This is a genomic window from Pandoraea sp. LA3 (assembly GCF_022696215.1).
Lineage (GTDB): Bacteria > Pseudomonadota > Gammaproteobacteria > Burkholderiales > Burkholderiaceae > Pandoraea > Pandoraea capi.
In genome coordinates this window covers 1-57,671 of the sequence record NZ_PTPY01000026.1, presented here as the reverse complement: position 1 = coordinate 57,671, position 57,671 = coordinate 1, and the positions used below count along the sequence as shown (strand labels likewise).

Annotated in this window: 44 protein-coding genes (1 of these 44 running past the window's edge); 12 read left to right on the top strand and 32 right to left on the bottom strand. The window is 63.5% G+C overall.

The genetic code is table 11. From position 1 onward, the window contains the following. From C5N93_RS07650 to C5N93_RS07625, 6 genes are all read right to left on the bottom strand, one after another. Nucleotides 1–2,041 carry the 5' portion of an N-6 DNA methylase gene (locus tag C5N93_RS07650; RefSeq protein ID WP_242558824.1) on the bottom strand. The gene continues 440 nt to the left of window position 1, outside the view, so the window shows 2,041 of its 2,481 coding nt (coding positions 1–2,041); its start codon is at nucleotides 2,039–2,041; its stop codon lies off the left edge, out of view. A 45-nt stretch (nucleotides 2,042–2,086) separates the two neighbouring features. Beyond that, complete coding sequence (locus C5N93_RS07645; protein ID WP_242558823.1) at nucleotides 2,087–4,633, bottom strand: DEAD/DEAH box helicase family protein; 2,547 nt, start codon at nucleotides 4,631–4,633, stop codon at nucleotides 2,087–2,089. Nucleotides 4,634–4,723: 90 nt separating this feature from the next. Beyond that, a complete protein-coding gene (locus C5N93_RS07640) occupies nucleotides 4,724–5,785 on the bottom strand; it encodes a Fic family protein (protein ID WP_242558822.1) in 1,062 nt (353 codons plus the stop codon). Between the two features lie 330 nt (nucleotides 5,786–6,115). Next, complete coding sequence (locus tag C5N93_RS07635) at nucleotides 6,116–7,327, bottom strand: site-specific integrase (protein ID WP_242558821.1); 1,212 nt, start codon at nucleotides 7,325–7,327, stop codon at nucleotides 6,116–6,118. 196 nt (nucleotides 7,328–7,523) lie between these two features. Beyond that, nucleotides 7,524–8,618 (bottom strand): redox-regulated ATPase YchF, encoded by a 1,095-nt coding sequence (gene ychF / locus C5N93_RS07630; protein ID WP_242558820.1) that lies wholly within the window; start codon nucleotides 8,616–8,618, stop codon nucleotides 7,524–7,526. Between the two features lie 235 nt (nucleotides 8,619–8,853). After that, nucleotides 8,854–9,723, bottom strand: coding sequence for a neutral zinc metallopeptidase (locus C5N93_RS07625; protein ID WP_150722374.1), 870 nt, complete (start codon nucleotides 9,721–9,723; stop codon nucleotides 8,854–8,856). A gap of 225 nt (nucleotides 9,724–9,948) precedes the next feature. Here C5N93_RS07625 and C5N93_RS07620 point away from each other — a divergent pair, with 225 nt between their 5' ends. From C5N93_RS07620 to C5N93_RS07610, 3 genes are all read left to right on the top strand, one after another. Then, a complete protein-coding gene (locus tag C5N93_RS07620; protein ID WP_242558819.1) occupies nucleotides 9,949–11,136 on the top strand; it encodes a UbiH/UbiF family hydroxylase in 1,188 nt (395 codons plus the stop codon). A gap of 87 nt (nucleotides 11,137–11,223) precedes the next feature. Continuing rightward, nucleotides 11,224–11,985: a DsbC family protein gene (locus tag C5N93_RS07615; protein ID WP_242558818.1), complete on the top strand. Its 762-nt coding sequence runs from the start codon at nucleotides 11,224–11,226 to the stop codon at nucleotides 11,983–11,985. Between the two features lie 91 nt (nucleotides 11,986–12,076). Continuing rightward, nucleotides 12,077–13,891 carry a M61 family metallopeptidase gene (locus C5N93_RS07610; protein ID WP_242558817.1) on the top strand — a complete coding sequence of 605 codons (1,815 nt, stop codon included), beginning with the start codon at nucleotides 12,077–12,079 and terminating at the stop codon, nucleotides 13,889–13,891. 49 nt (nucleotides 13,892–13,940) lie between these two features. Here C5N93_RS07610 and C5N93_RS07605 read toward each other — a convergent pair whose 3' ends face one another. After that, complete coding sequence (locus C5N93_RS07605; RefSeq protein ID WP_242558816.1) at nucleotides 13,941–14,879, bottom strand: LysR family transcriptional regulator; 939 nt, start codon at nucleotides 14,877–14,879, stop codon at nucleotides 13,941–13,943. 224 nt (nucleotides 14,880–15,103) lie between these two features. Here C5N93_RS07605 and C5N93_RS07600 point away from each other — a divergent pair, with 224 nt between their 5' ends. Beyond that, on the top strand, nucleotides 15,104–15,703 hold the full coding sequence (locus C5N93_RS07600) for an NAD(P)H-dependent oxidoreductase (RefSeq protein WP_069343483.1): 600 nt from the start codon (nucleotides 15,104–15,106) through the stop codon (nucleotides 15,701–15,703). Nucleotides 15,704–15,738: 35 nt separating this feature from the next. Next, the gene (locus C5N93_RS07595) at nucleotides 15,739–16,656 is read left to right on the top strand and encodes a pirin-like C-terminal cupin domain-containing protein (protein ID WP_242558815.1); all 918 of its coding nucleotides are present in this window, start codon (nucleotides 15,739–15,741) and stop codon (nucleotides 16,654–16,656) included. A gap of 1 nt (nucleotide 16,657) precedes the next feature. Here the strand turns inward: C5N93_RS07595 and C5N93_RS07590 are convergent, their stop codons facing one another. The 11 genes from C5N93_RS07590 to dsbD all read right to left on the bottom strand — a co-directional run bounded on the left by C5N93_RS07590 (nucleotide 16,658) and on the right by dsbD (nucleotide 30,495). After that, nucleotides 16,658–17,875: a serine protease gene (locus C5N93_RS07590; protein WP_150722367.1), complete on the bottom strand. Its 1,218-nt coding sequence runs from the start codon at nucleotides 17,873–17,875 to the stop codon at nucleotides 16,658–16,660. After that, complete coding sequence (locus C5N93_RS07585) at nucleotides 17,872–19,014, bottom strand: hypothetical protein (RefSeq protein ID WP_242558814.1); 1,143 nt, start codon at nucleotides 19,012–19,014, stop codon at nucleotides 17,872–17,874. Before C5N93_RS07585 ends, C5N93_RS07590 begins: the two co-directional genes overlap by 4 nt. A 248-nt stretch (nucleotides 19,015–19,262) precedes the next feature. Further along, a complete protein-coding gene (locus C5N93_RS07580; protein ID WP_242558813.1) occupies nucleotides 19,263–21,542 on the bottom strand; it encodes a TonB-dependent siderophore receptor in 2,280 nt (759 codons plus the stop codon). Between the two features lie 323 nt (nucleotides 21,543–21,865). After that, nucleotides 21,866–22,615, bottom strand: a complete 750-nt coding sequence (locus tag C5N93_RS07575; RefSeq protein WP_242558849.1) for a uracil-DNA glycosylase — start codon at nucleotides 22,613–22,615, stop codon at nucleotides 21,866–21,868. Nucleotides 22,616–22,888: 273 nt separating this feature from the next. After that, entirely contained in the window at nucleotides 22,889–23,584 is a 696-nt protein-coding gene (locus C5N93_RS07570) for a CYTH domain-containing protein (RefSeq protein WP_242558812.1), read from the bottom strand. A 156-nt stretch (nucleotides 23,585–23,740) separates the two neighbouring features. Continuing rightward, the gene (gene trpC / locus C5N93_RS07565; RefSeq protein WP_242558811.1) at nucleotides 23,741–24,553 is read right to left on the bottom strand and encodes an indole-3-glycerol phosphate synthase TrpC; all 813 of its coding nucleotides are present in this window, start codon (nucleotides 24,551–24,553) and stop codon (nucleotides 23,741–23,743) included. Between the two features lie 108 nt (nucleotides 24,554–24,661). Continuing rightward, nucleotides 24,662–25,690 (bottom strand): anthranilate phosphoribosyltransferase, encoded by a 1,029-nt coding sequence (gene trpD, locus C5N93_RS07560; protein ID WP_069343492.1) that lies wholly within the window; start codon nucleotides 25,688–25,690, stop codon nucleotides 24,662–24,664. 79 nt (nucleotides 25,691–25,769) lie between these two features. Continuing rightward, on the bottom strand, nucleotides 25,770–26,357 hold the full coding sequence (locus C5N93_RS07555; RefSeq protein ID WP_242558810.1) for an aminodeoxychorismate/anthranilate synthase component II: 588 nt from the start codon (nucleotides 26,355–26,357) through the stop codon (nucleotides 25,770–25,772). A gap of 413 nt (nucleotides 26,358–26,770) precedes the next feature. Further along, nucleotides 26,771–27,604 (bottom strand): thiol:disulfide interchange protein DsbG, encoded by an 834-nt coding sequence (dsbG, locus tag C5N93_RS07550; protein ID WP_242558809.1) that lies wholly within the window; start codon nucleotides 27,602–27,604, stop codon nucleotides 26,771–26,773. Between the two features lie 3 nt (nucleotides 27,605–27,607). After that, nucleotides 27,608–28,489 (bottom strand): TlpA disulfide reductase family protein, encoded by an 882-nt coding sequence (locus C5N93_RS07545; RefSeq protein WP_242558808.1) that lies wholly within the window; start codon nucleotides 28,487–28,489, stop codon nucleotides 27,608–27,610. Next, nucleotides 28,486–30,495 carry a protein-disulfide reductase DsbD gene (gene dsbD / locus C5N93_RS07540; protein WP_242558807.1) on the bottom strand — a complete coding sequence of 670 codons (2,010 nt, stop codon included), beginning with the start codon at nucleotides 30,493–30,495 and terminating at the stop codon, nucleotides 28,486–28,488. The genes C5N93_RS07545 and dsbD overlap by 4 nt, the downstream gene beginning before the upstream one ends. A gap of 169 nt (nucleotides 30,496–30,664) precedes the next feature. On the opposite strand from dsbD, the gene C5N93_RS07535 reads away from it, so the two are divergent. Together C5N93_RS07535 and C5N93_RS07530 are read left to right on the top strand one after the other, a co-directional pair. Beyond that, on the top strand, nucleotides 30,665–31,330 hold the full coding sequence (locus tag C5N93_RS07535) for a response regulator transcription factor (RefSeq protein ID WP_242558806.1): 666 nt from the start codon (nucleotides 30,665–30,667) through the stop codon (nucleotides 31,328–31,330). Further along, on the top strand, nucleotides 31,327–32,655 hold the full coding sequence (locus tag C5N93_RS07530; protein ID WP_242558805.1) for an ATP-binding protein: 1,329 nt from the start codon (nucleotides 31,327–31,329) through the stop codon (nucleotides 32,653–32,655). Before C5N93_RS07535 ends, C5N93_RS07530 begins: the two co-directional genes overlap by 4 nt. A 52-nt stretch (nucleotides 32,656–32,707) precedes the next feature. On the opposite strand, the gene C5N93_RS07525 is transcribed toward C5N93_RS07530, so the two are convergent. From C5N93_RS07525 to rpe, 8 genes are all read right to left on the bottom strand, one after another. Then, on the bottom strand, nucleotides 32,708–35,014 hold the full coding sequence (locus C5N93_RS07525) for a DUF3141 domain-containing protein (protein ID WP_242558848.1): 2,307 nt from the start codon (nucleotides 35,012–35,014) through the stop codon (nucleotides 32,708–32,710). Nucleotides 35,015–35,332: 318 nt separating this feature from the next. Next, nucleotides 35,333–36,457, bottom strand: coding sequence for an ABC transporter permease (locus C5N93_RS07520; RefSeq protein WP_242558847.1), 1,125 nt, complete (start codon nucleotides 36,455–36,457; stop codon nucleotides 35,333–35,335). A gap of 107 nt (nucleotides 36,458–36,564) precedes the next feature. After that, a complete protein-coding gene (gene rbbA, locus C5N93_RS07515) occupies nucleotides 36,565–39,327 on the bottom strand; it encodes a ribosome-associated ATPase/putative transporter RbbA (protein WP_242558804.1) in 2,763 nt (920 codons plus the stop codon). Nucleotides 39,328–39,337: 10 nt separating this feature from the next. Beyond that, nucleotides 39,338–40,411 carry an efflux RND transporter periplasmic adaptor subunit gene (locus C5N93_RS07510; protein ID WP_069343499.1) on the bottom strand — a complete coding sequence of 358 codons (1,074 nt, stop codon included), beginning with the start codon at nucleotides 40,409–40,411 and terminating at the stop codon, nucleotides 39,338–39,340. A 19-nt stretch (nucleotides 40,412–40,430) separates the two neighbouring features. Next, nucleotides 40,431–41,993 (bottom strand): efflux transporter outer membrane subunit, encoded by a 1,563-nt coding sequence (locus C5N93_RS07505; protein ID WP_277990241.1) that lies wholly within the window; start codon nucleotides 41,991–41,993, stop codon nucleotides 40,431–40,433. Between the two features lie 315 nt (nucleotides 41,994–42,308). After that, a complete protein-coding gene (gene trpE / locus C5N93_RS07500; protein WP_069343500.1) occupies nucleotides 42,309–43,814 on the bottom strand; it encodes an anthranilate synthase component I in 1,506 nt (501 codons plus the stop codon). A gap of 389 nt (nucleotides 43,815–44,203) precedes the next feature. Continuing rightward, nucleotides 44,204–44,920, bottom strand: a complete 717-nt coding sequence (locus tag C5N93_RS07495) for a phosphoglycolate phosphatase (protein ID WP_242558803.1) — start codon at nucleotides 44,918–44,920, stop codon at nucleotides 44,204–44,206. Further along, nucleotides 44,917–45,597, bottom strand: a complete 681-nt coding sequence (gene rpe / locus C5N93_RS07490; protein WP_010808649.1) for a ribulose-phosphate 3-epimerase — start codon at nucleotides 45,595–45,597, stop codon at nucleotides 44,917–44,919. The genes C5N93_RS07495 and rpe overlap by 4 nt, the downstream gene beginning before the upstream one ends. Nucleotides 45,598–45,963: 366 nt before the next feature. On the opposite strand from rpe, the gene apaG reads away from it, so the two are divergent. Beyond that, nucleotides 45,964–46,338, top strand: a complete 375-nt coding sequence (apaG, locus tag C5N93_RS07485; RefSeq protein WP_039393382.1) for a Co2+/Mg2+ efflux protein ApaG — start codon at nucleotides 45,964–45,966, stop codon at nucleotides 46,336–46,338. A 28-nt stretch (nucleotides 46,339–46,366) separates the two neighbouring features. Here the strand turns inward: apaG and C5N93_RS07480 are convergent, their stop codons facing one another. After that, nucleotides 46,367–46,624, bottom strand: a complete 258-nt coding sequence (locus tag C5N93_RS07480) for a hypothetical protein (RefSeq protein ID WP_242558853.1) — start codon at nucleotides 46,622–46,624, stop codon at nucleotides 46,367–46,369. On the opposite strand from C5N93_RS07480, the gene C5N93_RS07475 reads away from it, so the two are divergent. Beyond that, nucleotides 46,536–47,765 carry an MltA domain-containing protein gene (locus C5N93_RS07475; protein ID WP_242558802.1) on the top strand — a complete coding sequence of 410 codons (1,230 nt, stop codon included), beginning with the start codon at nucleotides 46,536–46,538 and terminating at the stop codon, nucleotides 47,763–47,765. The two genes, C5N93_RS07480 and C5N93_RS07475, sit on opposite strands and share 89 nt — an antisense overlap. A gap of 518 nt (nucleotides 47,766–48,283) precedes the next feature. Beyond that, nucleotides 48,284–49,030 carry an SDR family oxidoreductase gene (locus C5N93_RS07470; protein WP_347403296.1) on the top strand — a complete coding sequence of 249 codons (747 nt, stop codon included), beginning with the start codon at nucleotides 48,284–48,286 and terminating at the stop codon, nucleotides 49,028–49,030. Nucleotides 49,031–49,147: 117 nt separating this feature from the next. Here C5N93_RS07470 and paaK read toward each other — a convergent pair whose 3' ends face one another. The 5 genes from paaK to paaN all read right to left on the bottom strand — a co-directional run bounded on the left by paaK (nucleotide 49,148) and on the right by paaN (nucleotide 55,069). Then, complete coding sequence (paaK, locus tag C5N93_RS07465) at nucleotides 49,148–50,443, bottom strand: phenylacetate--CoA ligase PaaK (RefSeq protein ID WP_069343504.1); 1,296 nt, start codon at nucleotides 50,441–50,443, stop codon at nucleotides 49,148–49,150. Between the two features lie 99 nt (nucleotides 50,444–50,542). Continuing rightward, a complete protein-coding gene (gene paaI / locus C5N93_RS07460) occupies nucleotides 50,543–50,962 on the bottom strand; it encodes a hydroxyphenylacetyl-CoA thioesterase PaaI (protein ID WP_069343520.1) in 420 nt (139 codons plus the stop codon). Between the two features lie 200 nt (nucleotides 50,963–51,162). Beyond that, nucleotides 51,163–51,951, bottom strand: a complete 789-nt coding sequence (gene paaG, locus C5N93_RS07455; RefSeq protein WP_242558801.1) for a 2-(1,2-epoxy-1,2-dihydrophenyl)acetyl-CoA isomerase PaaG — start codon at nucleotides 51,949–51,951, stop codon at nucleotides 51,163–51,165. A gap of 28 nt (nucleotides 51,952–51,979) precedes the next feature. Further along, entirely contained in the window at nucleotides 51,980–53,182 is a 1,203-nt protein-coding gene (pcaF, locus tag C5N93_RS07450; RefSeq protein ID WP_242558800.1) for a 3-oxoadipyl-CoA thiolase, read from the bottom strand. A gap of 192 nt (nucleotides 53,183–53,374) precedes the next feature. After that, a complete protein-coding gene (paaN, locus tag C5N93_RS07445; protein WP_242558799.1) occupies nucleotides 53,375–55,069 on the bottom strand; it encodes a phenylacetic acid degradation protein PaaN in 1,695 nt (564 codons plus the stop codon). 596 nt (nucleotides 55,070–55,665) lie between these two features. Between paaN and C5N93_RS07440 the strand changes: the two genes are divergently transcribed. Further along, nucleotides 55,666–56,442 (top strand): enoyl-CoA hydratase, encoded by a 777-nt coding sequence (locus C5N93_RS07440; protein WP_069343508.1) that lies wholly within the window; start codon nucleotides 55,666–55,668, stop codon nucleotides 56,440–56,442. A gap of 84 nt (nucleotides 56,443–56,526) precedes the next feature. Then, a complete protein-coding gene (locus C5N93_RS07435) occupies nucleotides 56,527–57,333 on the top strand; it encodes a basic amino acid ABC transporter substrate-binding protein (protein WP_069343509.1) in 807 nt (268 codons plus the stop codon). Nucleotides 57,334–57,671 lie beyond the last annotated feature (338 nt).

The window sequence follows — 57,671 nt, the reverse complement described above, 5'->3', positions numbered from 1 at the left end:
TTTCAGACAGACGACCATCTGAATCAATGTCTGTAATACGTATAAAACGATGGCTACCAGCTTCTTGCGCTGACGCAGTGAAACCATATTCTGGTTTGCATAGCTCTCCAATACTAACAAGAGGCCATTCCACCCTCACGGCAATGCGGGGCTTGTAGCTCTCTAAAACTTTGCGAGCGCCGTCTATGACGTTCTGGTAGCTATCAATTTCAGCGATGATCTCGCGCTGAATTTCGATGGGAGGCAAAGGAATTTCAATTCCGCATAGTGCGGTCTTTGAGAACTCTTTAAATGTTCCCCCAGTAGCTAATCCTTCCAGTTGTGGCGTTAGGGCTTTCATCATGCAGGCTACAAATTCAGGCAATGCCCGATTGGAGTCCTGGATAATAATGTTCTTGAAGCCTTGGTTGGTTGCGGTTGGCATGCGCGCAATCGCAACCCGCCCAATGGTTGCGCGACTGGAAACCAGGATGGTTCCAATCGGCAAAAGCTTGGCTGACGAGTTGTTCAAACCCTCTTCGCTGATTGTGCGCTCGGTGCCCGTTAGTTGTGTGATGAAGTCGGATTGAGGTAGGTCTACCAAGGTTGCCCACGCTACGCCGCCATTCCAATAGGCCGGCTCGTCGGATTTTGGTGTGCCGCCACTTTCAATCCGGAAAAGCGTTTCATCGCCAAGGGATACCATCGGCCAATGTCGAGAACGCTCGGTGTCCTGCCGATAGCGATCGCCACTAAAGCTCCAGTCGGCGTTCTCGGCGATCTGCTCCCTGGTCACGCTGTGCGCCAGCTCATTTCCCTCAAAAACACCAGGAATAGCAAAGAAACTCTTCAACGCTTGTTCAGCAAGAGGCAAATCGTCCTGCTCGATAGGGCGACGCTGCGCACCCAATGCGAAGCCATCATTGCCTACCTTCACAAACAACACCTTGTCAGTCTGCTTGGCCAAGCGCTTGTCCAGAATCAAGATGGAGGTTTTGACGCCGCTATAGGGCTGGAACACGCCAGCGGGCAACGAGACGACGGCCACCAACGAGTTCTGCACCAGCAGCTTGCGCAGCGCCTTATAAGCGGTGCCGCTCTGAAAAATAATGCCCTCCGGCACGATGATGCCGGCCCGCCCGTTCGGACTCAGATGCTCGTGGATGTAATCGACGAACAGCACTTCCGAGCGCGTGGCTTGAATGGAAAAGCGCTTGTGCGGTTTGATACCACCCTTCGGTGACATGAAGGGAGGATTGGCAAGGATCACATCCGCACGTTCGTTCCACTTGTCTTCACTGGTGAGCGTGTCGTACTCATCCACATGCGGGTTGGTGAAGCCATGCAGGTAGAGGTTCACCAGCGACAGACGCACCATGTCCGGTGAAATGTCATAACCATGGATGTTTGCGGCCAGCTTGTTGCGCTCGTCTGGTGTCAGCTTGTCGCCCGGCTTGTGCGCTTTATTCTGGTCCAGGATGTATTTCCAGGCCGAGATCAGAAAGCCGGCCGTACCGCAGGCGGGGTCGAGGATGCGCTCGTGCTTCTGCGGGTTGATGACCCGGACGATGAAGTCAATGATGTGCCTAGGCGTGCGGAACTGGCCCGCATCGCCCTGGCTGCCTAGCACCGAGAGAAGGTATTCGAAAGCGTCGCCCAGTCGCTCGGAATGGTCGTAGGAGAAGCCATCGATTTCCTTCAGAAACGCCTTGAGCGTTTCCGGGTCTCGGTACGGCAGGTAGGCGTTTTTGAAGATGTCGCGAAACAACGCAGGCAGGTGCGTGTTCTCGGTCATCTTGCCAATGGCCTCGGAGTAGAGGTTCAGTGTGTCTTGGCCGCCCATGGTGGGTGCCAGTAGCTTGCTCCAGCTGTATTTCTCGAAGCCATTGACGAAGAAGCTCCGCTTGCCGCCAAACTCTTCGGATTGCGCATCCATGTCGTCCATGAACTTGTAGATGAGCGCGATAGTGATCTGCTCGACCTGGCTTTTGGGATCGGGTACCTTGCCGACGAGGATGTCGCGGCAGGAGTCAATACGGCGTTTGGTGTCAGTATCCAGCATGGTGTTGTTTTCTCGCTCGGCAGCCCTGGGCGGCCTCAAAATGACTTACATGAATTGGTTCAGCGGTACGTAGTCTTTGACGTACTCGGGTATGCCTTCGCGCCATTCGGACGGCACCGCACGCAGGTCACCCACGCCAAAAGCCGGATTGACGTTCAACTCGCCAAAGCGCTTGCCGTCGATGATGGCGCGCAGGGCCGCGTCGGTGGAATACGCCTTGAAGAAGTACTTCATCGCCAGCACCGCTGTACCCTGGTCTTCTGTCAGCTTGCTTTGGTTAGCGAGCAGGAACTCCTGGAACTCGTCTTCCAGCAGCTCGTCCTTGCTCTTGAAGTACGGAATCAAGCCGAAGATTTTCTGCAGGATTTCCTTCAGGCTCAGGCGACGATCCACACCGGCTGCGCGCCGCAGCTTGTCCAGGTTGAAGTACTCGTTGGGTTTGTCGAACAGGTGGCTGGTCACGTAGTCGATGGCCAGCTCCCATTGCTCGCTTTCCACCTGCTGTTGCAGCGTGGGGTCGGCCTTGACCTGATCCTCGAATTTTTCGAAGAACATCCGGTCGATCTTCATGCCTTCGTAGCCGATTTGCTGCTCGGCCACGTGGAACATGGCATCGGTGCCGATGTGCTCGTACATTCCGCCCGTTGGTGGTGGCTCGCCCCCCTGGCCGTCACCCTCACTGCTGCGCGCCGGCAGCTTGAGCACTTCGTCGTAGTCGAACTTCTCCTCGAAGTATTCGCAGTTGGCGAAGAAGTCGAAGAACTTGAAGCGGGTCTTCTCGGGCTCATTGACCAGTGGCTTCAGATCGTCATCGAATAGCTGCTCAAGAAAGTTGTGCTTGCGCGTGCCGCGCCCCTTGATCTGCACGAAATCGGACGGCGAGTACACCGGCCGCATCAGCGCGAGATTCAGAATGTCCGGGCAGTCGTAGCCGGTGGTCATCATGCCTACGGTGACGCAGACCCGCGCCTTGCTGGTCTTGTACAGAGCGTTGAAGTTGGCCGAGCCCAACAGGTTGTTGTTGGTGAAATTGATGGTGTATTGCTGGGCGTCCGGCACGCTAGAGGTCACTTGCACGGCGAAGTCTGACTGATACTTGCCAGGCCACAGTACGTCCGCCAGTTCGTTCAGGATTTGGGTCAGCTTGGTGGCATGGTTTTGGCTGACGGCGAACACTAGGCCCTTACCGAACTCACCAGTTACTGGATCGCGCAGGCCGTTCTTGATGAAAGTCTGACTAAATAATTCGTTGGTCGCCTTGGAAAAGAATTTCTTCTCAAAGTCCTTGGAGACAAAGCTTTGCTCCTGCTGCCCGTCCTCACCAGCCGGTGCCATCACGGCATAGCCCTTCTCGGACAACAGTTTGGTGGTGATGTCGGTTCGGGCATCTACCACTACAGGATTGATCAGGAAGCCGTCCTTGACGCCATCCAACAATGAATACCGGAAGGTCGGTTGCCCGGAGTCGCAGCCAAAGGTGCGGTAAGTGTCCAGCAGCAGGCGGCGTTCCTGCTCGCGCGGGTCGCGGGTAGTCGGCTTGCTGGCGTCAAAGCTCTTCAGATAGTCGCGGGGCGTTGCCGTCAGGCCCAGCTTGTAGCCAACAAAATATTCGAAGACAGCACGTGCATTACCGCCGATGGAGCGGTGTGCCTCATCGGAGATAACCAAGTCGAAGTCCGTGGGCGAGAACAGGCGCTGGTACTTGTTGTTGAACAGCAGCGATTGCACCGTGGTGACCACGATCTCGGCCTTGCGCCAGTCATCGCGGCGCTCTTTGTAGATAACCGTGGCGTAGTCGTTCTTCAGGTAGTCCTTGAATGCCTTCGCTGCTTGATCCTCCAGCTCCAGCCGATCCACAAGGAACAGCACGCGGCGGGCGTTGCCGGTGCGCAGGAACAGTTTGATAACTGCAGCAGACGTCAGAGTCTTGCCGGTACCGGTCGCCATTTCGAATAGAAAGCGTGTCGACCCTTCAGCCACGGCGTCCTGAATCGCGTTGACCGCTTTTTTCTGATAGTCGCGCAGAAATCGGAGCTTGTTCTTCGCGATGAAAGCCGGACGTTCGTCAGCGTTAATCCAGCCCGCTTCTTTCTCGTAACCCGGCTGCTGAGTCTGGACGATGTAATCGCGCCCGACGGCTTCGGTGACCAAGCGCTTCTGATCAGGTTCGAACTTCTGATAGCTCTTGAGCGAGTCCGGCGTCGGGAAGGCGGTGATGATGTGCGGATTGCCCTGCTGCAGGTCCCAGAAGTAGTGTAGGTTGCCGTTTGACAAGATCACGAATCGGCAGTTGAGCGACTTGGCATACTTTCGCGCCTGCTCCTTGCCGACCAGCGGGTTCTTGTCTTCGGACTTAGCTTCCAGCACCACCAACGGAAAGCTCTTTTCATCGAGCAGTAGAAAGTCAACAAATCCGTTGTTGGTCGATTCGAAGTTGTCACCCAGATCGTTGATCTGATCCTGGCTGAGCTTGACGTTCGGCTCCAACGTCACGTTCGCCTTGCCCTTCGCGTTGTTGAAGAACTGCCAGCCGGCACTCTCCAACAGTTTGTTGATCTTGATGCGTGCGTGCGCTTCCTTCGCGTTCGCCATCTCAGGCCTCCCCCTCGGCTGATTCACCTTGAGTACCCAGCTTCAGATTCTGCGCGCACGTGTATTCCAAAACCGCCAGGAATTTGAACATTAGCTTTGCCCCTCTGCCTTGATCTTTAACCACTTCGCCCCTCGCCCCTTGCCAGTCGATTCGATCACCCCCTCTGATTTCATCGCCCGCAGCACTAGTCGAACCATGTCTCGGCTCACGCCTGGGCAAGCTTCTTCGATCTCCGAAATAGAGAACGGCAGGGTGCGCCCCAGAACTTCCGTCCGCACTCGGTCGCCTTTGCTGCCACGGCCGCGCTCGATGGTGCCGACACGCTCCTCGAACTCACGGTAGGCCCGCAGCAAAGCACCCCAGAAGTAGTCTAGCCAGGGCTTTACGTCGTGCTGCCCCTGGTGCCAGCCCTGCGAGCTGGCTTCCAGCGTCTCGTAATAACCTTCCTTGGTTTTCTCGAAGATGCGTTCCAAGCTGATGTAGCGACCCACGGCATAGTCGAAGTGGTAGAGCAGCAGCAAGGTCAGCAAGCGGGACATGCGACCGTTGCCGTCCGGGAAGGGGTGGATGCACAAAAAGTCGAGCATCGCCAGCGGCGCCAACACCAGAGGGTCGGCCAGGTGCTGGTCCAGTGCGGTGGCGTAGCGCCCGGTCAGATCAGCCATGGCCATCGGCGTGAGATGCGCAGCCACCGGCTGGAAGCGCAAACGCGAAGTGCCATCCGGGTGACGCTCGATGATGTCGTTATTGGTGGCCTTCCAGCGCCCGCCCGCCTGCGGCATATAGCGGTACAGCAGGGTGTGCAGTTGCAGCACCACTCCCTCGCTGAAGGGCATGTGCGTGGCCGATTCGTGGATCAGCGCCAAGGCGTCACGGTAGCCCGCGATCTCCTGTTCGGAACGGCTCTTTGGCGTTGCGTTGCGGATGACCAGAGACTTCAACCGCGAGGGTGAGACGACAACTCCTTCCAGCCGGTTGGATGACTCGGTGGACTCCACCACCGCGATCTGGCGTAGCCCCTTGAGGGCTTCGGGCGACTGCGCAGCGTAGAGTTGCTGCTTACCCTGGTACTCGCCAAGTGTGCGCAACGTGGCGGCCTGAGTGCCATCGAAGCGAAGCGCGGCAAGGTACTCGGGTGTGAGCGAGTGCATGAAAATGTAAACCCAGGCTATCTAAATGGGGTAATCATAGCCATTAAATAGGGCATTGTCTCTAAAAATGCCTCATTAACGGTGTTTGACTACCCCATTTCCTGAACGTATGCGCGGTCGCGAGGGGCCGGCATAGCCGACCAGGAAGGAAATACCTAAAAAAGGGTAATAATTTCACAATTACCCTATTTGCTCCATTGTTTACCCCATTCCCAGGCCCAACTCAGGGCAAAGGCAAATGGCAAGGGAACGGCCCTCAAGGGACAACGGCCCTATCCAGAAAAGGAAAAGACCGCCCCATTCGTTCAGCAACACCCAGCCAACGCTTCCCTATGCCGTGCCACTGCCCTCCGCCACACTCAGATAGTCCGCCCAGTCCTGCAACAGCGTCCTTCTCTGATCCAGCAGCAGCGCCTTGTTGTACGTCGCCCGGACCTTGTTGCTTTCCACGTGGGCAAGCTGCCGCTCAATTGCATCAGGCCGGTACCCGTTCTCATTGGCCCAGGTTGAAAAGGTCGTCCGCCAGCAATGCGGCGTCGTACCCCGGCCCAGGTTCATGTCGCGCATCGCGTAGGTGAGCCGGTTGGGCGTAGTGAAGCCCTGTCCGCTTCGGTGCGGAAACAGATAGCGCCCGCCACCCGTGATGTGCTGCAAGTCTTTCAGCACCGCTATGGCCTGCGTGGACAACGGACTGACATGGTCACGCCGCGCCTTCATCTTCGCCGCAGGCCGACGCCACAGTGCATCCTCAAAGTCGAACTCATCCCACTCGGCATCCGCCGCTTCCCCTGGACGGCAGGCGGTCAGCGCAATCAGCCGCAGGCACAGCGAGGTTTCCGGATAGCCCCGGTAGCCGCGCAACTCCTGATAGAACTTCTGGATTTGCTCTCGCGTCATCGCCGCCTTGCTCTCGCTGAACGGCACGCGCAGCAGCCCACGAAGACTGGGAATAGGATTGGCCTCGACCAGGCCCCGCACCACCGCAAACTCAAAGATCGCCGAAAGATCACCTTTGACATGGATGGCCGCCCATGCACCATGGGCCTTGCACTCCTCCAGCAATGGGCGGATCTGCTTCACGCCGATGTCGCTCATTGGCATCCCATCGAACTTGGGCGACAGGTACTTCCCGATGCGGGACTCTTTCGTGCGGTAGGAACTGAGCGCAAAGACAGGCTTGATCTCGGCCAGGTACGCCTGCGCCACCTTGGCGAACGAGCTTTCCTTTGCGCGCTTGCGTTCCTCCAGCACTTCGAGGTTACGCTGCTTGATCTGTTGCCGCTCATGCGCAGGGTGGATGCCTTGCTTGACCAAGACACGCGCCTTCTCGCGGGCCGCACGTGCCTCCGCAAGGCTTACTTGAGGAAAGCCGCCAATGGCAAAGAGGTTCTCCTTGCCTTGCAGGCGGTACTTCCACCGCCAGAGCTTGCCGCCGGTGGGCTTGACCAGCAGGAACAGGCCCCCGCCGTCTGAAAGTTTCCAGTCTCGATCAGTCGATTTGGCCGACCTGACCTTGAGGTCGGTGAGTAGATTCTCGGGCATCGTTGGACTCCACTGCGGGGAGATGTACCCCCACGGTTGAACACGAGTACCCCCAACGCTACCCCCGAATTTTTCAGACCTCGATGAACAATAGGAACGCTCAGTAGACCGTATTGTTTATGCAACCCATTGATTTACAACGGGCCAATCTGTCTACCAAGCGCTACTGAGCGCCACCGAGATCCAGCAAAAAACGTCAGACGTTGAACAGGAAGTTCATCACGTCGCCGTCGTGCACCACGTATTCCTTGCCTTCGGCGCGCATCTTGCCGGCTTCCTTCGCGCCCTGCTCACCCTTGTACTGGATGTAGTCGTCGAACGCGATGGTCTGCGCGCGGATGAAGCCGCGCTCGAAGTCCGTGTGGATCACGCCGGCCGCTTGCGGGGCGGTGTCGCCCACGTGGATCGTCCATGCGCGCACTTCCTTCACGCCTGCCGTGAAGTACGTCTGCAAGCCCAGCAGCTTGAAGCCCGCGCGAATCACGCGGTCCAGGCCCGGTTCTTCCATGCCCATGTCGGCCAGGAATTCCGCCTTGTCGGCATCTTCCATGTCCGCAATTTCCGCCTCGATAGCCGCGCACACGGCCACGACCGGCGCATTCTCGGCTTCGGCGTACTTGCGAACGGCGTCCAGATGCGGGTTGTTCTCGAAACCGTCGTCCTTCACGTTCGCGACATACATCGTCGGCTTGGCCGTGATCAGGCAGAACGGCTTGATCAGCGCGAGTTCGTCTTCCGTCAGCTTGAGCGAGCGCACCGGACGCGCTTCGTTCAGCACCGGCACCACCTTCTCCAGCACTGCCACCAGCTTCGCCGCTTCCTTGTCGTTGCCCGACCTGGCCGCCTTCGTATAGCGTTGCAGCGCCTTCTCGACAGTGCCCAGATCGGCCAGCGCCAGTTCGGTGTTGATCACCTCGATGTCCGAAATCGGATTCACCTTGCCGGCCACGTGGATGACGTTCTCGTCTTCGAAGCAACGCACCACGTGCGTGATGGCGTCCGTTTCGCGGATGTTGGCGAGGAACTGGTTGCCAAGCCCTTCACCCTTCGAGGCACCGGCCACCAGACCGGCGATGTCCACGAATTCGACCGTCGCCGGCATGATGCGCTCAGGTTTGACGATCTCGGCCAGCTTGCCCAGACGCGGGTCCGGCACTTCCACCACGCCGACGTTCGGCTCGATGGTGCAGAACGGATAGTTCTCGGCAGCAATGCCCGCTTTGGTCAGCGCGTTGAAAAGGGTCGACTTGCCGACGTTGGGCAAACCGACGATGCCGCATTTGAGGCTCATGCTAAATCCTGTCTGGCTTGAAAAGTGCGCGCCGACAAATGCACCGTGGGCGCCCTCGAACGGGCCAGTGTTTGCGTCGCGGAAAGTCCGCTATTGTACCCGTTCTGCCCCCAACAGCGCCGTTATCGGTCTGTGACGGGGCGCCGTCGGCCAGTCAGCGGTCGGTGTATCGCCCGTCGGCCTGCAGGGCTTCGGAGACTGGCAGCGGCGTCGCCGCTCGCGCGCCCGGTGCGCCTCAGCTCAACTGCTTCGCCGAAAAGGTGTCGCACTTGCGCATGTCGCCCGTTTGCAGCCCCTGACGCAGCCAGTACACCCGCTGGGCGCTCGTGCCGTGCGTGAACGACTCCGGCACCACGCGGCCCTGCGACTGCTGCTGCAAGCGGTCGTCGCCAATGGCTGCCGCTGCTCGCAAGCCCTGCTCGACGTCGCCCGGCTCCAGCAACTGATCGTTGGCCTTGGCCGCATTGTTCGCCCAGACCCCGGCGAAACAGTCGGCCTGCAACTCCAGCCGCACCGACAGCGCATTGGCCTGTGCTTCGCTGACGCGGCGTCGCGTTTCGTCGAACTTCTGGGAAATGCCGAGCAGATTCTGGATGTGATGGCCCACTTCGTGCGCGATGACATACGCCTGGGCGAAGTCGCCGCCCGCGCCGAAGCGTTGACGCAACTCGTCGTAGAACTGGAGGTCGATGTACACCTTGCTGTCGCCCGGGCAGTAGAACGGGCCCATTGCCGTCTGCCCGGTGCCGCAGGCCGTGGGCGTCGCGCCCGAGAACAGCACGAGTTTCGGCGCGACATACTGACGGTTGATCTGCTGCGGGAACACCGTCGTCCAGGTGCGCTCGATGTTGCCGAGCACCTTACGGGTAAAGACCGCGTTCGGATCGTTGGCGGGGGCGGCATTCGGGTTGGCGTGGGGCTGTTGCTGCGTCTGCCCCTGAATCATTTGCGAACCCTGGATGATGACGCGCGGGTCGATCCCGAAGAAATACGAGGCGGCGAGCGCCACGACGATCGTGCCGATGCCGATGGTCGTGCGTCCGCCAAATCCGCTGCCCCGGCGGTCTTCGACGTTCTGGCTATCCTGTTCGTTATCGAGGCGCATAGGGGGCTCCCTGTCTGATGGTGCGTGATGTTGCGTGGTGGTGCTAGATGTTGCGACAGCCGATATGCGCCGAAGTATAGCGCCCGCAAACGAAGTGCGACGCTGTGTCCCATGGGCGCTCGTGGGGCAGGGCATCGCTCGTGCGGCCGCCGTGCGACAATACGCCATCTCGTTTTCTGAACCAGTCGGCTCGCGCGATTCAGGCGCTGGCGCTGCATTCGCCGCATGTCTCTAACGCATACCTCCAGCCAAACGCACGATGTCGTCGTCGTCGGTGGCGGTCTGGTCGGCAAGGCCGCCGCCTTGCTGCTCTCGCAGGCACGTCTGTCCGTCGCCTTGCTCGCTCAGCCCGCGGCATCGTCGCTGGCTTCGGGCGACCTGTGGGACGCCCGCATCTACTCCCTGTCTTCGAGCTCGCAAGCGCTTTTCGAACGCATGCGTGTGTGGCAGGCGGTCGATCCCGCGCGGGTGAATCCCGTCTACGACATGGAAGTGTTCGGTGACGAGCGCGGCAGTCTCCATTTCTCTGCGTATCAGGCGTCGGTGCCGCAACTGGCCTGGATCGCGGAATCGTCGAATCTGGAGCGTGCGCTCGACGCCGCGCTGCGCTTCTCCCCGCAAGTCCAATGGCTTGACGCACGCGCCGAAACGCTAGAAGTCGATGCCGCTGCTGCGTCGGTGCGTCTGTCGGACGGCAAGACGCTGCGTGCCTCGCTCGTCGTGGGCGCGGACGGCGCGAACTCCTGGGTGCGCAGCACCGCCGGGCTGGACGGCTCGGTGCGTCCGTACGAACAACTCGGCGTGGTGTGCAACTTCCGCGCGGAGCGTCCCCATCGCGACACGGCGTTCCAATGGTTCCATGACGGCGAGATCATCGCGCTCCTGCCGTTGCCCGATCAGCATGTTTCGCTCGTCTGGTCCGCCGCCAACGATCACGCGCAGCATCTGCTTGCGCTCGATCCCAAAGATCTCGCCGAACGTATCGGCACGTTCTCGCACGGTGAACTCGGACGTCTGACGCCGGTCTCAGCCCGCGCCCAGGGATTCCCGCTCGTGCTCGCGCAGGCCAAGCGCCTGATCGCGCAGCGCGTGGCGCTGGTCGGCGATGCGGCGCACGTGGTGCATCCGCTCGCCGGGCAAGGCATGAATCTCGGACTTCGCGATGTGGCATCGCTCGGCGACGCGCTCGCCGGTCGCGAATCGTTCCGCGATTGCGGCGACGCTGCGGTACTCCGGCGCTACGAGCGCGCTCGCAAGGAGGATATCGGCAGCATGGCGTTCACGACGGACGGCCTGCACAAGCTGTTCGCCACGAGCAGCCCGCTTGCAAAGTTCGCTCGCAATGCGGGCCTCGACAGCGTGAACATGCTGCCCTTCGTCAAGAAATTCCTGATCGGCCGCGCCCTGGGCTGACCCCTTCGGGCGCAAACGCCGACACCTCCGGTCCTGACCGGAAGCGCCGGCCGCGCCTCTCGATCGACACACTTCTGGAGATTTTCGATGTTGCAACGTTTTCGCGCCGCGGCGCTCGCCGGACTGGCCCTCGCCACCGTTTGTGCAGCGACTTTCTCGACGTCTGCCCTCGCACAAAGCAAGTCCGACGCCACGCTCGACCGCGTGAAGAGCGCTGTACAGACCACGCTCGGCACGGATGCCCCGGTCAAGTCGGTCGCGCGCACGCCGATCCCGGGCCTGTTCGAAGTGTCGGTCGGCGGCGAGATCATGTATGCCGACGAGAAGGCGCAGTACGTGATTCTCGGCGGTAACCTGATCGATACGAAAACGCGTCAGAACCTGACCGAAGCGCGTCAATCGGAACTCAACAAGATCGACTTCGCCAAGTTGCCGTTCGATCGCGCGTTCAAATACGTGAAGGGCAACGGCAGCCGCAAGATCGCCGTCTTCTCGGACCCGAACTGCCCGTATTGCAAGCGCTTCGAAGAAACGCTGAAGAATTCGGTCGACAACATCACCGTCTACACCTTCCTGTACCCGGTGCTCGGGCCGGATTCTGACGCCAAGTCGAAAGCGATCTGGTGCGCGCCGGACCGTCTCAAGGCATGGCATGACTGGATGCTCGACAAGAAGGCGCCGCCGACCCCGACGGCCAAGTGCGACGACAAGCCGGTCAAGGACAACTTCGCGCTGGGTCACCAGCTCAACATCACGGGCACGCCGACCATCATTCTGTCGGACGGCCGTCGTCTGCCAGGTGCCGTGCCGGCCGCAGAACTCGAAAAGGCGCTCGCCACCGTCAAGTAATCGCTGGACCGGGTCGGGCCGACGCCTGACCCGGCCCACGACAAGACGAACGCAAGACGAACACCCGACGAACACAAGACGCCGTCATCTCATGAAAGCCACGTCCGCCCCCTCTGCCGTCCGGTACGCGATCGTTCCGAAATCGCCCGCCGCCCACCTGTTCGAAGTGACCGTCACGGTCTCGAATCCCGCGCCGGAAGGCCAGCGTTTCACGCTGCCTGCCTGGATCCCGGGTAGCTATATGGTGCGCGAGTTCGCCCGCAACATCGTGACGATCGGCGCGACGTGCCGCGGCCGCAAGATCGCACTCGACAAGCTCGACAAGCACACGTGGCAGGCCGCGCCGTGCAAGGGCACGCTGATCGTGACCTATGAGGTCTACGCGTGGGATCTGTCAGTGCGTGCCGCCCACCTCGACGACACTCACGGCTTCTTCAACGGCACCAGCGTGTTTCTGCGCGTGGAAGGGCAGGCGCACGCGCCGTGCGAAGTGGACGTGCTGCGTCCGCGCGGCGCCGCATTCAAGGCGTGGCGTGTGGCCACCGCGCTGGCACCGGCAGAAGGCACGGCGGCGCTCGACTTCGGACGCTATCTGGCCGTCGATTACGACGAGCTGATCGATTCGCCGGTCGAGATGGGAACGTTCGTGCATGGCACGTTCAAAGCGTGCGGCGTGACGCATGAAGTCGCCATCACGGGGCCGGTGCCGAATCTCGATCTGGATCGTCTGCTGCGAGACATGAAGAAGATCTGCGAAGCGCAGATCCGTCTTTTCGAGCCGGGCGCCAGCTCGCGCTCGCGGGTGCCGATGTCGCGCTACGTCTTCCTGCTCATGACGGTCGGCGACGGTTACGGCGGTCTGGAGCACCGCGCGTCGACCGCGCTGCTCGCCAGCCGCAACGACCTGCCGGTGCAGGGGCAGGCGCGTATGAGCGATGCCTATCGTGGCTTCCTCGGTCTGGTGAGCCACGAGTACTTCCACACGTGGAACGTCAAGCGGATCAAGCCGGCGGTGTTCGCGCCGTACACGCTCGATCAGGAGAATTACACGCGCCTGCTGTGGTTGTTCGAAGGCTTCACGTCTTATTACGACGATCTGATGCTCGTGCGCAGTGGCGTGATCGCACCGGCGGCCTATTACGACCTCGTCGCCAAGACGGTCGCGAGCGTCTTGCGCGGTAGCGGACGTCTCAAGCAGACGGTGGCCGAAAGCTCGTTCGACGCGTGGACGAAGTATTACCGTCAGGACGAAAACGCGCCCAACGCCATCGTCAGCTATTACACGAAGGGCTCGCTCGTCGCGCTCGCGCTGGATCTGACGATTCGCTCGCAAACGCGCGGTCAGAAGTCGCTCGACGATGTCATGCGCGCGCTGTGGCAACGCTACGGTCGCGATTTCTATCGCGGCACGCCCGTGGGCATTGCGGAAGATGCGGTCCAGCCGCTCTTCGAAGAAGTCTCTGGGCTCGATCTCTCGGAATTCTTCGCCACGGCGATTCACGGCACGCGCGATCTGCCGCTCGCTGCGTTGCTCGAACGTGTCGGACTGACGCTCGCACCGGTCACGCCCGAGAACGGACGCCCGGCGCTGGGCGCCAAGACGGGCAAGCGCGGTGACGAGGTCACGCTCGCGCAGGTGCTCGATGGTGGCGCGGCGCAAGCGGCGGGGTTGTCGGCGGGTGACTCGCTGGTCGCCATCGACGGGTTGCGTGTGACGTCGGGCAATCTCGACAAGTTGCTCGAACGCTATCGCCCGGGCGATCGGGTGACGGTGCATGCCTTCCGTCGCGACGAGTTGCGCGAGACGTCGCTCACGCTCGACACGCCGGAGATCTCGCAGTACCGCATCGCCGAGACGCGTGATCGGGCCGCCGCACAACGTCGCGAGAAATGGCTGACGGCCTGAGACCATCTGTGTGAATGAATCGCTTCGCGCTCGCCCCGGGCGCGAGGCTTCAACCCTCCGCCGGACCCGGCACCGAAGGGTCGCGGTTCTCTTCCGGGCAAGTCCGGGCGACGGCGAGCATGTGCTCGATGAACGCCTGCGTCTTACGGGGGAGAAAGCGCCGGGACGGCGTGACCAGATGCACCGGACTCTCCGGCAGCGACCAGTCGGGCAGCACCTTGACCAGGCGTCCGGCGCGCAGCGCATCTTCGGCCAGAATATCCGTGAGCGCGGCGATGCCACTGCCTGCCAGCGCCATCTCCTTGACCATCCCCATGCTGTTGACCTGAATCGCGCCGTGCATGGTGATGTCCATGCGCTGACGTCCCTTGTGCAACGTGTCCGAGTTGAACAGCCGTCGCGCGCCTTGCAGGATGATGAAGCGGTGCCCTGCCAGTTCGTCGGGCGTGGCAGGCAAGCCCGTTGCGCTCAGGTACAGCGGACTCGCGTACAGGCTGCGCGTGAGCTTCAGAAGCGGACGCGCGACAAGTGTGGAGTCGGAGAGCTGGCCGGCACGAATGGCAACGTCCACCCGCTCGGCAATGAGGTCGACGTGGCGTGAACTCAGATCCACGTCCACGGTGATTTCGGGAAACGCGGCGCAGAACGTGGCGAGCGGCACGGCCAGCCACTGCGCGGCAAAGTCGGCAGGCGCGGTGATGCGCAGGCGTCCGCGCGGCTTGCTCGACATTTGCGACGCGAAGTCGCGCGTTTCTTCCACCTCTTCGAGAATCGGCAGGCAGCGCTCGTAATACGCTTCGCCGACTTCGGTCAGTTCGAGCCGCCGCGTCGTCTTGTGCAACAGCTTCGTGCCGAGGCGCGACTCCAGCCGCGACAGACGACGGCTGACCGTCGCCTTGGGCAGGTCGAGGCGCTCGCCCGCCCGTGTAATGCTGCCCGAGCGCACGACTTCCGCGAAGATCAGCATGTCATTCAGATCGTCAATCATCGCGCGCGCTCCTTGGTGACGCGGTCATTCATCAAAATTACAGTCGACGGGCATTGTTCCAAAAAGGGAACAAACAATTCGATTTTACCGGCTTGTTTCATTTTTGGGGGTAACTAGAATTCATCCCAAGCCGACGCGTAATTCACGGCAACCCCGAATCGGGGGCCTGGCGCGGACGCATTTTCGAACTTTCGGGACCCACCCCCGGCTCTGGAGCCAGTGAAATGACCACGATTCTGCAAATCAATTCCGCCGCCCGCTCGCAAGGCGCCAATTCGACCACGCTCGCCAACGAATCGGTGGCGCAACTGGTTGCCAAGAACCCCGGCGCAAAGGTTGTCGTGCGCGATCTGCTGGCCGATGGCGTGCCGCACCTCGACGAAGCCGTGATCGGCGCATTCTTTACGCCGGAAGAGCAACGCTCGGACGCGCAGAAGGCCATCATCGCCCGTAGCGACGAACTGATCGCCGAAATTCAGGCGGCCGACTACATCGTGTTCGGCGTGCCGCTCTACAACTTCCAGGTGCCGACGCAACTGAAGTCGTACTTCGACTGGATCGCCCGTGCCCGCGTGACCTTCCGTTATCGCGAAGACGGCAGCGTGGAAGGCCTGATCCAGGGCAAGAAGGTGATCGTCGCTTTCGCCCGTGGCGGCAACTACAAGGACACGCCGGCTGACAGCCAGACGCCGTACATCAAGACGATTCTTGGCTTCCTCGGCATGACGGACGTGACGTTCATCTTCGCCGAAGGCTTGTCGCGTGGTCCGGAATCGGCTGCGGCCGCTTTCGCCGGCGCTCGCGAAGCCATCGCTGCGCTGTAATCGTTCAAATCGTCTCCCGCACGCGCAGGTCCCCCATGGCCCATCCGACGCCGCTGCATCCGCGTCCGACGAAGCGTCCGGCGATGTCTGCCGACGCGAGTGCCATCCCGCGCGTGCTTCCCGTCTCCCGTCCCGGCCGATGTGCGGCCGCCGCGGGAGCGGGTGTTTTCGATCAGGTCGAGCACACGGATCCGTTTCTCTCGCTCGACATCTTCCGTCGTCACGGCGCGTGTATTCCTGCGCATCCGCATGCCGGGTGTGTGGTGGCGACATATCTCTTTCCCGATTCCACGACCTCGCTGCGTTGCCGTCACGCCCACGGTGGCGACGACACGGTACGCCCCGGCGATCTGCTCTGGCTCGAAACCAACTGCGGCACGGTGCATGAAGAGGTGCCCGGAAGTGCCCGGGCATCGGTGCGCGGCGTGCGGATGGTCGTCAACCGCGCGGGACGTCATCCGCATGGCGCGCCGGTGCAGACGTCAGTGCGTGCCGAAGCGATGCCGCACTGGCGCGAGGGCGACGTCGAGCTGACGTTGATTTGCGGGCAGTGGGGTGAGCGTCGGGTGGCGCGCGAGGATCGCGACCCTGACGGGCGCGTCACGTTGCTGCAACTCGACTGGCAGGCCGATGCGTTGCGCACGCTTGAGATTCCCTGCGACGGTCGTCGCTGGGTGGCGCTGATTGCGCAAGGTGAAGCGGCAGTCGCCGGCCACGCGATGCGCGCGGAAGGCGGCGGTACCGAAGCGTTGTCGCTGCCCCCGGGCGTCTGGCAACTGGCCGGACGCAGTGGTGCCCGGCTGGTGCTCGCCGGCGGTGAACCGCTAGGAGAACCGGTGGTGTATCGCGGCAACTTCGCCGCGCGCGACGAGGCGGACCTCGTCGCGCTGACGCGTCGCTATCAGCAAGGCTCGATGGGGGCGTTGGCCCCGCTGTGCGACGGGGAAGGGTAAGTCACTGCGTGACACCGGCGTCGGCAAGTGCCTTGCGGATGCGGTCGATCTTGATGGCGTTGTTGTACGTCGCTTTCTCCGTATCGCCGCCCACACCGCCGTAATGCAGCCCGACGATCATGCCGTCCGACAGGCGCACGATGGGCGAGCCTGAATTGCCCCCCCAAGTCGACGAGTCATACGAGAATTGCTGCGGATCGAGGCTGGGATTGACGAGCAGCATGCCCGGCGCGATGCGCTCTGCCGGAAAGGGCACCTGACTGTCCGGGAGCTTGAACATCGTGTCGATCTGCTTATCCGACAGGTAAGTACAATCCTCACCCGCTTCAGCCCCAGCACAACTCACGGGACGTGCCGGATAGCCGATCACGGCCACACGGGAGCCTTCGGTCAGATTGAAGTTCGGCGCCATCGGGGCTGCGGGCGGGAGCGCATTGTCTTCGGTGCGCAGGATCGCGTAATCGTTGTTTTCCCCGTCTTCACCCACCGCTTCGATGGCCACGATGCGCACATCATGTGGCGGCGTGCGCACAGTACAACTCGAATACTCCAGCGGAAACGAGACGCGAAGCAACTGCTTGTCATACAGCCGCCACTTCCCCTGATTGTCGATGTACGCGTACTTTTGCAGTACGTGCCGATTCGTCAGAATGTGCGACTTGCCCACGACGAACGCGGTCGCGCCGACGCTCATGTATTGCGGTTTGGCGTCAGACGTCGGCTGGTAATACTGGAAAATCACGCCGACACTGCGTGCGACCGTGACGAGTGGAGACGCCACGTCGGTGATGTAGTCGCGCCAGCTGTTCCAGGCCGTCATCTTGTCGTCCGCCCACGGCCTGCCCGAGCACAAACCGTAGACGGGACGTGTCACGGCACGAATGGTTTCTGCCGTTGTCTTCAGCGCCTGAAGCGATATGGGCGTGTCGCCATTCAATGCGCGCGTGGCGGCGGCAATGTTGTCCCGCGCCTGTCCGATGTCCTGCACCTTCGCCGAGACTGCCGTCGACTGGGCATTCCTCATCCACGCGGCCTGTTCTTTTTGCAGCGCCAGATCCTGCTGTTTCAACTGCGCTCGGACGTTAAGCGACTCGGCTTCCTGCAAGGCCTGCGTGACGACGGGCGTGGCGGTGTTGATCGCCTGCGACTGCGCGGTGACCGATACGGCATAGCTCGCCAGCAGCGTGCTCGCCACGATCAAAAATGCGGTTCGTTTCATTGTTTCCAGGCCTCCGGAACGGCGCGCACGGCCGCGTCGGCTGCGGCATATTGCGTCTTGGCCTTGTCGAAGTCTTCCTTGAGTTCCTTGAAGAATTCCACGAGATCCGAAATCGACACATGCTTGTCGTTCACGAGCGTGACCAACTGCGCTTCGGCGTCGACGAGTTTGGTGCGCAATTCCACGGGCGACGGGCTGGCATGCAGAGCGTCGTATTCCGCAAGTTGCTCGTTGGCGAGCATGCCAAGTTCGCGGATGCGGATGTCGTCGTCTGCGGCCTTGATGCCCGCGGGCGTGAGCAGCAGTTTGCGGAAGGTTGCAAGCGGGCGTTGCAGCGAGGCGATCTGACGCCGATTCCACGCGCTGGCGATGGTCGACTCCTTGAAGTCGTTGTTCATCACCTCCTCGAACTTGGGGTGGAACTCCTTCACGTACTTGCCGAAGCGCTCCTTCGCCGCCATGTCGTTGTAGGCGGTCAGTCCCGTCTGGAACAGCGCAGCGAGCGCCTTGTATGCCGCGACTGCCGCCGGTATCGCCGCAGTAGCCACTTCGGGTGACACTTCGGTCGACGGACGTCCCTTATCCCAGGCGATCAATCGCTGTTTGAGATCGTCGGCGCACGCCTTCACGGCATTCTTGGGAATCGTGCCGTCGGGCAGGCCGGGCACCTTGATGGGTTTGCGAAGTGCCTGGAATCTCGACCATTGGCCGCCAATGGAGTCATCGCCCTCGGCGAGCACCTGCTTGAGTCCACCGGAGTACGCGGTGTCGAATGCTATGGCGGCGCGCTCGCGGACGAAGTCGTCGGTGCCGGCACAAACGAAGCGGGAGAAGGAGCCGAGCGGGTCGTCGGCGTCGATATCGAAGATGCGAATTTCGCCCGGCTTGATCCGATGCGTCTGCACGTAGTATTCGACGGCTTCGATGCGCCGCACGCGCGGACGGGCTTTCAGTTCGGTGTCGAAAGCGCCTGCGGACGCCTTGACCGCCGCATCGAATCCATCGGCGGCGCTTTGCAGCGTGTCTTTACTGCGGAACTGGATGGCCGAACATCCCGCAAGCGCGGCGATGGCCAGGACGACAACAAAAGACCGCGTGGCGGCAGCACACGCGGTGACAGCGACTCCCCGATTTGCCATCTCGAACCCCCGTACGAACAGGCAAACTGCGTTATGACGAACGTCTTCTGATTGTTGTGATGCGCGGTGTGAACACTCGATCGGTGTCCAATCTGTGGCGCGGCGCCATCATGGCACGCGCACAGCGGCCAGACAATGAAGCGGGGGAAATGAAGCGGATGTTTGAAATCAGGCTTCGCTACAGCGCGAAGGGCGCCTGCGCCAACCGGGGCTGGCACAGGCCTCCTCACTAATTTCTCAATGCAATGTCACTGATGGAAGTTCAGCGTCAGCATGGCGGTACGGCCCGGGGCCCACGAGGCGTAGATCGGGTAGGCGCTCGCGTAGTACTTCTTATCGAAGATGTTCTGCACGTTCAGTTGCAGATCGACGGTGCGCGACACGCGATAGGTCGCCATGGCGTCGAAGCGTGCGTAGCCCGGCGTCCACTTGCGCACCGTGGACGATACCGACGCGTAGGTAAGGCTCGAGAGTGTCATGCCTGCGCCGAGCGTGAGCTTCGGCATCACTTCGTAGTCGGTCCACAGCGTCAGGTTGTGCTTGGGCACCATGACCATCGGCAGGCCGCTCGACCCCGGTGCGGCCGCAGGACCGGCGTCGGTCGTGATCGCGTTCAGGTACGAATAACCGCCGAACACGCGCCAGTGGTTGGTCAGGCTGCCGGCCCAGCCGAGTTCGGCACCGCGCACGCGCTGGCTGCCGGCGTTAATCGTGCCGCCGAGGCCGTCCGACACGCGAGCGTTGGTCTTGTCGGTCTGGAACAGTGCGGCGGTGAGCGACAGGCGCTGGTCGATCACGTCCCACTTCGCCCCGACTTCGATATTGCGGCTGCGTTCGGGCGCGAGGTTGTTGTTCGTCGTGGTGATCTGATCCGTACCGCCGCCCAGACCGCTATTCGCCCCCGGCGGGTTCGCCGACGTGCCGTACGACGCATACAGACTCAGGGACGGCAGGACCTTGTAGACCACGCCCAACTGGAAGCTGAAGAGGTTCGAGAGGTTGTTCAGATCCGGCGCACCGGCCTGCACGGCGTGCACGTCGAAGCGGTCGAAACGCGCGCCGGCGTTGAGGAGCCAGCGCTCGGAGAGCTTCACGCTGTCGAACAGGTAGGCCGATGCAACGTTCGTGCGGGTGTTGGTCGCGGCGCCGGGGAAGCTCTTGTCGCCGTTGAGCACGAGGTTGCCGGTCCAGGGGTTGTCCGGGTTCCAGTTGCCGATGGTCGTGCAGTTGTATGCCACCGAGCACGGGCCGCCCGAACGGATGTTGTTGCCCGCGCTGTCCTGCACGAGATAGCCCTCGTAGCGGCTTTGCTCGTTGCTGAATTCGACGCCGCCGGTCAGCGTGTGCTCGAAGCCGAACAGCGTCGCCTTGCCCGTCAGTTCGGTCTGGTTCGCGATGCTGTTGGTCGCGTACTTCCCGCTCTTGGCTTGCAGGGAAATGATGTTCGAGCTGGCCGACTGGAACTGCGGGTTGGTGGCCACATAATCGAGCGTGGAGCGTCCGACCATCGTGGTGTTCTTGATCTTCCACGTGTCGTTGATGCGGTGCTCGACCTTGATTTCGCCGGTATCGGTCTGGCCGCGACGGTAGTCGCGATTGTTCAGGCCGTAGAACTGATTGCGCTGGAAGCCGCCGTCCGGCGTACCGCCCGCCGAGCGGAACGGCGCGCTGAAGTCCGGCATGTCGTACGAATTCAGGTGGTAGTAGCTGACCGTGACGGTGGTCGGGCTGTTCAGGCCGAATGCCACCGAGGGCGCGATCCCCCAGCGTTTGCTGTAGACGTTGTTGCGGCCGGCCTGATCGGCATCGTGGCCCATCACGTTCAGGCGCAGGGCGGTCTGGTCGTTGACCTGACGGTTCACGTCCAACGTCAGGCGTTTGTAGCTGTTGGTACCGAAGCCGAGGCTCGCGTTCGTGAAGTCTTCGAGACGCGGCGTCTTGGTGGTGATGTCGATACTGCCGCCCACGGCGCCACGTCCGGCGTAGACCGAGTCGGGGCCCTTGATGACGCTGATGTTTTCGATGTCGAACGTCTCGCGATTCTGCACGCCGGAGTCACGCATGCCGTCGACGAAGATCGAGTTGCGCGATTCGAAGCCGCGAATGACCGGACGGTCGGCGGACGGGTTTGCGGCGGCGTCACCCCCGAGGAAGGTGATGCCGGGCACGGTCTTGAGTGCGTCGGCGAAGGTCGTGGCGTTCGTCTGCTTGATCAGCTCTTCGGGAATGACGGTGATCGAGCGCGGCGTATCGCGCAGGGGCGCGACGAACTTGTACGACGGCAGCGTTTTCATCTGCATCGGCGACGGCACGGCGCTGTCGTTCACCTGCGTGGTCGGCAGGGCGACCGCGGGTGCGGCATTGCCGTTGGTCGCGGGCGTGCCCGCGGCATCCGAGGCGCTCGGCGATGCGCCGGGCGTTGCCTGAGACGATTGTGCGTGAGCGGAAAGGGTGGTGACGCTGCCGGCGACGACAAGCGCGCAGGCGGTGGCGAGCAGACGCTGGCGCGTCTGAATAGCGGTAGACATACGTGTTTCCGGCAATGGCGTCGCCATCGGCCACTTCCCCAGCCGGGCAACGCACGGTTTAGTTATTGGTAATGAGAGTGATAGGAATTCTCATTACGGGCCGGGAGTTTAATGTCTGCCGATTTGCATGTAAACGCTTAACACCGTGTACGCGACAATATATTTTGATTGGCGAAACGCTCGTTGCGGCTGCGTCTGAGGTGAAAAATGTCTGCTAAAACAGACAAAAACACCCGATAACGGTAGAAATGTATGCCAAAACATACATTTCCCGGGGCGGCAGGCTACAGCGCCTTGCGGTCGAATAGGCGCTGAATCCCTGATTACGCCGGCAGTCGCCAGTCGATCGGGGGTTTGCCGTGTGTCGTGAGGAACGCATTGGCGGCGCTGAAATGGCCGCAGCCGAGGAAGCCGCGATGGGCGGACAGCGGCGACGGGTGCGGCGCTTCGAGTAGCAGATGGCCGTGGCCCGAGAGCAACGGCGCTTTAGCTTGCGCATGACTGCCCCACAGCAGGAACACCAGCGGCCCCTGTTGTGCGGCCAGCCCTGAGAGCAACGTGTCCGTACACGCCTGCCATCCGCCTTTCCTGAACGGCTTCGCGTGGCTCGCGGCGTTGCCCGCTTCCACCGTCAGCGTCGTGTTCAGCAGCAGCACCCCCTGCTTCGCCCAGGCGTCGAGATTGCCATGCGCGGGCGGGGCAATGCCCAGATCCCGCTCGATCTCTTTGTAGATGTTGCGCAGCGAGGGCGGCACACGCACGCCACGCTGGACGGAGAAGGCCATGCCGTGCGCCTGCGCAATGCCGTGATCGTCGCCGTGATACGGGTCCTGTCCGAGGATGACGACCTTGACGTCCTTCGGCGACGTCATGCGCAGCGCGTGAAAGATGTCCGCCGGATAGACCGTCTTGCCGGCGTCGACTTCGGCGTCGACATACCGGCACAGCGGTGCATACGCATCGCTCTGCACGAACGGCGCCACCAGCGCTTTCCACGCGTCGGGCAGCGCCTTGAACTGATCCTCGACGTGCCCCTTCAGTGGCCCTGCGACGTCGGAATCGCCGACCGTCATGCCGGTCACGCGCGCGCCGTCCCCGGCCATCGCAGGTGTAGCGGGTGCAGTGGGAGCAGTGGGAGCAGCGGGTGCCAGATCGTCGGCAGCGTCGAACAGCGACCGTTGCGGATCGTCGTGAGACTTAGCGGTCGTCGCGGGGTGCGCGGATGCGGAGGGTGATGCCTTGCGTGAGCGTGATGCCATGCGTCGAGTCAGTTGGATGTGCAGGAGTGCGACGTCGGAAAAGTCGGAAGTGCGTCAGAGAAAAGTCGGGCAGGACCGGCGTATCGCTCAGCCGCCCAGCACCTTCTGTCGCAGACGATAGCCGCGCTGCGCCTTGCTCACGTCGTCGGCGTGCAGTTCCGGCAGCACCGCGCGCAGATCCTGCGCGAGCGCGTTGAGGATGCGTTCTCCCTGAGCGCTGCGGTCGTCGTCGGGAGCGTCGAGCAGTTCCAGTTCCACTTCCATCAGCGGTTCCGTATGACGCACACCTGCCGCCTCCACCGCGACTTCGCCACGGTCGAACGCGATCTCCACGGTCGTGCCGTCGCCCGCGATGTAGCGCCACAGGCGTCGCACGAAATTCGTCTCGAACTGCGCCACGACCCTGGTGCCTTCGTCACGCAATAACGCGGCCGTTGCCGGCATGTCGCACGCGGCGATCAATGGCGCGAGTTCGAGCGCTTCGCCGTGCACGGCCTGCTCCCACTCGTGACGCACGTGCAGTCCGTTGCGCGCCTCACCGACCGACTTGAGCGTTTGCAGCCATTGTCCCGGATGACCGTCGCGCGCGACGTAACGCAGACGCAATGCGGCCTTGGCGCGGGCGAGCGCGAGGTCCGGCGTGTCGAAATAACGATTGACGAGATGACGCTCGCCACGGGCTTCGGCGCCGGGCAGACGGTCGAGATGGGCAATCAGCGCGTTGGCGCGCGGGGCGGGGAGGTCGCCGGGAAGGGCAAGCTTGAGTTCGCGTTCGATGGCCATGGGGCCGCTCCTGTAAGGGGACGCCGGGCGAGCCGGTGTCGCCACCCGTGCAGAAGCGACGCGTCTCGCCGGAGGCCGGGCGGTGTCCAGTGAAGGACACCGCGCCATCGCTCGTCAGAACGCGCCTGCGCGACGCGTTGCGAGACGAATCGGCGATCAGCGGGGCATGTCGAACAGCGTGGCGAGCGCATCGCCCGGCTCGGGCGCGCGCATGAAGGCTTCGCCGACGAGAAAGGCGTTGACGTTGGCTGCGCGCATGCGCACCACGTCGTCACGCGACAGGATACCCGACTCCGTCACGACCAGACGATCCTGCGGAATGTGCTTGAGCAGGCCGAGGGTGGTGTCGAGCGTGACTTCGAAGTTGTGCAGGTTGCGGTTGTTGATGCCCAGCAGCGGCGTGCGCAGTTCCAGACCGGCATCGAGTTCCTGACCGTTGTGCACTTCGACGAGCACCGCCATGCCGAGCTCGTGCGCGAGCGCTTCGAGATCGCGCATCTGCGACAGCTCCAGCGCGGCGGCGATCAGCAGAATGCAATCGGCGCCCATGTCGCGGGCTTCATAGACCTGATACGCGTCGATCATGAAGTCCTTGCGCAGCACCGGCAGATCGCAGGCGGCGCGCGCCGCCCTCAGATACTCTGCCGAGCCCTGAAAGAACTGCACGTCGGTCAACACCGATAGGCAGGCCGCGCCACCTTGCTGATACGACTCGGCGATCTGCGGCGGCACGAAGTTTTCGCGAATCACGCCCTTGGACGGGCTGGCTTTCTTGATTTCGGCGATCACGCCGGACAGGCCGCCATCGATCTTCGTGCGCAGGGCGCCCACGAAGTCGCGCGTGCGAAGTGCGCTGTCGCCAACGGTCGCTTCGGCGTCGCGGCGCAGGCTCGCGAGGTCGCGCACACGCTTGGCGGCGGCGACTTCTTCGGCCTTCACGGCCAGGATCTTGTCGAGAACGGTAGACATAGGGATATTCCGGTGCCACTGAAAGTGACGGAGCTCGCGGGCGAGTGGTCCGTCGTCATCGTGATTCTTGCGCATGAGGCGCGACGTCGCCGCGCTTCATGCGAAAACTTACGCCTTGAAGCGTTGCGTGAATGTGACGAATTCGTGGAGCTTGTCGCGCGCCGCACCGCTCGCGATGGATTCGCGCGCCATCTTGATGCCGTCGCCGATCGTCGCTGCGCGATTGGCCGCATACAGTGCGGTCCCGGCGTTGAGCGTCACGATCTCGCGCGCGACGCCCGGCGTATTGTCGAGCGCCTCGATGAGCATCGTCTTCGATTCTTCCGCGCTGCCGACCTTCAGGCTGCGGTTACTGACCATCTGCAAGCCGAAGTCCTCGGGGTGAATCTCATACTCCGTGACCTTGCCGTCCTTCAGTTCGCCAACCAGCGTGGCGGCACCGAGCGAGACTTCGTCCATGCCATCTTTGCCGTAGACGACGAGCACGTGTTCCGCGCCGAGACGCTCCATCACGCGCACCTGAATCCCGACCAGATCCGGGTGGAACACACCCATGAGCTGATTCGGTGCGCCCGCCGGGTTGGTGAGCGGCCCGAGAATGTTGAAGATCGTGCGCACGCCCATCTCTTTGCGGATCGCCGCAACGTTCTTCATCGCCGGATGATGATTCGGCGCGAACATGAAGCCGATGCCGACCTCGCCCAGACACTGCGCAACCTGCTCGGGGCTGAGCATGATGTTCACGCCCAGCGCTTCGAGCACGTCTGCGCTGCCGGACTTCGAGCTGACGCCGCGATTGCCGTGCTTGGCGACCTTCGCGCCTGCGCCGGCGGCAACGAACATCGACGCCGTGGAGATGTTGAACGTGTGCGACACATCGCCGCCAGTGCCCACGATGTCGACGAAATGCTCGTCCGACGGCGCATCGACGTGATTGGCGAACTCGCGCATGACCTGTGCGGCAGCGGCGATCTCGCCGATGGTTTCCTTCTTCACGCGCAGGCCGGTAATGATGGCGGCCGACATGACCGGCGAGATCTCGCCCTTCATGATGAGACGCATCAGATGCAGCATCTCGTCGTGGAAGATTTCGCGGTGTTCGATGGTGCGCTGAAGCGCTTCTTGCGGGGTAATCATTGGTTGTCTTCTCCTCTGTCGGTAGGGATGGATTCCGTCATGACCGCAGACACGACGCTACACACGGCGGCGGGCGACATCAGGCAGCGATGGCGTTGCGCGGCGCAGCTTGCAGGAAGTTGCGCAGCACGGCATGGCCATGCTCCGACAGAATCGACTCGGGGTGGAATTGCACGCCTTCGACGTCGAGCGTCTTGTGACGCACGCCCATGATCTCGCCGTCATCCGTCCAGGCGGTGACTTCGAGGCAGTCGGGCAGCGACGCGCGCTCGATGGCGAGCGAGTGGTACCGGGTGACGGTGAAACGCTTGGGCAGGTTCGCGAACACGCCCTGTTGCGTGGTTTCGATCTCGCTCACCTTGCCATGCATGATCTGCTGCGCCCGAACGACATTCCCGCCGAAGGCTTCACCGATGGCCTGATGGCCGAGGCACACGCCAAGAATCGGGATCTCGCCGGCGAAGCGCTTGAGCACGTCGAGGGTGATGCCCGCATTGGCCGGGCAGCTCGGGCCGGGGGAGAGGCAAATGCGTTCAGGGGCAAGCCCGGCGATGTCGTCGAGCGTGATTTCGTCGTTGCGGAAGACCCGTACGTCTTCGCCCAGCTCACCGAAGTACTGGACGATGTTGTAGGTAAACGAGTCGTAGTTGTCGATCATCAGCAGCATGATGGTCCCTGTTCGTCTGGTGACAAAGATTGTCGAACGCGTGGAATTTGCGAGTGTCCCCTGAGCGTGCCCCCACATTGACTTCGCGGTCCGCGGGGGAGGGCGCTATGGGGATGAGATAGACGTGGCGGGTTACCGCCACCAGCGCAGGGCAGCGGTCAGGGGCGACCAGAGGAGGGAGGAAGACTGATGCGACTTCATAGTGAGGCGATTGTAGCAGCATCTGCGCCGGGTCGTGGGCGGGTGTCGCAAAAAGCGGCCATTCGACGTGTTTCATGCGCCATCCGCGCGTTTTCTGCAAGAATTTGCGCCTGACGGCGTCGATCGTTCGACGATTCTGCTACGTCGCCCGACCGACGCGAAGCCTTTGGGCGACCCGCGATGGGCCGCCCCGGGACCGTCTCGGGGCGTGCTCAGCGCGCGCCGAGAACGGTGGTGAGCGCGTCGGGCGGCGGCATGCCGTTGGCGCGTTCCACGATCCCCTTGTCGTTGCGATAGACGATACCGGGCGTGCCACGGAAACCGAGTTCGGCCATGAGCCTCTGATTGGCTTCCAGCTTCTGCGCGATGGCTTTCGTGACATCGCGAGCCGGTTTGATCCCGCCCTGCCTGAATTTCTGCTCGTTCTGCGTGAGTGCCGCCGACGGATTCGGCGCACCGAAAATGGCCGCCGCCTTCGTCACGCTATCCGCCTTGATCACGCCCACGAGCACGTGCCTCAACTGCACTTTGCCGGCATCGACCCACGGACGTGCCGATTCCCAGAAGCGGTTGCAGTAGGGGCAGTTCGGGTCGCTGAACGTGTAGACGATGCGCGGCGCGTCCTTCTTGCCGTCCTGCACCCAGTGAGACGACGAGAGCTTCGACCAGACCGCGTCGCCCAGCGGCTTCTCGATGAGCTTCGTGACCCGTTCGACGTCCAGCGGCCTGGCGTCTGCGCCGATGCGGGTGCCGACGATGCCGTTGCCGTCCGGGAGCAAATAGACGGCCATGGGCTGCTGACCGGCAAGGCCCGCGAAGCCGCTCAGGTCCTTGACTCCCGTATCGAACGGTTGCAGCGCCGTTACGCCTTCGCGCTCCAGCGCCTGCAATATGGCGGGCTTCGGCGTTGCGCCGGGCGTGGCGACTGTCGCAGCGGGGGCGGCAGCGGCCGTATCGGCCGACATGCCGGTCGTCGGGAAGCCGAGCGCGATGAGTCCGGCAAGCGAGGGGCCGGCAATGAAAGCGAGAGTCTTGCGAACCGACATGGGTTACTCCTTGGATGGGGACGACGCCGGAGACGCCTGAGATGTGGAAACAGCGGCAGGTGGGGCGGATCGGGATGTTTGCCGGCGCAGGTCGTCCAGCGCGTCGCGCAGACGCGCGGCGGTGAGTGCGCCCAGATGGGCGTCGACCAGACGGCCGTGGGCATCGAAGTACAGCGTGGTGGGAAGCGCGCGCGTCTCGACCGCTCGCATGGCCTGCGACTCGGGATCGAGCAACAGATGATCGAACGTGAGGCCCTGCGACGTCACGAACGCCTCGACCGTGTTCGCCGTCTCGCCCTGATTGATCATCAGGAAGCGCACGTCCGGATAGTCCGCCTGGGCCTGCGCCAGTACCGGCATTTCGCGGCGGCAGGGCGGACACCAGCTCGCCCAGAGATTCATGACGATGGGTTGGCCGCGATGCGTATCCAGCGACACCGGTCGACCCGCGACGTCCGTGAGTGTCAGGGCAGGTAACGGCGGCGCTTCGCGCAGCATGAACGTCAGGCCGACGTGCATGACACCCCAGATCGCCAGTCCGGCCGCCATGCCGGCGACCATCGGTCGTCGCTGTGTCCGGTGTCGGCGTGTGCGCCAGAGTGCCCACGCGAACGCGGTGCCGACACCGGCCCAGACATCGAAGCCGCCGTCGCCGAGTGCGATCATCGACGCCGGCGATACCGCGTAGTCCGGCCACCAGCGCACCACGTACACCGCCCGCGCGGCGAACAGACCGACGGCCAGCGCGTCGAGCAGTACGCTGGCACCCGCGCGCCGCGAAGTGACGTCGTTGGCGCGCAGCGCATATCGCGCGACGATCCACGCGAGCACCGCCGCGGTTATCACGGCTGCGGTCTTCATCGGGAAGGGACCGATGCCGATCATGACGCCTGCGCCGGGTTCGCGCGCTGCGCCGCATCGAGACGGCTCAGGAACGTGTCCACGCTCATCTCGCCGACCATGCGGTGCTCACGCACTTCCTGGCCCGTCGCATCGATGAGGATGAGCGTGGGCGGGCCCAACACGCCCCAGCGCTTCATCAACGCCTGATCGGTGGCGTCGTTCTTCGTCACGTCCGGGCGGAGCACCTGCATCTGCGCCAGACGCGCCGACACCGCCGGATTAGCGAAGACGTTTCGTTCGATGACGTGGCAACTCACGCACCAGTCGGCATAGAAGTCGATGAGGGTCCATTGCCCCTGTGCGGCTGCCTGCGCGATGCGGGCATCGACGTCCTGCACGGACTTGACCCCGACGTACTCGACCGCCCCGGTGTGCTGACCGGCAAGGGGGCTGGCACTGATACCGTCGGCAGCGTATCCGGCGGGTCTCACCTGCGCCAGCGGCCGCACGAACGAGTCGCTGCCCGACGCGGCGCCCACGAGCACCATCACGGACCAGAGGCCGGTCAGCATGCCAAGGAAGACCAATGCCCAGCACGCCGTCTTGCCACGGATCGTCCAAGCCCAGCCCGCGAGACCGACGGCCAGCCCAAGGCCGAGCGAACCCCACAGCGCCAGACCGACGGCCCCCGGCAGAAAGCGGTTCAGCATCATGACGGCCATGCCGACCATGACGTAAGCGAACGCGATGCGCACGCGCACCATCCACGGCCCGGGGCGCGGCAGAATGCGCGCGCCGAACAGCGCGATGGCCAGCAACGGCATGCCCATACCGAGCCCCATCGCGAAGAGTGCACCGCCTCCCATCCACGCGTTGCCGGTCTGGCCGATGTAGAGCAGCGCGCCCGCGAGCGGCGCCGTCATGCAGGGACCGACGAGCAACGCCGAGAGAAAGCCCAGCGCGGCGGCGCTCACGAGACTGCCGCCCGGGCGGTGGCGTCCGGCGGCGTCGAGCCGGTTCACGATGAACGACGGCAGGCGAATCTCGAACAGACCGAACAACGACGCCGCCAGCACCAGAAACAGCGCCGCGAAGGCCGTGAGCAGCCAGGGCGATTGCAGCGTCGCTTGCAGATTGGCCCCCGCGAGCGCGGCGGCCACGCCAACGCTGGCGTACGTGAGGGCCATCGCCACGACGTATACCGACGAGAGCCCCAACGCGCGCACCGGCGAGGGGCGATTACCCACGATCATGGTCGAGACGATGGGGATCATCGGCAGCACGCATGGCGTGAAAGCCAGCATCAATCCGAGACCGAAGAACAGCAGCTTGGCGGCAATGGGGTCGAGCGTCGCGAGCTGACGCGCCGTTTCCTGATCGGCCGCCAGCGACTCGGCGTGGGTGTCGTCGTCCAGCGCGGCGGCCGCCGCCGCTGCGGTCGTGGCCGTGGACGCCGCCACGGCAGCCGCCGTCGTATCGGCATCGGCATCGGCTTCGGGGGTGTCGTGTGCCGAGAGCGCACCGGACGACGGGAACGATGCGGCCGACTCGACCGCTGCCTCCGTCTTGACGAGCGCCTGCGAGGCGTCACCTGAACCTGTCGACGGGACGGCTTTGGGCAACGGTATCCGGAAGGTCTGCGGCGGATAGCAGATCCCTGCCTGCGCGCAGCCTTGCCAATGAAGCACGACATAGTCCGACGTCTGCGCCGGCAACTTCAGCCGCAGATCGTCGTCATAGTAGATCTCCGATTTTCCGAAGAACTCGTCGGTGTGTGGCTTGCCGTCGGAGAGCGTGAACGCGACGGGCTTGCCATGGGCATCCTCCACGCGCAGCGAATGACGATAAACGTAGTGATCCTTAGCAATGCGGCTGCCAATGGAGATGCCACCATCTTCGTACCTTGGTGCATCGAGACGCAGCACCTGCGACGCTTCTAGCACCTGCGTGCCGGACTGCCACGGAAAAGCGGCAGTGGCTGGCGTGACGCGAAGCGCACCGAGCGCGCCGAGCAAAATCACAAAGATGAAAACGATTCGACGAAACAATCTGTCCTCCCTAAACAGTCGAAGCGAGACAGAGCGTGGCGGAGGACGATTAACTGAGAGTTAACGGGCGGCCCGGTGCGAAACGCCGTATCCCCCGAATACACGAAATACGTAACATGTCGCGGTGCTGACAAAAGGTCGCAAAGCGGCCGACGAGAGGCGTGAATCCATGCGAGTACTGTTGGTAGAGGACGATTCTCTGATCGCGAGCGGCATCGTTGCCGGCCTCGCGACTTTGGGAATTCACGTCGAGGCGAGTGTCTGTGGCGAGGCGGCCATCGCAGCGCATGCGGAAAACACGTTCGACGCGCTCGTGCTCGACCTCGGCCTGCCCGACGGCGACGGTCTCGACATCATCGCCAGCGTGCGCGCCGTGGAGCCGGATGTCCCGGTACTCATTCTCACTGCGCGCGACGGCATCGAGCATCGCATCGCCGGTCTCAATGCCGGGGCCGACGACTACATGGTCAAGCCATTCGATCTGCGTGAACTGGCGGCGCGTCTGCATGCATTGGTGCGCCGTACGCAGGGTCGCGCGGCGCACGTCATCGAAGCGGGTCCCCTGCGTCTTGATCCGGCGAGCGGCCTCGCGTGGCTCGACGGCGCGCCCGTCGAACTCTCCCGCCGCGAAGTCGACCTGCTCGCCTATCTCGCCAGTACCCGGGGCCGCTGGCTGTCGCCCGACATGTTGCACGTGCGCTTGTACGGCATGACGGAGCGCGTCAACAGCAACGTGCTGAACGTTCACATTCACAATGTGCGCCGCAAGCTCGGCGGCGACGCGATCCAGACCGCGCGCGGCCTCGGCTACCGGCTGGGATGGAGCTTGTCATGAGTCTTCGGCTAAGGGCGGTACTGATCGCCGGGGTGGCGCTGATCGTGCTGTGGATGGCGGCAGCGGGCTGGATGATGCGCGGCGTGCGCGCGAGCCTCGACGATGCGCTCGACGAACGTCTCGCGATGTCGGCGACGATGGTCTCGGGACTGATGGCGCGTGCCGCGTTCTCGCCGCATACCGAAGGCCGGGACTGGGGCGACGTGATCCGTGCGGGAGCGGGCGACGGTATTGCCTGCGAAATCCGTTCGTTACAGGGCGCGGTGCTGGCGCATACCGACGGCGGCCCGCAATCGTCGTCGCTTTCGCTACCGACCGGCTTCAGCACACGCGAGATCGATGGTCGCCAGTGGCGCATCTACGTGTTGCAGGACGCGGGCGGCTATCAGGTCATGACGGCGGATCTCGTCGACCGGCGCGCCGTGCTCACGCGCGACATGCTGCGTGCTGCTGGCGTGCCGTTCCTGATCGCGGTCGTGGGCGGTCTGCTCGCGCTGTGGATCGGCATCGGACGCGGGCTCCAGCCGTTGAACGCGTTGCGTGTCGCGCTCAGGCACAAGCGCACCGACGATACGACGCCCGTGGATATCGGGCAGGCACCGACCGAACTGAAGCCGGTCGTCACGGCATTGAACGGGTGGCTGGATCGTCTGGCGACGACGCTGGCGGGACAGCGTGCGTTCACCGATGGCGCCGCGCACGAACTACGCACCCCGCTCACCGCCGTCGACACGCACTTGCAGGTGGCGGAGATGACGCAAGGGCATGCTTCGAAGCTGGCGCTGCAACAGGCGAGTGCGGGGGTGCGACGGCTGCGCCATACGCTGGATCAATTGATGACGCTCGCGCAGACCGAAGCGCCGGTGCACGCGCACGACAAGTGCGAGTCGGTCGGCAGCGTGATCGACGACGTGCTCAGCGAGTGGGGGGAGACGGATCGTTTCGTCTTCCGGATGGCGGGTGTGGACAGCGGCTCGGCGTTGCCGCGCTCGATGCTCGGCACGGCGCTCAGAAACATCGTGGACAACGCCATGCGGTACTCGCCCGAAGGCAGCGAAATCACGTTGACGGTGCACGCCGACGAGGTCCACCGTCGCTACTGCATCGAAGTGGGCGACCGGGGGCCGGGGCTCGCCCCCGAGCAGACGCTCAGGCTCGGGCAGCGATTCTGGCGCGGGGATCAGGGGCGCAAGCGGGGCGAGGGCGCGGGGTTGGGTATCTCCATCGTGCAAGCCATCGCGAGACGATTCGATGCGACGCTGGAGTTCACGCCACGTGAGGGAGGCGGCTTACTGGCAAGGTTGTATGTGCCAACGGGCGGATGAGGTGACGTGACGGCGGCGACGGGACGGCCGCCATCACGCCGCATTCAGGCATTCAGGTCGTGGACTTCGCCTTCGCCGCCCGCTTCGGCCCTGCCGTTTTCGTGGCACTTGCGGTTTTCCTCGCGGGAGGCGTCGCGGTCGCCGAAGCTTCGCGGCTTGCCGCACCCCGCGTCGCGCGGGGCTTCGTGTGCGGCTTCGTGCGCGTCTTCGTGGTTACCCCCGTTTCCGCTTCCCGCTTCTGCGCCGCGTGCTCGAACACGTCCAGCACGCGTTCCAGATCGCTTTGCTCGCCATCCTGCAACGGCACGGCGAAACTCAGATCCCGCACGGCCTTCGCCACCAGACGGATGTGCTCGGGTGACGCCTGCGCGAGCATCCCCGGAATCGCTTCCATCGCGGCATCGGGCGCCATGCGCAGCAACCCGGCCTGACGGCGGATGATCTCTCGGAAACGCTCGATGGATATCTGCGCGTCGCCGCGCGGCAACGACCGCGCGAGGTTGAACTGACGTTCGTCCGCCTCGCCATGCAGACGGTGCACCCAGAGCAGCGCGCGTATACCGGCTTCGAGCACGCCGCCCTGATGCAGTTCGTGACGCCGCAGCGCCAGTGCTTCCTTCACGAACGCCACGTGCTCCGGCGATGTGCCCGGATGCACGCGCACTGCCGTGCCGTCGCTGCCATGCAGGCCCGCCAGCGCCTGCACCCACGGTTGCCCGTAGATCAGCTCGAACGCCTTCTCGTAACCGTCGTCGCGCACGTCGCGATAGAAGTTCAGCGACTGTTCGATGGCGCTAGATACCGCCGTCTCCAGTGCGAGGAACGGATTCTCGGGAGATACGGGATGGCGCGCGTCCCGCACACGCTCGGCCTTGTCCGCAAACGGCACCGCGAACGGATTGCGATCCGACCACAGCTCATAGCTCACGCGCAGCGGATGCAGCACCCGCATCCAGTAAGCCGAGGTCGGCGTCACCATGGCGCGCACCCACGGCTGGACGAGGCTGCGGTAAAGCCCGAGGTGGATGTCGGACAGATGCGCTACCGCGGCAAACCGCTTATCGCTCTCCGTATCCGGTTGCACGATGGCGCGGACATCGTCGACGCTGCGCCGCTGGATCGACATCACGTAGTCGCCGTCCGCCAGTTCGCCGTGCAGCGTGTCGTCGGTCTTGTCGGCGATCTGCGCCTGATAGATGCCGGCGGGCAGCACGTCGATCAGATCGATGTTGTTGACGAACTTGCGGTGCTCCTTGCGGCCCGTACTACCCGAGACGAAGATGCCGAGGTGTCCGATGCTGTCATGCGTTGCGTACACGATGGTCTGGTCGTGACTGAGGACTTCCGCATCGTTGCGATACATGTCGGTGACGAAGCCGAGGGCTTGCGGCGGTGGCGTGATGTTGTCGCCGTAGGAGCAGAACACGACGATGGGCGAGCGAATGTTGCGCAGGTCGAGCCGGATGCCGTCGCTCGTGATCAGCTCCGCGCTCGTGAGCCGGTTGCCCACGAAAAGATTGTCGACGATGTACTGCATCTCCTGCGCGTTCAGGAAGACATGGCCGCCCCAATACTTTTCGAAGCCGAGATAGCGCGGCGCTTCGGTGTCGACGTTGGCATACAGGTGATACTTCTTGCGCCACAGTGTGTTCGCCGGATCGAGGTTTTCGAAGTTCTCGACGAGCCACGCGCCGTCGAAGCGGCCGTCGCCCAGATCGCTCGTGAGCGCAGTGAGCCAACTGCCGCCGAGCAGGCCGCCCGAATAGCGCATGGGGTTGCGTCCGCGCCAGCCGGCCCAGTAAGACAGCGGCGCGCCCGCTACGATGATCGGACCGAACAGTTCCGGTCGCATCGCGGCGGTCATCAAAATCTGCCACCCCGCCTGACAGTTGCCGATCACCGCCGGTTTGCCCGCGCTCTCCGGGTGCAGCGAAATCACCTTCTCCAGGAAGGCCGCTTCCGCTCGCATGACGTCTTCCACCGTTTGCCCCGGCACGGGGTCGGGCAGAAAGCCGACGAAATAGCAGGGATGTCCGGCGCGCAGGGCGGCGCCGATCTCGCTGTCGGGCTTGAAGCCGCCGATGCCCGGGCCGTGCCCGGCGCGCGGATCGACAACCACGAACGGACGTGCGTTGGGCAGCGTGGGCGTGTCTTTGGGCGGCACGATGCGCATCAGGCTGTAGTTGCAGGGGCGCGGCAGTTCATGCCCGTCGAGAATCACTTCCGAGGCGAAGTCGAGCACGTTGGGAGCCGACTCGGCCAGGTGTTCCTGATACTGATTGCCGCGCTGGCGCATGACATCCGCGAACAGGACGCTGCGCTGCCAGGCATCGACGGCGTACTCGGCGGCAGCGGCCATCCACGGCAGGTGGTTCAGCCACGGATTGGCCGCGAGCCACGGGGTGTTGCCGATGCTTGAGGCAGTAGCGGCGGTAGCGGTGGTACTGGCGGTGGCGCGACGCGAAGCGTTGCGTTCGAGTGCGGCTGACGAGGTTGACGAGGCTGACGAGGCGGACGGGGCTGACGACTTGGCGGGCATGGCAATGACCTCACAAATCCGGCATGACGGGGTGGGCGAACGCCGCAAAGATCGCGAGTGCTGCAAGCGCCGGGCGGGGAATCGCCGGATGCGCCGGAACCCGGCCAATCCCCTGCGCGCGGCAGACGCAATGAGACGCTACGCCATCGAACTGAGCGTGCGGCGAAAGCGCCGCAGCGAGACGGTGAAGAACACGGCGCCGATGACGGCGAGCGCCAGGAACTGCACCCACACGACGCCGATCCCGGCGCCACGGAACAGAATTGCCTGACCCAACTCGACGAAGTGCGTCGTGGGCGCGGCGAGCATCACGTCCTGCACCAGCTTCGGCATGCTCTCGCGCGGTGTGTTCCCGCCGGAGAGCATTTGCAGCGGCAGCAGCACCAGAATCAGCAACATGCCGAACTGCGGCATCGAGCGCGCCAGCGTGGCGAGAAAAATCCCCATCGACGTGGTCGCAAACAGATGCAACGTCGCGCCGAGCAGGAACAGGGCCACCGAGCCGCCTATCGGCACGTGCAGCGCGCCGCTCACGATCAGCCATAACGACATCGCCGCAGCGATCAGCACCACCAGTCCCATCGACCAGACTTTCGCCAGCATGATCTCGGTCGGTGTCACCGGCATGACGAGCAAGTGCTCGATGGTGCCGTGCTCGCGCTCACGAATGAGCGCCGCACCGGTGAGAATGATCGACAACATGGTGATGTTGTTGATGATCTGCATGAGCGAGCCGAACCACGCGCGCTCCAGCGTCGGATTGAAGCGCACGCGCAGCGCGAGATCGACGGGCAACTCGGGCGTCGCCCGGTATCGCTGAAGGAATTCGCGCACCTCAGACGATACGATCTGCTGCACGTAACCACTGCCGGAGAAGGCCTGACTCATGCGCGTGGCGTCGACGTTGAGCTGCACTTCGGCGGCGCGTCCGGCCAGAACGTCGCGCTGGAAATTCGGCGGAATGTTGAGCGCGAACGTGTAGGCGCCCGCGTCCATGCCCCGGTCGACGGCGTCTGCCGTGATCATTTGCGGCGTGGTGAACTGCGGCGGATAGAACGCCGAGACGATGCGCTGCGAGAGCGGCGAGACGTCTTCGTCGACGATCGCTATGGGCGCCAGATGCAGCGTGTCGGGCTGCGCGGTGGCGGCCGAATATACCGACGCCGTGAACGTGTAGATGATGAGCACGAGCATCATCGGATCGCGCACGAGACTCCACAACTCCTTCACGCCGAGCCGGTAGATGTTCGCGAGATGTCGCAACCACGGATGTTTGCGGCGCGGTGGCGCGACGCTCGCCGTTGACGGTGGCGTTGGTGGCGAATCAGGCGGGGTGGGCGATTCCACTTGCGGTGTGCTCGGGCTGGCCATCACTTGTCCTGTTTCTTGAGCAGCAGGATCGTGGCGCCCAGAATCACGGGCACGGCGATGAGCATCGGCCAGAAGGCGTTGCCGAGATCGCCGAAGCCGAGCGCCTTGTTGAAGACGCCCCGGCTGATGATCAGCATGTAAGTCGCCGGATAGATCTCGCCGATGAACCGGCCCGAGCCCTCCATCGACGGCACCGGCGTGATCATCCCGGAGAACTGGATCGCCGGAATCATCGTGCCGATCATCGTGAAGAACAGGGCCGCGATCTGGCTGCGGGTAAAGGTGGACGCGAGCAGGCCAATGCCGGTGGCGACCACGTTGAAAATGAAGACGGCGGTGATCAGCGTCAAGAAGCTCCCCTTGATGGGAACGCCGAACAGCGTCACGGCGATCAGCGCCATGAGCAGGAAGTTGAGCATCGCGAGCGCGACATACGGAATCTGCTTGCCGATCAGGAATTCCGTGCGCGTGACGGGCGTGACGTACAGGTTCAGGATCGACCCCAGCTCCTTCTCGCGCACGACGGACAGCGCGGTGAGCATGGCGGGCAGCATGAGCAGGAGCAGCGGGATCACGGCCGGGACCATCGCCGGCAGACTCTTGACGTCGGGGTTGTAGCGATAGCGTGTCTCGATGTCGAGCGACGCCGTGGGCCTCACGCCGAGCCGTCGCAACGACTGATCGGCCAGCCAGTTCTGATGCATCCCCTGCACGTAGCCTTGCACGGTTTCCGCACGCATCGGCATGGCGCCGTCGATCCAGGCACCGATCTGCACGGCTTTGCCGCGCGAGACGTCGCGCGCAAAGCCCGGCGGGATTTCGATCGCCAGCGCCAGTTCGCCGTCGCGTAGCCGACGGTCCATGTCGTCGTAATCGGTGATAGGCGGTTGTTCGATGAAGTAACGCGAGCCGGCGATGTTCAGCGCGTAGTTCTGGCTCAGGGTTGTCTGGTCGCGATCGAGCACGGCGTAACGCAGGTCTTCCACGTCCATGCTGATGCCGTAGCCCATTACCAGCATGAGCACGAGCGAGCCGACGAGCGCGAGCGTGGCGCGCACCGGGTCTCGCTGCAACTCCAGCGTCTCGCGCCAGAGGTAGCTGATCATGCGGCTGAGCGAGAACCCCTTGTGTTTCGCGTGTGCCGCTTCGACCGGCGGGGCTTCCGATTTGGGCGTCTCCGGCGCTTCGGGCGTTCCGCCGCCCGCTTCCACGAGGTATTCGATGAACGCTTGTTCGAGTGTGCCGGCACCCTTGTCTCGCGTGATCTTCGCGGGCGGATCGGAAACGAGTACACGGCCGGCGTGCATCAGCGAGATGCGGTCGCAACGGTCGGCCTCGTTCATGAAGTGGGTGGAGATGAAGATCGTCACACGGTCACGACGTGAGAGCTCGACCAGCAGACGCCAGAAGTTGTCGCGCGCCACCGGATCGACGCCCGAGGTCGGCTCGTCGAGAATCAGCAGTTCGGGCTTGTGCACCATCGCGACCGCGAGCGACAGGCGCTGGCGCATGCCGAGCGGAATGCTGTCGGGCAGCGAGCTCACGACCTCCGCGAGATCGAAGCGCTGCACCATCTCCGCGACACGCGATTCGACCTCCGCTTCCGGCACGTGGAACAGACGCGCATGCAGCACGAGGTTCTGGTGCACCGTCAGTTCGGTATAGAGCGAGAACGCCTGCGACATGTAGCCCACGCGGCGCCGGGTGTCGATGTCCTTCGGATCGACCTCGTGCCCGAACAGCCACGCTTGCCCTTCGCTGGCCTGAAGCAGGCCGGTGAGCATCTTCATCGTGGTCGACTTGCCGCAGCCGTTCGAGCCGAGGAAGCCGAAGATCTCGCCGCGACGAATGCGGAAGTCCACGTGATCGACGGCGACGAAATCGCCGAAGCGCATCGTCAGCCCCCTGGCTTCGATGGCGATCTCCGTGTGTTCGTCGATGTGCAGCGGCGGGATCACGACCGGCTCGTAGCCGCGCTTCTTCTCGTCTGGCAGCAGGTCGATGAAGGCCGCTTCGAGGTTGTCGCGTCCGGTGCGCTCAAGCAGTTGGGCCGGCGTGCCGGTGGCGAGCACCTTGCCCGCGTCCATGGCGACGAGCCAGTCAAAGCGCTGCGCTTCGTCCATGTACGCCGTGGCGACGATCACGCTCATGCCCGGCCGTTCGCGCCGGATGCGCGCGATCAGATCCCAGAATTGCGCGCGGGCGAGCGGGTCCACGCCGGTGGTGGGCTCGTCGAGAATCAGCAGGTCCGGGTCGTGGATCAGCGCGCAGCACAGGCCGAGCTTTTGCTTCATGCCGCCCGAGAGCTTGCCCGCCGGACGATCAAGGAACGGGTGAAGTCCGGTGCTGCGTGTGAGGTCGTCGATGCGACGGCGTCGCTCGGCGGCGTCGTGACCGAACAAACGCGCGAAGAATTGCAGGTTTTCTTCGACGGAGAGCGTCGGATAGAGGTTCTTGCCCAGTCCCTGCGGCATGTAGGCGATGCGCGGACACACGAGGTCGCGGTGCGCCTTGCTCGCCATGTCGCCGCCCAACGCCTCGACGGCACCCGTCTGCACGGCACGCGCGCCGGCGATCAGCGAGAGCAGCGTCGACTTGCCGACACCGTCCGGCCCGATCAGGCCGACCATGCAGTTCGCCGGAATGTCGATCGAGACGTTGTCGAGCGCGATCGTCTTGCGGCCATACGTCAGCGTGACGTCGACCACATGCACGACAGGCGGCGCGGCGTTGCGATCGGGAGGAGGGGAGGTCGCCGTCATGATGCGGGACTCACTGCGGTAGCTTCGTCTGCAACTGGGCCGGCCATTCGGCCTTGCTGTCGGTTTTGACCCATGCCACACCGGGCAGGCCGGTCTTCACGAGCTTCAGATGCTGTTGCAGTAATTCGGGTGCGATCTGCGCGCGCACGCGGAACATCAGCTTCTGACGCTCGCTCTCCGTCTCGACCGTCTTCGGCGTGAATTGCGCCGTGCTGGAGACGAACGAGATGCTGGCCGGGATCACGAACTGCGGTGCGGCGTCGAGCACGATGCGGGCCTCGGCGCCCATTGCGAGGCGGCCTGCGACGGCTTCGGGCAGGAAGAACGTCATGTACACATCCGACAGGTCGACGAGGTTGAGCACTTTGCCGCCAGCAGCGAGCACCTCCCCCGGTTGCGCGACGCGATACTGCACGCGCCCGTCGCGCGGGGCTTTCAGTTCGCTGTCGGTGATGTCGGCCTCGATGCGGTTGATGGTGGCCTGCGCGGCCTCGACCGTCGACTTCGAACCGGTGACCTGCGCGTTGGCCGCTTCGACGGCCGATTGCGCGGCGGCGACTTGCGCGCGAGCGGCCGTTACGGCCGCGCGAGTGCTGCGCACGCGGGCGCGATCGTCGTCCAGTTCCTGCACCGATGAGGCGCCTTCTTTCGAGAGCGTTTCCGAGCGGGAGAGACGTCGCTGGGCGGCGTCGAGTTCGGCTTCGCGTGCGGCGACGTTGGCCTCGGCGGTGGCTTTGTCCGACAGGCGCGCGGCGGCCTGAGCCTGAATCGCCGCGACGTTGGTCACGGCCTGTTGATACTGGGCGCGGGCTTCGTCGCGTTGCGCGGAGAGCGTGTCGATCTGCATCTTGGCGAGCACCTGACCGGCCTTCACGAAGTCACCCTCGCGCACGTAGATGGCTTCGACGCGCCCAGCCATCTTCGTCGCGATATCGACTTCGGTCGCTTCGATGCGACCGTTGCCGCTGGCGAAACCGTCGCCGGGGCCGGTGTTGCTGTACGTCTTCCATCCGTACCATGCCAGCCCGATCACGACGAGCACGATCAGGGCGGGAATCAGTTTTTTGGTATTGGGAAGCGTCATGTTCTGTGACCTCTTGAATTTATTGGACGGTCTGTGTCGGCGCTGTCGCGGGCGATGCTGGCAATACCGGCGCGACCGGCTCGATCACCCGTGGCGTGCGGGCGAACGCACCACCAGGGGTGTCGGCCGCGGGCATGAGGCGGCTGCCGCCGCCGAGCGCCGTGTACAGCGACACGCGCGCGGAGAGCAAGGCGCGGCGCGTCTGGACCGTTTGTTGTTCGATGGCGAGGAGATCGCGTTGCGCGTCGAGCACTTCGAGGAAGGCTGCGGCGCCGTGGTCGTAGCGCAGCTTGGCAAGACGTGCGCGTTCGGCCTGCGCGTCCTGCGTCGCTTGCAGAATCGTGACCTGATCGGCCAGCCAGCGACGTGCGCTCAGTGCGTCGGCCACATCGCGGAACGCGCCCTGAATCGTCTTCTCGTAGTTCGCGACCGATTCGACCCGGCGCGCTTCGGCCAGATCGAGGTTGTTCACGAGACGTCCGCCCTGAAAGATCGGGATGTTGATGCTCGGGGTGAATGTCCACGCGGCGCTGCCGGCCTTGAACAGACCGTCGAGGGCACTGCTGGCGGTGCCGACGGAGCCGGTCAGCGTGATCTGCGGGAAGAACGCTGCGCGCGCGGCGCCGATGTTCGCGTGTGCGGCGCGCAACTGATACTCGGCCGCAATGATGTCCGGGCGGTCTTCCAGCAACGACGACGGCAAGCCGGGTTCCAGATCGCGCATCAGGCTGGCATCGTCGGCCATGCGGTCGAGCGCTTGCGGCGAGGTGTCGATCGGCACGCCGACGAGTACCTGCAAAGCGTGCGCCTGCGTGGCGCGTTGCTGTTCGAGTTGCGTCACCAGCGCGCGTGCCTGCTGCCAGAGCGTGGTGACTTCGGTGAGATCGAGCTTCGATGTCGAGCCGACTTGCTCGCGTCGCGTGAAAATCCGCAGCGACTCTGCGCGGCTGTCCACGGTCTGTTGCGCGAGCGCAATACGTTCGTCGAATTCACGCAGACTCAGCCACGTTTGCGCCACTTGTGAGATCAGACTCAGTTCGAGCGCGCGGCGAGAGGCATCGGACGCCAGATAATCATCGAGCGCCGCATCCTTGAGGTTGCGGATGCGGCCCCAGAAGTCGAGCTCCCATGTCGATAGACCAAGGCCGACCTGATACTGACTGCTGATGTAGGAATTGCCGGTGAGGCTCAGATCGCCGGGCAGACGCTGACGTGTGCCACTGGCGCCGACGCCCAATGCAGGAAAGAGATCGGCGCGCTGAATGCCATACACCGCACGAGACTGCTCGACGCGGGCGAGTGCCACGCGCAGATCGCGGTTGTTGGCGAGCGCGGTGTCGATGAGGCTGCGTAGCTGTGGATCGGCAAAATACTCACGCCAGTCGAGCGCGGATGCGGGTTGTGCGGTAGCGGTGGCGGGAGAGGCGCTGACATCCGGTGTCCACACATTGGGGACAGGGGCGGCAGGGCGCTCGTAAGTGGGCGCCATCGATAGACAGCCGCTCAGTACCGTGACAGTCAGCACGGCCGCGACGGTCACAGGCCTGATGAGCCTGACGGACCTGATGGACGTTGGGGGCATCGCAAGGATATTCGCGACGCCGGAACGCATACGTGGATTGCATGGTTTCGCCATAGAAGCTTTGACCTCCCGACGGACACCTAACTATATCTTGGGTGACGTCAATCGGCGTATACCGGAGGAGACGAAAAAAGCGAACGGTTGTGCTAAATCAAGAAAGGCCCCGAATCGACTAGAGCATCGACTCGGGGCCTTTCATGATGTGGCATGGTTCGCTGGCAATCCACGTGAGGCGATTGCGCTCTAAACCGCAATGCGCTTCACATTGGTGCAATGGTGCGTCTGTCGTCAAAGGACAACGACGCACCGTGTGGATCAGTACTCGGCGTCGAGTCCGTCCTGCACCTGTTCGGCGGCGCGCAGCACGGCGCGGGCCTTGTTTTCCGTCTCTTGCCATTCGGATTCGGGCACCGAGTCGGCAACGATACCGGCAGCGGCTTGCACATAGAGGTTGCCGTCCTTGACGACGCCGGTGCGAATCGCGATCGCCACGTCCATTTCCCCACCGAACGACAGATAACCGACGGCACCGCCGTACAGGCCGCGCTTGACCGGTTCGAGTTCGTCGATCAGCTCCATGGCGCGAACCTTCGGTGCGCCGGTGAGCGTGCCGGCCGGGAAGGTGGCACGCAGCACGTCGATGTTCGACAGGCCGGGTTGCAGGCGACCTTCGACCGAGCTGACGATGTGCTGCACGTGCGAGTACTTCTCGATGATCATCTTGTCGGTGACTTCGACGGTGCCGGTCTGTGCGATGCGGCCCACGTCGTTGCGCGCCAGATCGATCAGCATCACGTGCTCGGCAATTTCCTTCGGATCGCCAAGCAATTCCTTCGCCAGCTCTGCGTCGCGCTCCGGCGTGGCGCCGCGCGGACGCGTACCGGCCAGCGGACGAATCGTCACGATTTCATGCTCGCCGTCCGGCGTCTGACGACGCTCCTGACGCACGAGGATCTCCGGCGACGCGCCCACGACCTGGAAATCGCCGAAGTTGTAGAAGTACATGTACGGCGACGGATTGAGCGAGCGCAGCGCGCGGTAGAGCGAGAGCGGGGCGTCGCGATACGGCTTGATGAGACGCTGGCCGACCTGCACCTGCATCAGTTCGCCGGCCTCGATGGCTTCCTTGGCCTTGGCGACGGCAGCCAGATAGTCCGGCTTCGCGAATTCGCGGAAGGTTTCGGTGCGCACGCTGCCCGAGGTGACCGGGGCGTCGACCGGTGCTTTCAGGCGGGCGCGCAGTTCGCGCAGACGCAGACGCGCCTTCGAATAGGCTTCCGGCTGCGTGGGGTCGGCGTAGATGATGAGGTAGAGCTTGCCGGTGAGGTTGTCGATCACGGCGAGTTCTTCCGTGAGCAGCAACTGGATGTCCGGCAGGTTCAGATCGTCGCGCGGCGTGGTGTGCGCGAGCTTCTTCTCAATGTAGCGCACGGCGTCGTAGCCGAAGTAGCCGGCGAGGCCACCGCAGAAACGCGGCATGCCCGGGCGCAGCGCGACCTTGAAACGCGCCTGGAACGCGGTGATGAATTCGAGCGGGTCGCCTTCGTGTGTCTCGACGACGGTGCCGTCGCGCACGACTTCGGTCTTCGGGCCGAAGCTGCGCAGCAACGTGTGGGCCGACAGGCCGATGAACGAGTAGCGGCCGAAGCGTTCACCGCCGACGACGGATTCGAGCAGGAAGGTGTTGGCCCCGCGGCGATCGCCCAGCGCGAGCTTCAGATAGAGCGAGAGCGGCGTGTCGAGATCGGCAAAGGCTTCTGCGATCAGCGGAATGCGGTTAAAGCCTTGGTTGGCCAGCGATTTGAATTCGAGTTCGGTCATGTTGCACTCTGCCTGCAAGTTGGTTGCCGGCGGGCGGTCCCGCAGAATCGGCGTGGATTGGCGTTGAGAATACCTGAGTCATGTCGGGGGTGGATGTGCTGACCCACGTCGGGCCGCAGCAAGCGCGCGCACCCGGAGGCGACGGCGACCCTGCGTCTCGACGAATCCGCACGCCATCCGAGACGGCGCGCCGATATATGACTTCTTGGGAACAACAACGATGCAAGAAACGGGTTGCTGAAGACGAACTCCAGCGGTCCCGGCCACCCCTTTGGGAAGGGTTCAGCAGGACCAGCGTCGCCAGGGCCAGGCCCCCCGGTCGATCACGCTAAGACTCCGTTTCTTGTTCAGGAACATTGCGTTTGAATGCAGTGTGGATGACGGCGAATTCAGTTCGCCAGTGTGGACGTCGCCTTGGGCAGGATCGCCCGGGCAGCGCCCAGAATTGAGGCGACTATACCATCCGTGTCGATCGTTTGTATAGATTCGCCATGGTTGTAGCCGTAGGGCACGGTGAGCGAGCGGCAGCCCGCGGCGCGGGCGGCCTGGGCGTCGTTGCCCGAGTCGCCGACGAGCACCGTTTGCGCCGGCGTCACGCCGAACGCTTCGCAGGCTTTGACGAGCGGCATCGGGTCAGGCTTGCGCTTGGGCCACGAGTCGCCGCCGTACACCAGATCGAACTGATCGGTGAGACCGTAGTGTTCGAGCAATGCCACGGCGAAGCGATGCTGCTTGTTGGTGATGCACGCGACCGGCAAGCCCGCTTCACGCAAGGCGGCGAGGCCTTCGCGCACTTCCGGGTAGAGCACCGTGTTCTCGCCGTTGACCGACGTATAGACAGCTTCGTACTTGTCCTGCGCGCGATCGAACAGCGCGTCGATCTCGCTTTCGGGGAAGCGCTCGGCCAGCGTCTTGCGCACCAGATTGGCGGTGCCCTTGCCCACGAACGTCATCAGGCGCTCGACCGGCACCGGTTCGGCGCCGAGGTCGGCCAGCATGGCGTTCAACGCCACACCGAAGTCGCCTGCCGTATCGACGAGCGTGCCGTCGAGGTCGATCAGCACCGCGCGGATGCCGTCCAGTTGAAGATGCGGGTTCTGGATCATGCGACGCTCGCGAGTTGGGCGCGCATCTGGTCGATGACCGCCTTGTAGTCGGGTTTGCCGAAGATGGCAGAACCGGCCACGAACGTGTCGGCACCGGCGGCAGCGATTTCCGCGATGTTGTCGACCTTCACGCCGCCGTCGATTTCCAGACGGATCTCGCGGCCGGTCTCGGCGGTATAAGCGTCGATACGGGCACGCACGGCGCGCAGCTTATTGAGCGCTTCCGGAATGAATGACTGGCCGCCGAAACCCGGGTTGACGGACATGATCAGCACCATGTCGAGACGGTCCATCACGTGATCCAGGTAGTGCAGCGGGGTGCCCGGGTTGAAGACGAGACCGGCCTTGCAGCCGTTGTCGCGAATCAGGCTGAGCGTGCGGTCCACGTGTTCCGAGGCTTCCGGGTGGAACGTAATGAGGTTTGCGCCGGCCTTGGCGAAGTCGGGCACGATGCGGTCGACCGGGCGCACCATCAGGTGCACGTCGATGGGCACGTCCACGTGCGGGCGGATCGCCTCGCAGACCATCGGGCCGATCGTCAGGTTGGGAACGTAATGGTTGTCCATCACGTCGAAGTGAATCCAGTCGGCGCCTGCCGCCACGACGTTACGGACTTCTTCGCCCAGCCGGGCAAAGTCGGCGGACAGGATGCTGGGGGCGATACAGAATTGCGTCATGGCAGGGGCAAGGGGAAAGCGTCAAAAGCGTTATTTTAAAGCTTTCACATGACGCCTGCCCGCAGTCTGTCGGATTGACCCGGTGGCAAGCCTTTCCGTCTTCCCGCGCGCGCACCTGACGGCGCTGTGTCGCTGATGTCGTCCGGGCGTCGGAATACCGCATGCCGCCAGCGATTCCGGGGCCGTTTGCCGGTTGCGACCTGGGGCGACTTGCCGCAGAATGCCTTGCAAAACGGGACAACGTTTGTGTTTTACGCCTGTCACCATGCCGGAGCGCGCCGTGATCCCGCCAGTCTCGGGCCGGGCGCCGACCATTAACAGACCAGAAAGACATCAGAGAGCCAGCATGCGCTACAGGAACATCCGATGAGCCAGTACGAATTTACCGTGACCGTGCGCCCGCAATACCTCCCGGAACAATCGGAACCGGACCGGCGGCAGTTTGCGTTCGCCTACACGATCACGATCCGCAACAGCGGCGAGGTGCCGGCGCAGTTGATTTCGCGCCATTGGGTGATTACCGACGGCGACAACAAGGTGCAGGAAGTGAACGGGCTGGGTGTCGTCGGTCATCAACCGTTCCTTCAGCCCGGCGAGCAGTTCGAGTACACGAGCTGGGCGATGGTTGCCACCCCGGTGGGCACCATGCGTGGCGAATACTTCTGTGTGGCCGAAGACGGCACGCGCTTCGAAGCGCCGATCGCCGAATTTGCGCTCACCATGCCGCGCACGCTGCATTGAGCCCGGGCATGCGCGTAACGCCGGAAGGTCAGCGCCGGTCGTCCGACCAGTCTTCCCGTTTGAGCGGATCGTCGGCGGCCTCCGGCTGCCGCGCATCGGAACCGTCGACCGGAGGGGTCGGATCGACGGTGTCGCTCGGCATCGGGCGGATCGCGCGCATATGGCGGACACGGCGCGTGGGCGACGGCTTGCGTCGCATGATGACGATAGCGGCGACGATCACGATCGCCAGCAACACCTCCGGCAAGACCAGCAACGCCGGATATTCATCGAACAGATTACTCATGACGCTCTTCCTGAATGTGTTCGGGCGGTGGCGCGCCGGCCGGGGCCTGGCGCTCGCCGCGTTTGCCGCATTGCTCTATGGTTGTTCGAGTGTGCCTCCGTCGACCCCGTCGCGTCCAGGGGTTCCGCCGTCGAATGTGGCAACGCCGCCGTCGGGGGCGGGACGCATGCAGGCCGTCGCTTGGGGCGACGTCGACGGCTGGCAGGATGACTCCCTGATCGGCGCTCGTCTGGCGCTTGCGCAAACCTGCGTGAAACTCGGCCGCCAGACCAAGTGGCAACCGGCCTGTCGCGCGTCGGAACAGCTTGACGACCTCGATGCCGCGTCGGTGCGTCAGTTCTTCGAACAGTACTTTACGCCGTTCCGTATCGCGAACTCCGACGGCACGCAGACAGGCCTGATCACCGGTTACTACGAGCCGCTGCTGCATGGCTCGCGCGTGCGTAGCGGCATTTACCAGACACCGCTCTACAAATGGCCCGCCGGGCGCAAGGCCGGATCGTTGCCCGCGCGTTCGGAGTTGATGCGCAGCGGCATGTTGCGCGGATACGAGCTGGTTTATGTGGACGACCCCATCGAGGCGTTCTTCCTGCAAGTGCAGGGCTCGGGGCAGGTGTTGCTCGACGATGGCACCGTCATGCGCGTGGGCTACGCCGGCAACAACGATCAGCCGTACAAGTCGATTGGCCGCTGGCTGATCGATCGTGGCGAGATCACGGCTGCGCAAGCGACGATGCAGGGCATTCGCGCATGGGCGCGTGCCAATCCGTCGCGCGTCGATGCGCTGCTCGACGTAAATCCGCGCTTCGTCTTCTTCCGCGAGATGCCGAACCACGGTGTCGGCGGTATCGAGGGGCCGATCGGCGCGTTGGGCGTGCCGCTCACGGCGGAACGCTCGATTGCCGTCGATCCGGCGTCGATTCCGCTGGGCAGCCCGGTGTTTCTGTCGACGACCCGCCCGCCGTTCGGGCCGCAAGCCAATTCACCGATCAACCGTCTGATGTTCGCGCAGGACACGGGTAGCGCGATCAAAGGCGGCGTGCGCGCCGACTTCTTCTGGGGGCTGGGCGACGACGCCGGCGATCTGGCCGGACGCATGCGTCAGAGCGGCAAGATGTGGGTGTTCTTGCCGAACCAGTAACACCTCGGCGAAACGTCGGCATCCGGTGAAAAGCGCGATCGCAGTGTCTTCCTGCGGTCGCGCTTTTTTGTTCGTGTCGCGCGCCGCGAATTGCCTCAACGTCGTATTGCGCGCGACTGCACACGAGATTTTCGGTTTTGTCTGGTGACGCTGGCGACCGGGCCGCCGCCGATCAGTTGAGGTTTCGTTACGCGTTCATGCGCCGCAGCGAAGGTGCGCCCGAATGAGGTGTGGCATCGAACGCCGGTAATGCGCGATGTTTCCCGTCCGACCGCTGTTCTTTTCAGGCAACACAGGCTCGCATCGAGGCTTTCGAGTCATGGAGAAAGCGTCAACAATTCGACGTCGGCTGCGGTGAGCCCGGCGTTACCGGAGTTACCGGAGTGAGTCCCGGCAGGCCCGGTCCGCATGACCGATCCCCCTTGCTCGTATTGAATCCGTCATCCGTTCTCCCGCTCCCCGAAATGTCTGCGCAAAATCCCCCCGAAACTCCCCGTCACAATGTTGACGCCCATGCCGTGTCGCTGCCCTCGCTGTCGGGGAAAGTGGCGTTCATCACCGGAGGCGGCCGAGGTATCGGGGCGGCCATCGCCCGTCGCTTCGCGCGCGAGGGTGCTGCGGTTTGTATTACTTATGTGACGTCGGCCCAGGAGGCGGCAGCGCTGGTCGCCGACATCGAGCGCGAGGGCGGTCGGGCGATGGCGTTGCAGGCGGAAGGCGCCGACATGCTGGCGATCCAGACCGCGATTCGCACCGCAGCGGAGCACTTCGGCAAGATCGACGTTCTGGTGAACAATGCTGGCATGTTGCACGTCGATACCATCGACAAATTCCCTGTCGAAACGATGCAGCGCATGCTGGCCGTGAATGTCGCGGGCGTATTCGTCGCGATTCAGGAGTCGGTGCGCTTCATGCCCGACGGCGGGCGTGTGATCAATATCGGCAGCATTACCAGCGACTACGTGCCGATCGCCGGTGCGAGCGTGTACGCCACGACCAAAGGCGCCCTGGCGAGCATGACGCGCGCGTTGGCACGAGACCTCGGCACGCGAGGCATCACCGTCAACAACATTCAGCCCGGTCGAATCGACACCGACATGAATCCCGCCGATGGTCCGATGGCCGGACGCCTCAGCGCGTCCATCGCGTTGGGACACTATGGCGAAGTGGAGGACGTGGCGTCGCTGGCCGCGTTTCTCGCCGGGCCCGAGGCCAAGTTCATTACCGGCGCGAACATGAAGGTCGATGGCGGCACGAGCCTCTGACGTCGACGATGTTGCGGCGTCGGGTGAGCGTTGACGTCGCGAACGGGCCGGATACGAAAGAAAAAGCCCGCGAATTCGCGGGCTTTTTCATGCAGCGGCTCAGCGTGTGGCTGTGGCTCAGCGCGGACGCTTGTCCACCACCCGACGCGCCTTGCCCACCGAACGCTCGATGCCACCGACGGGCTTCACGCGCACGGCGCACGACACGCCGATGAGCGTCTTGATGTCGCGCTTAAGTTCGCTGCCGGCCGATTGCAACGCTGCGGCGTCGTCGCAGCCGACGGCGGCTTCGACATCCACGGCCATCGTATCCATCGGGCCTTCCTTGTCCAGAATGATCTGGTAGTGCGGGGAGAGCACCGGCTGACGCAGCAGCAGCTCTTCGATTTGCGAGGGGAAGACGTTCACGCCGCGAATGATCATCATGTCGTCCGAGCGGCCGGTGATCTTCTCCATGCGACGCATCGTGCGCGCCGTACCCGGCAGCAGACGCGTGAGATCGCGCGTGCGGTAGCGGATGATCGGCAGCGCTTCCTTCGTGAGCGAGGTGAACACCAGTTCGCCGAATTCGCCGTCGGGCAGCACTTCGCCGGTCTCCGGATCGATGATTTCGGGATAGAAATGATCTTCCCAGATGGTCGGGCCGTCTTTCGTCTCGGCGCATTCGCACGCCACGCCCGGGCCCATCACTTCGGACAGACCGTAGATGTCGACGGCGTCGATGCCCATGCGCTTCTCGATGGCCGTGCGCATGTCGTTCGTCCACGGCTCCGCGCCGAAGATGCCGATGCGCAGCGACGACTCGGCCGCCACGATGCCCTGACGCTCAAGCTCGTCCGCAATCGCGAGCATGTAGCTCGGCGTGACCATGATGATGTCCGGCTTGAAGTCCTGAATCAGCTGGACCTGCTTCTCGGTCTGACCGCCACCGAACGGAATGACCGTCAGGCCCGCGCGCTCGGCGCCGTAATGCGCCCCGAGACCGCCCGTGAACAGTCCGTAACCGTAGCTGATGTGCACCTTGTCGCCGCGACGCGCGCCCGAAGCGCGGATCGAGCGGGCGACCAGGTCGGCCCATGTGCTGATGTCGTTGGCGGTGTAGCCCACGACCGTCGGCTTGCCCGTCGTACCCGAGGACGCATGCACACGCGAGACCTGCTCCATCGGCACCGCGAACATGCCGAAGGGATAGCTGTCGCGCAGATCCTTCTTCGTCGTGAACGGGAACTTGGCCAGGTCGGCCAGCGAAGTCAGATCGTCCGGATGGACGCCGGCTTCTTCGAACTTCCGGCGGTACACCGGCGAGTTCTCATAGGCATGCCGCAACGTCGTCTTCAGACGGTCGAGCTGAAGGGCGCGCAGTTCGTCGAGGCTCGCTTTCTCGATCGGCTCGAGCGGCAGGGCGGTGGTCATGACTGTCTCCTTGGGTCTTGCTTCTTACGCTTGTTACGTTTGGCTTGTTACGGTTGTTTCCCGCATGTCCGTGCCCGGACGCGCGTGTTGCCGGGCATATCAGACAACGCTGCCCTTGATCTGTGCGGACTTGCCGCGGAACATCGCCACCACTTCGCCGGCATTGTTCGTCAAACGGATGTCGTAAATGCCGTGGCGCCCCGAGAGCACCTGCTCCTGCGCTTCGGCGGTGAGCGTGTCGCCGCCCGACACCGGTTTGAGGAACTCGATGCTGCAACCGGCAGCGACGGTAACGACGTTGTAGCTGTTACACGCGAACGCGAAGGTCGAATCCGCCAGCGTGAACATCAGACCGCCGTGGCAAATGGCATGGCCGTTGAGGAATTCGTCGCGAATGCGCATCGTCATGCGGGCATAGCCCGGACGCACTTCCTGCAACTCCATGCCCAGCCACTGGCTTGCGCGGTCGGTGCTGTACATGGCCACGCCCGTGGCGTGGGCAAGTTCTTCCGGGGTCATCTCGCTGACGGCCTTGGCGGCAGTGGAGGTCTGGCTCATCGGGGGCTCCTCGTTGTCTCTTGTCTTGTTATGTCGTCGGTCTCTCGCGCAGCGCGTGGTTTTGGCATCTGATGTGCGTCGTCGCTGCGTTGTTCTGCTTTTTCCTTGGTCCTGCTTTCGGGGCGTGTTGCGTGCCGGGCGTTGCCTGTCAGGTGCTGCGATCAGCGCCCTTCGAACTTCGGTGCACGCTTTTCCAGAAATGCGTTCACGCCTTCCGCGTAGTCGTAGGACGCCCCCAGCGAGCGCTGCCCATCACGTTCGAGGTCGAGTTGCTGGTCGAGCGTGTTGGTCGTCGACGCGTAGAGCGCGTGCTTGATGGTCGCGAGCGCCTTCGTGGGTTGCGTGGCCAGTTGCGTGGCGAGCTTCTGGGCTTCGGGCAGCAGGGCGTCGTCGTCGACGCAGCGCCAGATCAGACCCCACTGCTCGGCTTGCTCGGCCGAGAGCTTGTCGCCGAGCATGGCCAGCCCCATCGCGCGGGCCATGCCGATGCGTTGCGGCAGGAACCACGTGCCGCCGGTGTCGGGCACGAGGCCGATCTTCACGAATGCCTGAATGAAGTTGACGGAGGCCCCGGCGAGCACGATGTCGCACGCGAGCGCCAGATTCGCGCCCGCGCCGGCGGCGATACCGTTCACGGCCGCGATCACCGGCATCGGCAGGGCGCGCAGCTTGCGCACGAGCGGGTTGAAGTTCTCGTCGATCAGCGCGCCGAGATCCGTCGAGGCGCCCGGCGTGAAGTCCAGATCCGCCAGGTCCTGACCGGCGCAGAAGCCGCGTCCGGCACCCGTGAGCACGATGGCGCGGGCGCCTTGGGATTGCGCGGCGTCGAGGGCGTCGCGCAGTTCCGCATGCATTTGCCGCGTGAAGCTGTTGAGCTTCTCGGGACGGTTGAGCGTGATCGTCGCGACGTTGTCTTTGAGCGTCAGTTGAACCGTGGCGGTGGTCGTCATGGCGGGGGCTTCCTCCGGGGATATGGGATCAGACGCGTTCGATGGCGATGGCGATACCTTGCCCCACGCCGATGCACATCGTGCACAGCGCGAAGCGTCCGCCGGTGCGGTGCAACTGATACATCGCCGTGGTCACCAGACGAGCGCCCGACGCGCCCAGCGGGTGGCCCAGCGCGATCGCGCCGCCGTTCGGGTTCACGCGCGCATCGTCGTCGGCAATGCCGAGTTGACGCAGCACGGCCAACCCCTGGCTGGCGAAGGCTTCGTTCAGTTCGATGACGTCGAACTGGTCAAGCGTCATGTTCAGTTGCTTGAGCAGCTTGAGCGTGGCCGGGGCCGGGCCGATGCCCATGATGCGCGGGGCGACGCCGGCCGTGGCCATGCCGAGCACGCGGGCACGCGGGGTAAGACCGTGCAGCTTGGCGGCGCTTTCGCTCGCGAGCAGCAGCGCGCACGAGCCGTCGTTCACGCCCGAAGCGTTGCCTGCGGTGACCGTGCCATCCGGGCGGACCACGCCCTTGAGCTTGCCTAGCGCTTCCATGCTCGTGGCACGCGGGTGCTCGTCATGCTCGACCACGATCGCATCGCCCTTCTTCTGGGCGATGGACACCGGCGTGATTTCCTGAGCGAGCGTGCCGTCGGCCTGCGCGCGGGCAGCCTTTTCCTGACTGCGCAGCGCGAAACGATCCTGATCTTCGCGGTTGATCTTGAAGTCGTCCGCCACGTTCTCGGCCGTCTCCGGCATCGAGTCCACGCCGTACTGCGCCTTCATCAGCGGGTTGATGAAACGCCAGCCGATGGTCGTGTCGAAGATCGCGGCCTGACGCGAGAACGCGCTGTCGGCCTTGCCCATCACGAACGGCGCGCGCGTCATCGACTCTACGCCGCCGGCGATCATCAGACCGGCTTCGCCTGCCTTGATGGCACGCGCGGCGGTGCCGATGGCGTCCATGCCCGAGCCGCACAGGCGGTTGAGCGTGGCGCCCGGCACGTCGATCGGCAGCTCGGCGAGCAGCGAGGCCATGCGGGCGACGTTGCGGTTGTCTTCACCTGCCTGATTCGCGCAGCCGTAGATGACGTCGTCGATCAGCGTCCAGTCCACGTTCGGGTTGCGCGCCATCAGCGCCTTGAGGGGAATCGCCCCGAGGTTGTCGGCGCGCACGTCTTTCAGTGCACCGCCGTAACGGCCGATGGGGGTGCGGATCGCGTCGCAGATGAAGGCTTCTGTCATGGTGTCTCTTTCCTGTCTTGGCTTTTTGGGCGGGAAGGTCGCTGCCGTCGTCGGGCGGCGCGCAGGCCGCATTGCGACGATGGGGACGACGGGCGACGGTGAGTGACTATGGTAGTGACTTACCGTCGCGCTGGCGTGAGGAGATTCCCGTCCTCTCTCTATATATAGATGTGACTTAAGACTTGATCAGACTCAAGCGGCGCTGGCTTCGGACCTGGCCGGCACGTGGTGACGGCTTTGCACGACGCGGAAACGGTTCGCAACGAAAGCGGCGTCCGCCAGACTGGCGTTCGCAGCCGGGTTGCCGCCCGTGCCGTGGTAGTCGGAGTAGGCCGCCGACTGGTTGACGAACACGCCGCCGGTCAGGTTGAGCGACAGCGCGACACGGCCTTCGATGGCGGCGTCGAGCGCCTGGGCTTCGCCTTCTGCGGTCGTGGTGTAAGCCGACAGCGTGAGGGCGCCGTGCTCGGCGGCGGTGCGTCCGGCCAGAGCAAAGGCTTGCGCGCTGTTGTCGACGGCGATCACGAACGTGACCGGGCCGAACCATTCGCGGGTGTAGGTGGCTTCGTCGGCGACATCGAGCGCCACGATCAGCGGGGTGCGCACGCGGGCGTCGGCGAAGGCCGGGTGTTGGAGCGTCTGGCTGTCGAGCACCACGCGGCCGACCTTGCGGGCTTCGTCGATACGGGCGAGCACGCCTTCGTTCTGGATCGCGCCGAGCAGCTCGACGGCCTTGGCCGGGTCGCTGCACGTCTTTTGCACGCTGCCGGCAATGGCGGCGACGACTTCGTCGAACGACACGTTGCCGTCCGGCGTCTGAATGCCGTCACGCGGAATGTAGATGTTCTGGGGTGCGGTGCACATCTGGCCCGAATACAGCGCGAGCGAGAAGCCGATGTTGCGGGCCATGCCCTTCAGATCGTCCGTCGAATCGATCACGATCTGGTTCACGCCGGCCTTCTCGGTGTAGACCTGCGCCTGACGGGCGTTGGTTTCGAGCCAGTCGCCGTTGGCGGTGCTGCCGGTGAAGTCGATCACGCGCACTTCGCCGCGCTTGGCCAGTTGCTGGACGATCTCGCCGTCGTTCGGATTGGTAGCGGCGAGCGTGACGACGTCAGGATCGAAACCGGCGTCCTTCAAAACGTCACGCGCGATCTTCACGGTGATGGCGAGCGGCAGGATGGCGCCCGGGTGCGGCTTGACGATTACGGCATTGCCGGTCGCGAGGCTGGCGAACAGGCCGGGGTAGCCGTTCCACGTCGGGAACGTGCAGCAGCCGAGCACCAGCGCCACGCCGCGCGGCACGACGGTGTAACGCTTTTCCATCGCCAGTGCCGGATTCTTGCCCTGCGGCTTTTCCCAGTAGGCGTTCGCCGGGATGCGGCGCAGTTCGTCCCAGGCGTAGGCCACGGCTTCGAGGCCGCGATCCTGTGCGTGCGGGCCGCCGGCCTGGAAGGCCATCATGAACGCCTGACCGGTCGTGTGCATCACGGCGTTGGCCATCTCGAAGCTGCGGGCGTTCAGGCGCTTGAGGATTTCGAGCGAGACGCCGACCCAGGCGTCCGGGGTGGCAGCGCGCCACGACTTGTGGGCGTCGCTCACGCGGGCGAGCAGGGTGTCGATCTCGAAACCGGGATAGGTGGTGCCGAGCGCGAAGCCGAACGGCGAGACTTCCTGGCCTGCGCTGCCCGTGCTGCCGCGCTGTTCCAGCGGGAAAGCAGCGTTCAGATATTGTTTGAAGGCGGCTTCGCCGTCGGCTGGGGCCGTCTCGCCATAAGCACGCGGGCTCGGCATTTCCGTGAACGGGCTCCAGTAACCACGCGTGGCGATGGCCTGAAGGGCGCGCTCGAGAGTCTCTTGGTGTTTGGCGAAGAGGGGATGAGTCATGGTCGTGGATCTGTCCGTGTCGGGATGCGGCTGGCGGATTCGCTGTCTGTGCCTGCGGGCAAGTTTGTGGCTCGCGCGGCAAGACGCAGGGGACGGCACCGGTTCGTCTCAATCATGTTTCTCGTCAACATTAATTGACCGACCGGTTGGTTTGTTAATATAGCACCAAATCTTCCGGGCGTGGCGCACGATGACGCCGGGTTTTCCCCGACGGCTGGGCGCGCGGGAGAACGGCAACAGGAAAGGGAGGGCGACGAGTCGGTCGGCGGCCTTCTATATATAGGAATGTTCCGAGCCCTTGCGCGCTATATCCCTGCCGGGATGATGTCTTGACGTGCGCTGCGGTGGCCGATCTGCGTGGCGGAATGACTGATGCGTGGCCTGGGGATCGATGGCATCATGCCTAACCACTGCAGTCGACGCCCGGCAGGCTGCCAACCCTGGCCCGCCGTGTGCGGCGCAGCGCCGTTGCGAACCAATGGCGTGTCCATCGCCTTAACCGTTTTCGGCGGTTGTCCGCGTGCGATGTCTTCGTGCCCGGACAAGCGCCTGCCCCCCGAACCACAAGACGAGACTTTGACTGGAGGAGTAAGAGGATGACGTACGAGAACATTCTGGTGGAGACGCGCGGCCGCGTCGGTCTGATCACGCTGAATCGTCCGAAAGCGCTCAATGCGCTGAACGATGCGCTGATGGATGAACTGGGCGCCGCGCTCACCGCATTCGATGCGGACGAGGCCATCGGTTGCATGGTGATCACCGGGAGCGAGAAGGCGTTCGCCGCAGGGGCGGACATCGGCATGATGTCGAAGTACACCTTCGCCGACGTTTTCAAGGGCGACTACATCACGCGTAACTGGGAGACGGTGCGCCGCATCCGTAAGCCGGTGATTGCTGCCGTGTCGGGTTTTGCGCTCGGCGGCGGGTGCGAGCTGGCGATGATGTGCGACTTCATCATCGCGGCCGACAACGCGAAATTCGGCCAGCCGGAAATCAAGCTCGGTGTGATTCCGGGCGCGGGCGGCACACAGCGTCTGACGCGCGCGGTGTCGAAGGCCAAGGCGATGGACATGTGCCTGACGGCGCGCTTCATGGATGCCGCCGAAGCCGAGCGTGCGGGCCTTGTGTCGCGCATCGTGCCGTTCGAGAAGCTGCTCGACGAGGCGATCGGTGCGGCCAACACCATCTGCGAATTCTCGCTGCCGGTCGTCATGGCGGCCAAGGAATCCGTCAACCGCGCGTTCGAATCGACGCTCGACGAGGGCGTGCAATTCGAGCGCCGGATGTTCCATTCGCTGTTTGCGCTGGAAGATCAGAAGGAAGGCATGGCAGCGTTCGTGGAGAAGCGCAAGCCGGTTTTCAAGCATCGTTGAAACTGTTGTGAAAAGCCGGGACGGCCTGCTGAGAGGCGGTCGTCCTATGATAGTCTGCCGGTTTTTTCAGCAAGGGACGAAACGATGTCGATGAAACGACGTGCATTTGCGCTGGCCCTGGTGGTGGCCTCGGGGCTGCTGTTGAGTGCCTGCGGGAAGAAGGAAGAAACGGCTGCGGGCCGTTCTGTCGGGCCGGATGGCTCGCAACCTGTGTACGTCGTCGGCTCGGACGCCGCTTATGCGCCGTTCGAATATGAAACCGATAATCGCCAGATCGCCGGCTTCGATATCGATGTGATGAAGGCTGTCGCCGACAAGGCGGGCATCTCCATTCGATTCATCAATACGCCGTTCGAGGGCATCTTCAATTCGCTCGTGCAGGGCGATCGCGACATCCTCATTTCGGCGATCACGATTACGGATGAGCGCAGCAAGCAGATGGACTTCTCGACGCCTTACTTCGAGGCGTCGCAGCTGATCGCCGTGCCGTCGAACTCGACGGTGCAGAAATTCGACGATCTGAAGTCGCTGAAGGTCGGCGTGCAAACGGCGACGACGGGCGACGAAGTGGTTCAGAAGCTGATGGGCAAGAATAATCCGTCGGTGAAGCGCTTCGAAGGCACGCCGCTGGCCATGAAGGAGCTGGAAGCTGGTGGCGTGGATGCGGTGGTCGCAGATAACGGTGTCGTGGTGAACTTCATTGCGAATAATCCGAATGCCAAGCTGCGCACGGTCGCGGACAGCAACTTCCCGAAGGAGTATTACGGCATCGCCGTTCGCAAGGGTGATGCGGAACTGCTTGCCAAGATCAACAAGGGCATCGAGGCGGTCAAGACCGACGGCACCTACGATGCGATCTACGAGCGTTACTTCGGTAAGAAGAAGTCCTGATTTCAGGCGCGACACGGCACCGGAAGGTGCCGTGTGAAATGAAAAAGCCCCGTCGCGACGGGGCTTTTTCATGGGTTTTCAAATTATTTTCACAAAGGGGTTGCCAAGGTTCGGGGTTTTCACTAATATCTCGTCTCTCGCAACGACAGCGACGCAGCGAAAGCAGCGACGAAGTTGAAGCGACGGGCTGCAAAGCCCGGTGGTTAGTGGTTTTGGAGCTTGTGAGTCGCTGCGGCGACGAACGAAAAGAGCGAAAAAAACTGTTGACGACGACGAGAAGCTGCGACATAATCTCACTTCTCTGCTGCTGATGCAGCGACGCAGAAAACGAAGCGACG

Coding starts and splice junctions, on each gene's coding strand:
- paaI (WP_069343520.1), bottom strand. CDS start 50,962: ATGACCCCGGAAGAACTTGCCCACGCCACGGGCGTGGCCATGTACAGC.
- trpD (WP_069343492.1), bottom strand. CDS start 25,690: ATGATTACCCCGCAAGAAGCGCTTCAGCGCACCATCGAACACCGCGAA.
- C5N93_RS07535 (WP_242558806.1), top strand. CDS start 30,665: ATGCGAGTACTGTTGGTAGAGGACGATTCTCTGATCGCGAGCGGCATC.
- C5N93_RS07495 (WP_242558803.1), bottom strand. CDS start 44,920: ATGATCCAGAACCCGCATCTTCAACTGGACGGCATCCGCGCGGTGCTG.
- C5N93_RS07645 (WP_242558823.1), bottom strand. CDS start 4,633: ATGGCGAACGCGAAGGAAGCGCACGCACGCATCAAGATCAACAAACTG.
- trpE (WP_069343500.1), bottom strand. CDS start 43,814: ATGACCGAACTCGAATTCAAATCGCTGGCCAACCAAGGCTTTAACCGC.
- C5N93_RS07480 (WP_242558853.1), bottom strand. CDS start 46,624: ATGAGTAATCTGTTCGATGAATATCCGGCGTTGCTGGTCTTGCCGGAG.
- C5N93_RS07585 (WP_242558814.1), bottom strand. CDS start 19,014: ATGGCAAATCGGGGAGTCGCTGTCACCGCGTGTGCTGCCGCCACGCGG.
- C5N93_RS07635 (WP_242558821.1), bottom strand. CDS start 7,327: ATGCCCGAGAATCTACTCACCGACCTCAAGGTCAGGTCGGCCAAATCG.
- C5N93_RS07475 (WP_242558802.1), top strand. CDS start 46,536: ATGATGACGATAGCGGCGACGATCACGATCGCCAGCAACACCTCCGGC.
- paaN (WP_242558799.1), bottom strand. CDS start 55,069: ATGACTCATCCCCTCTTCGCCAAACACCAAGAGACTCTCGAGCGCGCC.
- C5N93_RS07440 (WP_069343508.1), top strand. CDS start 55,666: ATGACGTACGAGAACATTCTGGTGGAGACGCGCGGCCGCGTCGGTCTG.
- C5N93_RS07530 (WP_242558805.1), top strand. CDS start 31,327: ATGAGTCTTCGGCTAAGGGCGGTACTGATCGCCGGGGTGGCGCTGATC.
- rpe (WP_010808649.1), bottom strand. CDS start 45,597: ATGACGCAATTCTGTATCGCCCCCAGCATCCTGTCCGCCGACTTTGCC.
- C5N93_RS07570 (WP_242558812.1), bottom strand. CDS start 23,584: ATGGCCATCGAACGCGAACTCAAGCTTGCCCTTCCCGGCGACCTCCCC.
- C5N93_RS07510 (WP_069343499.1), bottom strand. CDS start 40,411: ATGACGCTTCCCAATACCAAAAAACTGATTCCCGCCCTGATCGTGCTC.
- C5N93_RS07580 (WP_242558813.1), bottom strand. CDS start 21,542: ATGTCTACCGCTATTCAGACGCGCCAGCGTCTGCTCGCCACCGCCTGC.
- C5N93_RS07620 (WP_242558819.1), top strand. CDS start 9,949: ATGTCTCTAACGCATACCTCCAGCCAAACGCACGATGTCGTCGTCGTC.
- C5N93_RS07555 (WP_242558810.1), bottom strand. CDS start 26,357: ATGCTGCTGATGATCGACAACTACGACTCGTTTACCTACAACATCGTC.
- C5N93_RS07435 (WP_069343509.1), top strand. CDS start 56,527: ATGTCGATGAAACGACGTGCATTTGCGCTGGCCCTGGTGGTGGCCTCG.
- C5N93_RS07505 (WP_277990241.1), bottom strand. CDS start 41,993: ATGCCCCCAACGTCCATCAGGTCCGTCAGGCTCATCAGGCCTGTGACC.
- C5N93_RS07545 (WP_242558808.1), bottom strand. CDS start 28,489: ATGATCGGCATCGGTCCCTTCCCGATGAAGACCGCAGCCGTGATAACC.
- dsbG (WP_242558809.1), bottom strand. CDS start 27,604: ATGTCGGTTCGCAAGACTCTCGCTTTCATTGCCGGCCCCTCGCTTGCC.
- C5N93_RS07590 (WP_150722367.1), bottom strand. CDS start 17,875: ATGAAACGAACCGCATTTTTGATCGTGGCGAGCACGCTGCTGGCGAGC.
- ychF (WP_242558820.1), bottom strand. CDS start 8,618: ATGAGCCTCAAATGCGGCATCGTCGGTTTGCCCAACGTCGGCAAGTCG.
- C5N93_RS07595 (WP_242558815.1), top strand. CDS start 15,739: ATGGCCCATCCGACGCCGCTGCATCCGCGTCCGACGAAGCGTCCGGCG.
- C5N93_RS07610 (WP_242558817.1), top strand. CDS start 12,077: ATGAAAGCCACGTCCGCCCCCTCTGCCGTCCGGTACGCGATCGTTCCG.
- pcaF (WP_242558800.1), bottom strand. CDS start 53,182: ATGACAGAAGCCTTCATCTGCGACGCGATCCGCACCCCCATCGGCCGT.
- C5N93_RS07625 (WP_150722374.1), bottom strand. CDS start 9,723: ATGCGCCTCGATAACGAACAGGATAGCCAGAACGTCGAAGACCGCCGG.
- paaK (WP_069343504.1), bottom strand. CDS start 50,443: ATGACCACCGCCCTGCCGCTCGAGCCGATCGAGAAAGCGAGCCTCGAC.
- C5N93_RS07640 (WP_242558822.1), bottom strand. CDS start 5,785: ATGCACTCGCTCACACCCGAGTACCTTGCCGCGCTTCGCTTCGATGGC.
- trpC (WP_242558811.1), bottom strand. CDS start 24,553: ATGTCTACCGTTCTCGACAAGATCCTGGCCGTGAAGGCCGAAGAAGTC.
- C5N93_RS07605 (WP_242558816.1), bottom strand. CDS start 14,879: ATGATTGACGATCTGAATGACATGCTGATCTTCGCGGAAGTCGTGCGC.
- C5N93_RS07575 (WP_242558849.1), bottom strand. CDS start 22,615: ATGACGGTCGGCGATTCCGACGTCGCAGGGCCACTGAAGGGGCACGTC.
- C5N93_RS07525 (WP_242558848.1), bottom strand. CDS start 35,014: ATGGCCGCTGCCGCCGAGTACGCCGTCGATGCCTGGCAGCGCAGCGTC.
- rbbA (WP_242558804.1), bottom strand. CDS start 39,327: ATGACGGCGACCTCCCCTCCTCCCGATCGCAACGCCGCGCCGCCTGTC.
- C5N93_RS07615 (WP_242558818.1), top strand. CDS start 11,224: ATGTTGCAACGTTTTCGCGCCGCGGCGCTCGCCGGACTGGCCCTCGCC.
- apaG (WP_039393382.1), top strand. CDS start 45,964: ATGAGCCAGTACGAATTTACCGTGACCGTGCGCCCGCAATACCTCCCG.
- paaG (WP_242558801.1), bottom strand. CDS start 51,951: ATGACGACCACCGCCACGGTTCAACTGACGCTCAAAGACAACGTCGCG.
- C5N93_RS07600 (WP_069343483.1), top strand. CDS start 15,104: ATGACCACGATTCTGCAAATCAATTCCGCCGCCCGCTCGCAAGGCGCC.